Source organism: Pseudomonas putida, from assembly GCF_028682175.1.
GTDB lineage: Bacteria > Pseudomonadota > Gammaproteobacteria > Pseudomonadales > Pseudomonadaceae > Aquipseudomonas > Aquipseudomonas putida_AD.
On record NZ_JANHKS010000035.1, the window covers coordinates 1 to 57,671 of the forward strand.

42 protein-coding genes (1 of these 42 running past the window's edge) are annotated in these 57,671 nt (G+C 61.6%); 22 read left to right on the top strand and 20 right to left on the bottom strand.

Annotated elements, in window-relative coordinates:
* Positions 1–105: 105 nt before the first annotated feature.
* From msrQ to NPS29_RS20905, 6 genes are all read right to left on the bottom strand, one after another.
* Positions 106–726, bottom strand: coding sequence for a protein-methionine-sulfoxide reductase heme-binding subunit MsrQ (gene msrQ, locus NPS29_RS20880; protein WP_274134802.1), 621 nt, complete (start codon positions 724–726; stop codon positions 106–108).
* Positions 726–1,739, bottom strand: a complete 1,014-nt coding sequence (gene msrP / locus NPS29_RS20885; RefSeq protein ID WP_274134803.1) for a protein-methionine-sulfoxide reductase catalytic subunit MsrP — start codon at positions 1,737–1,739, stop codon at positions 726–728. Before msrP ends, msrQ begins: the two co-directional genes overlap by 1 nt.
* Before the next feature lie 73 nt (positions 1,740–1,812).
* The gene (gene pssA, locus NPS29_RS20890; RefSeq protein WP_274134804.1) at positions 1,813–2,661 is read right to left on the bottom strand and encodes a CDP-diacylglycerol--serine O-phosphatidyltransferase; all 849 of its coding nucleotides are present in this window, start codon (positions 2,659–2,661) and stop codon (positions 1,813–1,815) included.
* 153 nt (positions 2,662–2,814) lie between these two features.
* A complete protein-coding gene (gene ilvC / locus NPS29_RS20895; RefSeq protein WP_062385125.1) occupies positions 2,815–3,831 on the bottom strand; it encodes a ketol-acid reductoisomerase in 1,017 nt (338 codons plus the stop codon).
* A 50-nt stretch (positions 3,832–3,881) separates the two neighbouring features.
* On the bottom strand, positions 3,882–4,373 hold the full coding sequence (ilvN, locus tag NPS29_RS20900) for an acetolactate synthase small subunit (RefSeq protein ID WP_093469284.1): 492 nt from the start codon (positions 4,371–4,373) through the stop codon (positions 3,882–3,884).
* Position 4,374: 1 nt separating this feature from the next.
* Positions 4,375–6,099, bottom strand: coding sequence for an acetolactate synthase 3 large subunit (locus NPS29_RS20905; RefSeq protein WP_274134805.1), 1,725 nt, complete (start codon positions 6,097–6,099; stop codon positions 4,375–4,377).
* 409 nt (positions 6,100–6,508) lie between these two features.
* Here NPS29_RS20905 and NPS29_RS20910 point away from each other — a divergent pair, with 409 nt between their 5' ends.
* Complete coding sequence (locus NPS29_RS20910; protein WP_274134806.1) at positions 6,509–6,934, top strand: DUF4124 domain-containing protein; 426 nt, start codon at positions 6,509–6,511, stop codon at positions 6,932–6,934.
* A 3-nt stretch (positions 6,935–6,937) separates the two neighbouring features.
* On the opposite strand, the gene NPS29_RS20915 is transcribed toward NPS29_RS20910, so the two are convergent.
* Genes NPS29_RS20915 through mrcB form a run of 3 tightly spaced genes read right to left on the bottom strand, consistent with a single transcriptional unit; the run spans position 6,938 to position 10,353 of the window.
* Complete coding sequence (locus tag NPS29_RS20915) at positions 6,938–7,267, bottom strand: YqcC family protein (RefSeq protein WP_274134807.1); 330 nt, start codon at positions 7,265–7,267, stop codon at positions 6,938–6,940.
* Positions 7,260–8,015: a tetratricopeptide repeat protein gene (locus NPS29_RS20920; protein WP_274134808.1), complete on the bottom strand. Its 756-nt coding sequence runs from the start codon at positions 8,013–8,015 to the stop codon at positions 7,260–7,262. The genes NPS29_RS20915 and NPS29_RS20920 overlap by 8 nt, the downstream gene beginning before the upstream one ends.
* Before the next feature lie 16 nt (positions 8,016–8,031).
* Entirely contained in the window at positions 8,032–10,353 is a 2,322-nt protein-coding gene (gene mrcB, locus NPS29_RS20925; RefSeq protein WP_274134809.1) for a penicillin-binding protein 1B, read from the bottom strand.
* A gap of 133 nt (positions 10,354–10,486) precedes the next feature.
* Here mrcB and NPS29_RS20930 point away from each other — a divergent pair, with 133 nt between their 5' ends.
* The 3 genes from NPS29_RS20930 (at position 10,487) to NPS29_RS20940 (ending at position 13,126) form a co-directional block, all read left to right on the top strand.
* The gene (locus tag NPS29_RS20930; RefSeq protein WP_274134810.1) at positions 10,487–12,022 is read left to right on the top strand and encodes an AAA family ATPase; all 1,536 of its coding nucleotides are present in this window, start codon (positions 10,487–10,489) and stop codon (positions 12,020–12,022) included.
* A 103-nt stretch (positions 12,023–12,125) separates the two neighbouring features.
* A complete protein-coding gene (locus tag NPS29_RS20935) occupies positions 12,126–12,470 on the top strand; it encodes a pentapeptide repeat-containing protein (RefSeq protein ID WP_274134811.1) in 345 nt (114 codons plus the stop codon).
* A gap of 359 nt (positions 12,471–12,829) precedes the next feature.
* On the top strand, positions 12,830–13,126 hold the full coding sequence (locus NPS29_RS20940; RefSeq protein WP_274134812.1) for a TfoX/Sxy family protein: 297 nt from the start codon (positions 12,830–12,832) through the stop codon (positions 13,124–13,126).
* A 184-nt stretch (positions 13,127–13,310) separates the two neighbouring features.
* On the opposite strand, the gene deoC is transcribed toward NPS29_RS20940, so the two are convergent.
* The 5 genes from deoC to NPS29_RS20965 all read right to left on the bottom strand — a co-directional run bounded on the left by deoC (position 13,311) and on the right by NPS29_RS20965 (position 17,844).
* Complete coding sequence (gene deoC / locus NPS29_RS20945) at positions 13,311–14,072, bottom strand: deoxyribose-phosphate aldolase (protein WP_274134813.1); 762 nt, start codon at positions 14,070–14,072, stop codon at positions 13,311–13,313.
* A gap of 137 nt (positions 14,073–14,209) precedes the next feature.
* Positions 14,210–15,109, bottom strand: a complete 900-nt coding sequence (locus NPS29_RS20950; RefSeq protein ID WP_274134814.1) for a ChaN family lipoprotein — start codon at positions 15,107–15,109, stop codon at positions 14,210–14,212.
* Positions 15,110–15,143: 34 nt separating this feature from the next.
* On the bottom strand, positions 15,144–15,911 hold the full coding sequence (locus NPS29_RS20955) for a heme ABC transporter ATP-binding protein (RefSeq protein WP_274134815.1): 768 nt from the start codon (positions 15,909–15,911) through the stop codon (positions 15,144–15,146).
* A complete protein-coding gene (locus NPS29_RS20960; protein ID WP_274134881.1) occupies positions 15,911–16,894 on the bottom strand; it encodes a FecCD family ABC transporter permease in 984 nt (327 codons plus the stop codon). The genes NPS29_RS20955 and NPS29_RS20960 overlap by 1 nt, the downstream gene beginning before the upstream one ends.
* 50 nt (positions 16,895–16,944) lie before the next feature.
* Positions 16,945–17,844, bottom strand: a complete 900-nt coding sequence (locus NPS29_RS20965) for a heme/hemin ABC transporter substrate-binding protein (protein WP_274134816.1) — start codon at positions 17,842–17,844, stop codon at positions 16,945–16,947.
* 181 nt (positions 17,845–18,025) lie between these two features.
* Between NPS29_RS20965 and NPS29_RS20970 the strand changes: the two genes are divergently transcribed.
* Positions 18,026–18,346, top strand: coding sequence for a Rieske (2Fe-2S) protein (locus NPS29_RS20970; RefSeq protein WP_425312543.1), 321 nt, complete (start codon positions 18,026–18,028; stop codon positions 18,344–18,346).
* On the opposite strand, the gene sfsA is transcribed toward NPS29_RS20970, so the two are convergent.
* The gene (sfsA, locus tag NPS29_RS20975) at positions 18,324–19,058 is read right to left on the bottom strand and encodes a DNA/RNA nuclease SfsA (RefSeq protein ID WP_274134817.1); all 735 of its coding nucleotides are present in this window, start codon (positions 19,056–19,058) and stop codon (positions 18,324–18,326) included. The two genes, NPS29_RS20970 and sfsA, sit on opposite strands and share 23 nt — an antisense overlap.
* On the bottom strand, positions 19,058–20,230 hold the full coding sequence (locus NPS29_RS20980; RefSeq protein ID WP_274134818.1) for a pyridoxal phosphate-dependent aminotransferase: 1,173 nt from the start codon (positions 20,228–20,230) through the stop codon (positions 19,058–19,060). Before NPS29_RS20980 ends, sfsA begins: the two co-directional genes overlap by 1 nt.
* Before the next feature lie 354 nt (positions 20,231–20,584).
* On the opposite strand from NPS29_RS20980, the gene dksA reads away from it, so the two are divergent.
* From dksA to NPS29_RS21045, 13 genes are all read left to right on the top strand, one after another.
* Entirely contained in the window at positions 20,585–21,028 is a 444-nt protein-coding gene (gene dksA / locus NPS29_RS20985; protein WP_274134884.1) for an RNA polymerase-binding protein DksA, read from the top strand.
* A 367-nt stretch (positions 21,029–21,395) separates the two neighbouring features.
* The gene (gene gluQRS, locus NPS29_RS20990) at positions 21,396–22,283 is read left to right on the top strand and encodes a tRNA glutamyl-Q(34) synthetase GluQRS (protein WP_274134819.1); all 888 of its coding nucleotides are present in this window, start codon (positions 21,396–21,398) and stop codon (positions 22,281–22,283) included.
* 117 nt (positions 22,284–22,400) lie between these two features.
* A complete protein-coding gene (locus tag NPS29_RS20995) occupies positions 22,401–22,577 on the top strand; it encodes a hypothetical protein (RefSeq protein ID WP_002552060.1) in 177 nt (58 codons plus the stop codon).
* On the top strand, positions 22,561–25,515 hold the full coding sequence (locus tag NPS29_RS21000; RefSeq protein WP_274134859.1) for a sensor histidine kinase: 2,955 nt from the start codon (positions 22,561–22,563) through the stop codon (positions 25,513–25,515). The genes NPS29_RS20995 and NPS29_RS21000 overlap by 17 nt, the downstream gene beginning before the upstream one ends.
* A gap of 22 nt (positions 25,516–25,537) precedes the next feature.
* Positions 25,538–26,974, top strand: coding sequence for a sigma-54-dependent transcriptional regulator (locus NPS29_RS21005; protein WP_274134860.1), 1,437 nt, complete (start codon positions 25,538–25,540; stop codon positions 26,972–26,974).
* A gap of 760 nt (positions 26,975–27,734) precedes the next feature.
* Positions 27,735–29,135, top strand: a complete 1,401-nt coding sequence (locus tag NPS29_RS21010; protein ID WP_274134861.1) for a polynucleotide adenylyltransferase PcnB — start codon at positions 27,735–27,737, stop codon at positions 29,133–29,135.
* A gap of 15 nt (positions 29,136–29,150) precedes the next feature.
* Positions 29,151–29,624: a 2-amino-4-hydroxy-6-hydroxymethyldihydropteridine diphosphokinase gene (gene folK, locus NPS29_RS21015; protein WP_274134885.1), complete on the top strand. Its 474-nt coding sequence runs from the start codon at positions 29,151–29,153 to the stop codon at positions 29,622–29,624.
* A gap of 342 nt (positions 29,625–29,966) precedes the next feature.
* Positions 29,967–30,767 carry a 3-methyl-2-oxobutanoate hydroxymethyltransferase gene (panB, locus tag NPS29_RS21020; protein ID WP_274134862.1) on the top strand — a complete coding sequence of 267 codons (801 nt, stop codon included), beginning with the start codon at positions 29,967–29,969 and terminating at the stop codon, positions 30,765–30,767.
* A complete protein-coding gene (panC, locus tag NPS29_RS21025; protein WP_274134863.1) occupies positions 30,764–31,615 on the top strand; it encodes a pantoate--beta-alanine ligase in 852 nt (283 codons plus the stop codon). The genes panB and panC overlap by 4 nt, the downstream gene beginning before the upstream one ends.
* Positions 31,616–31,880: 265 nt before the next feature.
* Positions 31,881–33,545: a glucose-6-phosphate isomerase gene (gene pgi / locus NPS29_RS21030; RefSeq protein ID WP_274134865.1), complete on the top strand. Its 1,665-nt coding sequence runs from the start codon at positions 31,881–31,883 to the stop codon at positions 33,543–33,545.
* Positions 33,546–33,789: 244 nt separating this feature from the next.
* Positions 33,790–35,727: an acetate--CoA ligase gene (gene acs / locus NPS29_RS21035; RefSeq protein WP_274134866.1), complete on the top strand. Its 1,938-nt coding sequence runs from the start codon at positions 33,790–33,792 to the stop codon at positions 35,725–35,727.
* Positions 35,728–35,875: 148 nt separating this feature from the next.
* The gene (locus tag NPS29_RS21040) at positions 35,876–36,745 is read left to right on the top strand and encodes an oxygenase MpaB family protein (protein WP_274134867.1); all 870 of its coding nucleotides are present in this window, start codon (positions 35,876–35,878) and stop codon (positions 36,743–36,745) included.
* Positions 36,746–36,834: 89 nt separating this feature from the next.
* Positions 36,835–38,013, top strand: a complete 1,179-nt coding sequence (locus NPS29_RS21045; protein ID WP_274134869.1) for an acetyl-CoA C-acetyltransferase — start codon at positions 36,835–36,837, stop codon at positions 38,011–38,013.
* A 157-nt stretch (positions 38,014–38,170) separates the two neighbouring features.
* Here NPS29_RS21045 and mgtA read toward each other — a convergent pair whose 3' ends face one another.
* Positions 38,171–40,909, bottom strand: coding sequence for a magnesium-translocating P-type ATPase (gene mgtA / locus NPS29_RS21050; RefSeq protein WP_274134886.1), 2,739 nt, complete (start codon positions 40,907–40,909; stop codon positions 38,171–38,173).
* A 622-nt stretch (positions 40,910–41,531) separates the two neighbouring features.
* On the opposite strand from mgtA, the gene NPS29_RS21055 reads away from it, so the two are divergent.
* The 3 genes from NPS29_RS21055 to NPS29_RS21065 all read left to right on the top strand — a co-directional run bounded on the left by NPS29_RS21055 (position 41,532) and on the right by NPS29_RS21065 (position 45,953).
* The gene (locus tag NPS29_RS21055; protein ID WP_274134870.1) at positions 41,532–42,548 is read left to right on the top strand and encodes a class I SAM-dependent rRNA methyltransferase; all 1,017 of its coding nucleotides are present in this window, start codon (positions 41,532–41,534) and stop codon (positions 42,546–42,548) included.
* Positions 42,549–42,659: 111 nt separating this feature from the next.
* Positions 42,660–45,635 carry a DUF748 domain-containing protein gene (locus tag NPS29_RS21060; protein ID WP_274134871.1) on the top strand — a complete coding sequence of 992 codons (2,976 nt, stop codon included), beginning with the start codon at positions 42,660–42,662 and terminating at the stop codon, positions 45,633–45,635.
* A gap of 36 nt (positions 45,636–45,671) precedes the next feature.
* On the top strand, positions 45,672–45,953 hold the full coding sequence (locus NPS29_RS21065; protein ID WP_274134873.1) for a DUF2845 domain-containing protein: 282 nt from the start codon (positions 45,672–45,674) through the stop codon (positions 45,951–45,953).
* Positions 45,954–46,266: 313 nt separating this feature from the next.
* Here the strand turns inward: NPS29_RS21065 and NPS29_RS21070 are convergent, their stop codons facing one another.
* From NPS29_RS21070 to NPS29_RS21080, 3 genes are read right to left on the bottom strand one after another with little or no spacing between them, the layout of a single operon-like run.
* Positions 46,267–47,640, bottom strand: a complete 1,374-nt coding sequence (locus NPS29_RS21070; protein ID WP_274134875.1) for an HlyD family type I secretion periplasmic adaptor subunit — start codon at positions 47,638–47,640, stop codon at positions 46,267–46,269.
* Positions 47,630–49,783, bottom strand: a complete 2,154-nt coding sequence (locus NPS29_RS21075) for a type I secretion system permease/ATPase (protein ID WP_274134876.1) — start codon at positions 49,781–49,783, stop codon at positions 47,630–47,632. The genes NPS29_RS21070 and NPS29_RS21075 overlap by 11 nt, the downstream gene beginning before the upstream one ends.
* A gap of 59 nt (positions 49,784–49,842) precedes the next feature.
* Positions 49,843–51,192 (bottom strand): TolC family outer membrane protein, encoded by a 1,350-nt coding sequence (locus tag NPS29_RS21080; RefSeq protein ID WP_274134878.1) that lies wholly within the window; start codon positions 51,190–51,192, stop codon positions 49,843–49,845.
* 402 nt (positions 51,193–51,594) lie between these two features.
* On the opposite strand from NPS29_RS21080, the gene NPS29_RS21085 reads away from it, so the two are divergent.
* Positions 51,595–57,671 carry part of the coding region annotated (locus NPS29_RS21085; RefSeq protein WP_274134880.1) for a retention module-containing protein on the top strand (this coding region is incomplete at its 3' end). 2,332 nt of the annotated region lie beyond the right edge of the window, so 6,077 of the 8,409 annotated nt are shown.

A 57,671-nucleotide genomic window follows, 5' to 3' on the forward strand; every position in this document is an offset into this window, starting at 1 on the left:
GCATCTTGAACGTCTAACTCGTTGATATTCAAAGAGTTTTCCGTTCCGACTGCGCCGGAAGTGGGGCGAATTATAGAGATCTCCCGAGGCGCGTCAAGCACTTATTTAAACTTTTGTTACAGATGCTGTTTTTCGGGCTCTACGGCGAGGGATCAGCCCAGCAATTGCTGGAATTCTAAGCGCCAGAAGAAAGGCCCCTACCCCTGCATAGATAGCCCACTCTTTAAGATCGGCCCGCACAATCCACAACATATGTAGCAAGCCGAGCCCGAGAACCACGTAGATCAACTTGTGCAGCTTCTTCCAACGCGCACCCAGCCGACGCTGACTGTAACGATTGGACGTCGCTGCCATTACAAGAAGACAGAGAAAACCCAGGCTGCCCACAATGATGTAAGGGCGCTTGACCAGTTCGACACCCAATTGCGCCCAGTCAAACCCCAGAATGAAGAAGCCATAGGCGAGCATGTGCACCACCACGCTGGCAAAGCACCATAGCCCCAACTGCCTGCGAACGGCGATCCACCCTGCCCAACCGGTCACCCGCTGCAACGGCGTCATCGCAAGGGTGACCAGTAACAGCACCAGCGTGCCCAAGCCGAATCGGTCGACCAGCGTCTTGCCAGGGTCCGGCCCCAGATCGAGAATCCACGCCTGATGCAGCCAGGCCACCGGCACGGCACAGATCGCCAGGAAAACCGCCAGGCGCCACCACAGATATCGCATCAATAGTTTTTCCGCAGGTCCATACCCGTATAGAGAGCCGCCACCTGCTCCCCATACCCATTGAACATTTCAGTCTGGCGGATGTTCGGGCTGAACAAGCCGCTGGGCAAGCGCCGCTCATGAGCCTGGGTCCAGCGCGGGTGATCCACCGTCGGGTTCACGTTGGCATAAAAGCCATACTCGTTCGCCGCGATGCTCTGCCAGGTGGTCTTGGGTTGCTCACTGACCAGGCTGATCCGCACGATGGACTTTACGCTCTTGAAGCCGTACTTCCACGGCACCACCAGGCGTAGCGGCGCGCCATTCTGATTCGGCAACGCTCGCCCGTACATGCCCACCGCCAGGATGGCCAGAGGATTCATCGCCTCGTCCAGCCGCAGCCCCTCGACATAGGGCCAGTCAATCAATGCAAAGCCGGAACGCTGTCCCGGCATGACCTTGGGATCCTGCAGGGTTTCGAAACGAATGTATTTCGCTTTGGAAGTCGGCTCGACCTGCTTGAGCAGTTCGGAAATCGGGAAGCCCATCCAGGGAATGACCATCGACCACGCCTCTACGCAGCGCAAACGGTAGATCCGCTCCTCCAGCTGATAAGGCTTCATGAAGTCTTCCAGCGCGTAGCGGCCGGGCTTGGCCACTTCGCCATCGATCACCACACTCCAGGGCTCGGTCTTCAAGGAGCCTGCGTTCTGCGCAGGGTCGCCCTTATCAGTGCCGAACTCATAGAAGTTGTTGTAGTGCGTGGCGTCCTTGAACGGCGTGATGGACTCATTCTGGACCGTGACCGCCTGCCACTTGGTCGAAGGCAGCTTCTCCTTGAACCAGGCAGGTGCCTCTGCGGCTTCGACGCCGTCATATTGCGAAGCATCGCCAGCCTGCGCCCAGGAAGGCAAGGCGCTGACAGCCAGGCCGGCCAATGAGGCGCCCAGCACCGCACGGCGTGAGAGGTAGATGGATTCGGGCGTGACATCCGACTCGTTGCAAGCGGATGCGCAAGGGATCTTGATGAGCATGGCGCCTCCGCAGCCAAGGTGTATGAATCAACCTTATAGGCTGCGCAGCGCCATGTGAAATGAATCTGTATGGCTATTTACGACGACGCGGACCCAACAGGTACTGAACCGGCCCCGAGGCTGCGTAACCGAGGAAGATCAGCAGCAGGACACGCGGCGGATCGCTGAATACCACGGCGAAGACCAGCACCACGGCCAGGATTGCCACGAAAGGCACGCGCCCCTTGAGGTCCAGTTCCTTGAAGCTGTTGTACTTGATGTTGCTGACCATCAGCATGCCAGCGGCGGCCACCAGCAACGCCACCAGGAAGGCCCAACCCGAGCCGTCGATGCCGTGGTCACTGAATGCCCACACCGTGCCGGCGATCACACCCGCCGCAGCCGGACTTGCCAGACCGATGAAATAGCGTTTGTCAGCGGTGCCCACCTGGGTATTGAAGCGGGCCAGGCGCAGTGCAGCCCCTGCCACATAGATGAAGGCGACCATCCAGCCCACCTTGCCCAGACCACCCAAGGCCCAGCCAAAGGCCAGCAACGCAGGTGCCACACCAAAGGCGACCATGTCGGACAGGGAATCGTACTCGGCGCCGAACGCGCTTTGCGTATTGGTCATGCGGGCCACGCGCCCGTCCAGGCCGTCGAGCACCATGGCGATGAAAATGGCGGCTGCGGCAAACCCGAAGTATTTGCTGGCACCCACCAGGTCACCGGCACTCATCGCACTTTGCGCGCTCATGGAGCTGATGATCGAGTAGAAACCGGCAAACAGGTTGGCGGTGGTGAAGAGGTTCGGCAGCAGATAGATGCCGCGATGACGGACCTTGCGCCCTTCGGCGTCGTGGCCCTCTTCTATATGTTCGTCGATCGGTAGCAGGCTTTCGGCGTCAGAGGCCTTGTTCGGCTCGTCGGGACGTTCGCTCATGGACAATACCTTGCAGCTGGGAATTTTCGATAATGCTCGCGGCGGCTTCGCGCCGGCAAACGATGCAGCTTTATACCAGATGAGCCCCCCAGAACGAAAAAACGCGACCCGAGGGCCGCGTTTTTCGTAAACCTGAACCCGCTTTAGAAAAGCTTAGTTCTTGGTTTGGTCAACGATTTTGTTCTTGGCGATCCAAGGCATCATCGAGCGCAGTTGCTCGCCGATGATTTCGATGCCGTGAGCCTTGTTGTTGCGGCGCTTGGCGGTCATCGATGGGTAGTTGCTCGCGCCTTCGGCGATGAACATCTTCGCGTATTCGCCGTCCTGGATGCGCTTCAGAGCGTTGCGCATGGCCTGACGGGATTCGGCGTTGATGACTTCAGGACCAGTCACGTACTCGCCGTATTCGGCGTTGTTGGAGATCGAGTAGTTCATGTTGGCGATACCGCCTTCGTACATGAGGTCAACGATCAGCTTCAGTTCGTGCAGGCACTCGAAGTAGGCCATTTCTGGCGCGTAGCCAGCTTCGACCAGAGTTTCGAAACCGGCTTTGACCAGCTCGACGGTACCGCCGCACAGAACAGCCTGTTCGCCGAACAGGTCGGTTTCAGTCTCGTCCTTGAAGGTGGTTTCGATGATGCCGGTACGGCCGCCGCCAACGCCCGAAGCGTAGGACAGTGCGACGTTCTTGGCGTTGCCCGAAGCGTCCTGGTAGACAGCGATCAGGTCAGGGATACCACCGCCTTTGACGAACTCGGTACGTACGGTGTGACCTGGCGCTTTTGGCGCGATCATGATCACGTCCAGGTCAGCGCGTGGCACGACCTGGTTATAGTGAATCGCGAAGCCGTGGGAGAAGGCCAGGGTGGCGCCTTTCTTGATGTTCGGCTCGATTTCGTTCTTGTACAGCTGGGACTGGAACTCGTCCGGGGTCAGGATCATGACCAGGTCGGCAGCGGCAACGGCGGAAGCGACGTCAGTCACTTTCAGGCCATGGGCTTCAGCCTTGGCGACAGTAGCCGAACCTTTACGCAGGCCAACGGTGACATCAACGCCGGAGTCTTTCAGGTTGCACGCTTGAGCGTGGCCTTGGGAGCCGTAACCGATGATGGCAACTTTCTTGCCCTGGATGATGGAAAGGTCGCAGTCTTTGTCGTAATAAACTTTCATGAAATTCCCCTGTTATCTCGGCCGCAAGGCCATTCGCTAAATGTGTAAGGTTAGATGCTCAGCACTTTGTCGCCGCGGGCAATGCCCGTGACGCCGCTGCGTACGGTTTCCAGGATGGCGGTGGTGCCGATGGCCTGGATAAAGCTATCCAGTTTGTCGCTCGTCCCTGTCAGCTGCACGGTGTAGACACTGCTGGAAACATCAACGATCTGGCCGCGGAAAATGTCCGTGGTACGCTTGATTTCGGCGCGCTGGGCGCCAGTGGCCTTGACCTTGATCAGCATCAGTTCGCGCTCGATGTGAGCACTTTCCGACAGATCGACCAGCTTGACCACTTCAACCAGCTTGTTGAGGTTCTTGGTGATCTGCTCGATCACCTCATCATGGCCGACAGTGGTCAACGTCAGACGCGACAGGGTCGGGTCTTCGGTCGGCGCCACGGTCAGGCTTTCGATGTTGTAGTTACGCTGCGAGAACAGACCGACGACGCGAGAAAGAGCACCTGGTTCGTTTTCCAGCAACAAGGAAATGATGTGCCGCATATTAGGTACGCTCCGTCTTGCTCAGCCACATGTCGCGCATCGCGCCGTCTTTGATCTGCATCGGGTAGACGTGCTCGCTGGCGTCGACCTGAATGTCGATCAGCACCAGGCGGTCCTTCATGGCGAAGGCCTGCTCCATCATCGGTTTCAGATCTTTGAGGTCAGTGATGCGCATGCCGACGTGACCATAGGCTTCGGCCAGCTTGACGAAGTCAGGCAGCGATTCCATGTACGAGTGGGCATGACGCGAGCCGTAGCTCATGTCCTGCCACTGACGGACCATGCCCAGTACGCCGTTGTTGAGCAGTACGATCTTCACCGGCAGGTTGTGCTGCAGGCAGGTCGACAGTTCCTGGATGTTCATCTGGATACTGCCTTCGCCCGTCACGCAGGCAACGTCCGCATCCGGGAAGCTCAGCTTGACGCCCATGGCCGCCGGGAAACCGAAGCCCATGGTGCCCAGGCCACCGGAATTGATCCAGCGGTTGGGTTTGTCGAAACGGTAGTACTGCGCCGCGAACATCTGGTGCTGACCGACGTCGGAGGCGACATAGGCATCGCCCTTGGTGACTTCGCTCAGGGTCTCGATCACGGTCTGAGGCTTGATGACGCTGCCATCGCCTTCGTTGTACGGGTACATCTTGCGATCGCCGCGCCACTCTTCGATCTGCTTCCACCAGGTAGCGACCGCCGCCTTGTCAGGCGTCTGGCCGATTTCCTTGAAGGTCGCGACCATTTCGGTCAGCACGCTTTCCACAGGCCCGACGATTGGCACGTCGGCCTTGATGGTCTTGGAAATGGACGCAGGGTCGATGTCGACGTGAATGATCTTGGCGCCAGGGCAGAAACGCGAAGCGCCGTTGATCACGCGGTCGTCGAAACGGGCACCGACGCACAGGATCACGTCCGAGTGGTGCATGGTCATGTTGGCGGTGTAGGCGCCGTGCATGCCCAGCATGCCGACGAACTGACGATCAGTGCCAGGGTAGGCACCCAGGCCCATCAGCGTGTTGGTCACCGGAGCGTTGAGCAAGCGGGCCAGTTCAGTCAGTTGCGCCGAACCGTGACCCAGGATGACGCCACCACCGGCGTAGATGACCGGACGCTTGGCCGCCAGCAGCATTTCCACGGCCTTGCGGATCTGACCGGAGTGGCCACGGACCGCCGGGCTGTAGGAACGCAGCTTGGCTTTCTTCGGATAGATGTATTCGAACTTTTCGGCCGGGTTGGTCATATCTTTCGGGATATCGACGACAACCGGACCAGGACGGCCGGACTCTGCCAGGTAGAAGGCCTTTTTCAGGACTTCAGGGATTTCCGATGCGTGCTTGACCATGAAGCTGTGCTTCACGATCGGACGCGAGATCCCGATCATGTCGGTTTCCTGGAACGCATCGGTACCGACCATGAAGCTCGGGACCTGGGCGGTCAGGATGACCATCGGAATGGAGTCCATGTACGCGGTAGCGATACCGGTAATGACGTTGGTCGCGCCGGGACCCGAAGTCACCAGTACGACACCGGCCTTGCCGGTCGCACGCGCATAGCCGTCGGCCATGTGGGTGGCAGCCTGCTCATGACGGACAAGAATATGTTGAACAGTCGTTTCTTTGAAAAGCGCGTCGTAGATATGCAGTGCGGCACCACCTGGGTACCCATAGATATACTTGACGCCTTCGTCGCGCAAAAAGCGGACGATCATTTCCCCGCCAGATAAAAGCTCCACGTTGTCCACCTCTAAAACGCCAGAAAACCGTCCGCTCCAAGCGGGACGGGTCTAATAGGTTTACTGCCAAGCAGAGCATGAGCGACGGTGGTCGCCGACTACGTCAGCACTGACTGAGCAAGTATTGGGAGTCTCCCCATTAATGTTTCGGGGTCTTCCCACCCAGCGCGAGGTAACGCGTTGCGGGTGTAACAGGTCGGCGCGGGTGTGCGCCTCATGATCTGCCGAGACGGTCTGCTTCTGGCAGTCCCTCTACAGCGGACTTTGGATTGTTGTGATTCAACCCTCTCAAGTCAAGTCATCGATGCGCTTTCTTCACCCATCCCGGACGAAAAAGCACCGAATGAGGTCGTGACTGCATGCTTGTGATAGGTTGCACCTGTACAGCAAACGAAGTTAAGGAAGCAGTATGCGCTGGATGATGCTTGCCGCCACGCTGACGCTGGCTACAGGTTCGGTCGCCACCCAGGCCGCCCAGATCTACAAGTGGGTTGACGCTCAGGGGATCACTCACTTCGATGCCCAGCCGCCTGCCGGGCAATCGGCGCAGGAAATCGACGTGCAAAAGCCGGTTGCGCCGCCTGCGCCCGCGCCCGCCAAACCTTCAGAGGATTCGGCACAGCAGGCCGTTGACGCGAAAGTGAAACGGCAAGTGGCGGCGCAGGAAGCCAAGCGCAAGGAGTATTGCGAGACTCAGCGCACCAATCTTGCGCAGTTGCAGAACAACCCACGGGTTCGGGAAGAGGTGAACGGAGAGTTCAGGCGTTTCACGGAAGAGGAGCGCCAGGCGCGTATCGCCGAGGTCAAGAAGTCCATCGACGACACGTGCAACTGACTTTCAGACCGACTCGGTGATCAGCCGGTCGAATTGCGCCAGCAGTTCCTGCAAGCGACGAGTTTGCGCGGCGCGGTCGACATAGACCATCTGCGCCATTTCCAGAATGCCCGATGCGTTGGGCAACTCCAGATCCTGCTCCAGGATGGTTTTCATCCGGGGCAGGAATATCCATTGCAGCCACTGATCGAAATCCAGCGTATCGACGCAGAAAGGTTCACGGCTGGCCAGGTCGTCATCGCTGGGTGGCACAGCCTTCCACCAGCCCAAGGTGCGCAGTTCACGCTCGATCAGCAGCAGTTGATCGGCGATCTGTGGAAAACGCTTATCCATTGGCCTTCTGCCGGGCCAGCGCCGCACCGGCCGCATCACCCTGCTTTTCCCGTGCCTGGGCGATCAGCCCCCACAGGCTTGCCTGAAGGCTGGCACGACCGTTGGCGTAGGTCAGGCCGCGACGGGCCAGTTGCTCGGCCTGTGGCGCATCGCCCTGGGCCAGACGCACCTGGGCCAGTTTGTACAGCACCTGAGGTTCGCGAGGAGCCACACGCTGTGCGCGTTCCAGGCTCGACGATGCGCCGTTGAGGTCGCCGCTGCTCTGCTGTTGCTGAGCGGTGGTCAGCAGCGCCAGCACAGGGCCATCCAGTTGCTCATCGGCCGACAGACCGCCGCTGGAGGCCGACGGGATGCCGGTCGGCGCCGAAGACGGCATGTTGTAGGTGCTACCGGTTGCCGCGGGCGGCGTGTAGGTGTTGTTGATCGGCGCCTGATTGACCGGCGCGGTGCTGATCGGTGCCTGCGAGGTACTGATCGGCGGGGTAAAGGTCGAAATAGGCGCGGCGCTGGCGTTGGCCCCGCCTGGCACCATGACCGTCACGCCGGAGTCTTCCTGAATCGACTGAGCCTGGGCAGGCGTCTGGGCCTGCACCGGCGCCCGGTAGGTGTTGCTGCGATTGGCCGACACCCGCTCGCCGTTGGAGACGCGGGAACCTGAATCCACCACCGGAATGTTGCCGCGCGTCTGTGTCGCGCAGCCATTGAGCAAAGCCAGAGCCGCTAAAGCCGGAATCAACCACTTGTTCACTTCACACCCTCTTCGCTTAATTCAACCAGCCCTTGACCCAATCCATGACCGACTCGGCAGGCGCTGTCGGCCCGCCGCACGGTGGCCCTGGTTGTGGCTCACTGCCGCGAATATACGGCATCTGCACGGCGTTCGGGCAGTTGGCATCGGAGCCCTGCCCTGTTGACGCATTGACCCACGCCTGCACGACATTGTCAGGCATGGCCATGTCCAGCGGCAGCGGGTCGGCCTTTTTCATGAAACTGGTCCAGATCTGCAGCGAACCGGTCGCGCCAGTGAAGGGCGTCTTGCCGTTGTCGTCGCGGCCCATCCAGACAACCGCCAGCAGGTCCTGGCTGAAGCCAGCGAACCAGCTGTCACGGGAATCGTTGGTGGTGCCCGATTTACCCGCCAGATTCAGGGAGCTTGGCAATACGTTGTACACCGATTTGCCCGTACCTTCGCGCATCACGCGCTGCATGGCGTTCTGCAGCAGATAGATGGAGCCTGGATCGAAGCGCTGCTGGATCTGGAACGGATAACGCTTGAGCGGTTCGCCCTCGGCGGTCAGCACGCTGCGGATCCCGCGCAGTGGCGTGTTGAACCCGCCACTGGCAATGGTCTGGTACATGGTGGCCACTTCAATCGGGGTCAGTGCGCCAGCACCCAGCAACATCGACGGAAACGCTGGCCAGTCACGGGTCACGCCCAGCTTGGTCAGGGTCTTGAAGACATTCGGCACGCCCAGGTCCAGCCCCAGCTTGGCGCTGGAAAGGTTGTAGGAATGCGCCAGGCCTTGATACAGGAAAATGTTGCCGTGGGCCTTGTGATCGAAGTTCTGCGGCTTCCAGATCTGGCCATCGGCGCCTTTGACCTGGAACGGCTCGTCCGGCACCCAACTGGTCAGCGTATATTGCTGCGGACGCTCCAGGGCGGTCAGGTAGATGGCCGGCTTGACCAGCGAGCCGATCGGCCGCACGGCATCCAGCGCGCGGTTGAAGCCGGCGAAACCGGCCTGACGACTGCCGATCAGCGCCTGCACTTCACCGGTCTCCGGGTTGGTCACGACCATCGCCGTTTCCATCTCGTCTGAGCCCTTGCGACCGGCCATCTTGGCAAAGCTTTCACGCACCGCTGCTTCGGACTTCATCTGCAGGATCGGGTCGAAACTGGTGAAGATGCGCAGGCCTTCTTCGGTCAAGTCTTCGTCGCGGTAGTCCTGACGCAGCTGGCGTTTGACCAGGTCCAGGAAGTCGGGGAAGGAGCTGTCGGCCAGCGAACCCATTTTGGTAACGCCCAGTGGCATTTTCTTCGCCGCGGCCACCGCTTCCGCCGAAGCCACACCCTGCTGTTCCAGCAGATCGAGCACCAGGTTGCGACGCTCAAGGGCACGCTCCGGGTTGCGACGCGGGTTGTAATAGGACGGCCCCTTGACCAGCCCCACCAGCAACGCCACTTGATGCAGCTTCAATTCCGACAGCGGCTGGCTGAAGAAATACTGACTGGCCAGGCCAAAACCGTGCACCGCACGCTGACCGTCCTGACCGACGAACACTTCGTTGAGGTACGCCTCGAGGATTTCCTGCTTGCTGTAGTGGATCTCCAGCAGGATCGCCATCATGGCTTCGGTCAGTTTGCGCGACAGGCTGCGCTCGTTGGTCAGGTAGAAGTTCTTGACCAGCTGTTGCGTCAGCGTCGAACCGCCCTGGCGCATCTGGCCCGCCGAAGCGTTGACCCAGAAGGCGCGGGCAATCGACTTGGGCGATACGCCGAAGTGATGGTAGAAGTCGCGGTCTTCAACGGTGACCAAGGTGTCGAGCAGGTACGGCGGCGCCTGATCGAGCTTGATCAGGATGCGGTCTTCGAGGTTCTTCGGATACAGGCCGCCGATCATCAGCGGTTCAAGCCGCGCCACGGCCAGCTTGGAGCCGTTGGCGGCGGTCAGGTCGGCCACGTAGTCGCCGGAGAAACGCACATGGATCTGCTGCGCAGGGTCCGCGCCTTCATAAAACTGAAAACCGCGTGTATTCAGATCGACGTTATTGCCGTTCACCGAAGCTGCGCCGGGGCCGTTGGCCACGCTTTCGCGGCGGTAGCCCAGGGCGTCGAGCTCGATCAGAAAGTCATCGCGCGAAAGCTTCTGGCCGACGAACAGCTCCAGCGGCCGCGCATACACCTTGGCCGGAATGGTCCAGCGCTTGCCGGAAAATTTTTCCTGGACGATGGAGTCCAGGTAAACGGCGAAGCAGGCCAGGATCACCAGCCCCACGAGACTGAGTTTCAGGGCCCAGCCCAACAGGCTGCGAAGGCGGCTGTTGGCGGGTTTGGGGGATTTTTTCGAGGTACGGGATCGAGTCATGGCGGCGGATTATACGCACTTTCAAGGTCATCGGCAGACCACCCTCACAGCGGTTTGCAGCGCGGCGCCGAGCGGCCATAATGGCCACCTTTAGACACTCAAAATATCGACTTGTCACTTTCAAGGACCGTCCGTGAGCCAGACACTGATTGCAGCTCTGCAAAACCCTGCCCTGTTTCCCCATCCCGTGGAGCAGTTCCAGGTCATCGAGACCCATATTTCCTGGGTTTTGCTCACTGGCCCCTTTGTGTACAAGATCAAGAAACCGATGAACTTCGGCTTCCTGGATTTCACCACGCTCGAGTCCCGCGCGCACTTCTGCCAGCAGGAACTGATCCTCAATCAGCGCCTGACCGAGAATTTGTATCTTGAAGTGTTGCCTGTCACCGGCACCGCCGAAGCACCTCAATTGGGCGGCACCGGCGAAGCCATCGAATACGTGCTGAAAATGCGTCAGTTCCCACAGGACGGCCTGCTCAGCGCCCTGCAGGCGAAGGGCGAACTGACCACTGCGCACATCGACGACATGGCCCGGCAAATCGCCGAGTTTCACCTGAGCGCGCCCCGGGTCCTGGCCGAGAACGTGCTGGGCTCGCCAGAAAGCGTGATGGCGCCGGTGACGCAGAACTTCGAACAGATTCTGCCATTCCTCAGCGAAAAGTCTGACCTGATCCAGCTCCAGGCCCTGGAAGCCTGGGCCAACGCCAGCTTCGAACGCCTCAAGCCCCTGCTGGCACAGCGCAAGGCCGACGGTTTCATCCGCGAATGCCACGGCGACATCCACCTGGGCAACATCACCCTGATCGACGGCAAAGTGGTGATCTTCGACTGCATCGAGTTCAACGAACCGTTCCGCATGACCGACGTCTACGCCGACCTCGGCTTCCTCGCCATGGACCTTGAAGACCGCGGCCTCAAGAGCCTGTCGCGGCGCCTGGTCAGCCAGTATCTGGAGCGCACCGGTGATTACGCAGGCCTGGAACTGCTGAATTTCTACAAGGCCTACCGCGCCCTGGTGCGTGCCAAGGTCGCACTGTTCAGCCTGCAACCGGACACCGACAACATCCAGCGCGCCGCCACCCTGCGTCAGTACCGCAACTACGCCAACCTGGCCGAAAGCTACAGCGCCATCCCTTCCAGCTTCCTGGCCATCACCCATGGCGTGTCCGCCGTTGGCAAAAGCCACGTTGCGATGCGCCTGGTCGAGGCGCTCGGCGCCGTTCGCCTGCGCTCGGACGTCGAACGCAAGCGTCTGTTCGGTGACAGCAAGGACCTCTACGCGGCCGATGTCAGCGCGGCGACCTACAAGCGCCTGAACGAACTGGCGGCAGTGGTCCTGCATGCAGGCCTGCCGGTGGTCATCGATGCCACCTACCTCAAGCACGAGCAGCGCCTTGCGACGGCGCAGGTGGCCGAGGCGACCGGCGCGCCGTTTCTGATTCTCGACTGCGCAGCGCCCAAGGCAGTCATCCAGGGCTGGCTGGCCCAGCGCCAGGCCACCAACGAAGACCCCTCCGACGCCACCATGGAAGTGATCGAAGCCCAACTGGCCAACCGCGAGCCGCTGACCGCAGACGAAACACTGCGCAGCCGTCACGTGGAAACCAATATCAGCGGCGATCTGGACAAGCTGGTTACTGACATCCGCCAGTGCCTGCCAGGCCTGTAAACAGCTTCGGCGAACCAATCATCGAGACGTGAAGCTTGCCCCTTCACGGCTCGATGGTAGTGGCATTATAATGGCGTCAGAATTCCAACAAGGTGACGCCAAGATGACCCAGCCCAAGCAGCTCGACTCGCCGCTCTTCGCCTTGCTGCGAAAAGATGACGTCAACGCGTTCAATCTCCAGCGCCCGAGAACCGGCCCTATCGACCTCGCCGGCGGAGATTTCCGTGGCCTGGACCTGCGGGAGCTGAACGCTGAGGATATCGACTTCACCGACGCCTACTTCCGCTCCGCCGATCTGCGCGGCGTGGACTTCCGCACGGCCTCCCTCGAAGGCGCGAGCATTGCCCATGCGCAGATCTCGGGCGCCTACTTCCCGCCTGAGCTGAGCGCCGACGAGATCCTGATGTCGGTCAATTTCGGCACCCGCCTGCGTTACCGCACCCGGTAACAGGTTCAGAGCCCCGTACCGTAGGAGCGCGCTTGCCCGCGATGGCGGTGGGTCAGGCGGAAAATCGTCCCGGCCAGATCGCAATCGCGGGCAAGCGCGCTCCTACAGGGAACGTGTTCAATCCATACCAAAGGTTTCAATCCGCACACAGCGCCGCCGCCCTGCATGCACGGACAGGCCGGGGCCGCGTCGTCTGTCGGCTTTTCCTTGCGCGAGCTACCGTCCGGCGCCTGCCCACCTCCGCTTGCTCAACCCCTCCTCGCAGCCAACTACACTCACTCCATGGCTTGCGCCCGCAGTTTGTCCAAGTCCAGGGAGGTCACCACATACGGAGCAACATGCTGCAAGGAGGCGTCATCATGGAAGACGAACTGCTGTCGATGAGAAATCTGGGCAAGACATCCGCCCAATGGCTACATGCTTCCGGCATCCACAATGCCGCCGACCTGCGCCGCATCGGCGCCATCCACGCCTACCGCGCAGTCAAGACCCGCGGCTTTCGCACATCCAAGGTGCTGCTCTACGCCATCGAAGGCGCCTTGCTCGACCAGCACTGGTATGACTTGTCCACGGAGCTTAAGGATTCGCTGAATCGACAACTCATCAAGCTCGATGTGGAGGCGCTGGAGTGCAGCAAAACCGGGTCAGGAAAATAGTTTGAAATTGCCTGTTGACTTACAAATGAGAATCACTATGATTATCACATCCAGTCGCGAGACTGGCTGGTAACCTGAAAGGCTCCTTGGTTCGGACTCTCAGATTATCTCCTCATCAGGCTAATCACGGTTTTTGACCCGGCTTTTTGCCGGGTCTTTTTTTGCCCGCGATTTTTCACTGCGATCAGGGGCACACACCCAGGCGCATCAAGGCGTCGTCCAGCAGGCTTGAAGTGCCCAGGCGCATTCTTCCAGGCTCGAGCCATTGCGGCCCGAAACGGTTACACGCCATGTCTATGTAGGTTTTGGCCTGCTCCAGGGTCCGAACATTCCCCGGCGCCTTGATACCCACCAGGTAACTGCGCTCGGAAATGGCCTCGAGCAGGATGCGCACGGCCTGTGCGGTCGCGCCTTCGACCTGCCTTCCCGTGCCAGGCTTGAGAAACGACGCCCCTTCGGCAATCGCGGTCCGGCAGACGCTGTGAATGATCTGCGGATCAGCCAGCACCCCGGTTTCCAGGGAGACCGTCAACTGCCCGCGGTTGCCGCACTTGGCCTTGCACGCCGCGATCATCCTGGCACCCATCAGCCTGTCGCCCATCAGATGGGCATTGAAGGGATAGACCAGATCGATTTCGTCAGCCCCCATCAACATCGCGGCATGGGTTTCTGACTCCACAGTGGAAATAGGCGCGCGTCCGTTGGGAAAATTCACTGCGGCGACGACTTTCACCTCCCGTGCCTGCAAGCTATCGAGCGTGCGCCGCGCAACTCCGGCTAACCTGGGCAGCACGCAGACCGCAGCGACATTGCCAAGGGGCGTCAGTGCCCGGTGACACAGCGCGACGATGCGCTCTGCGGTGTCATCGGTGTTGAGTGAGGTCAACTCCATCAGCCTGATTGCCGTCTGCGCCACTGCTTCTTCGAAGTCATCCTGCTGTTTCATTTCGCTCTCCTGCGTTTGGGGGGAGCGACGATAATCCAGCGGGAGGGTCAGTGGATGGCCGTGGGAACGCTAAAGAACGCGCCTACGCAACTATCAGAAAGGTCTTAAGGACATTGCCTTCAAAAAAACGTAACTGCTCAGCGCGAAGGCGGCCGCATCTGGGCGCAGTAATCCTGATCGGGCAGCGCAGCGGTGAACCAGACGTAGTCCGCGCTCGCCGGCTGAACCTCACTGCCGACCTGAGCAAGCATGAGCACCACCGGGTGTTCGTCACTGCCCAGATCAGCCATGTGCAACGGGATGCCGAGGTCCTTGCGCACGTGGTAGCCGCCAGCGAACAACAACGCCGGAGCGGGGGCGTCCATCAGGCGCTGCGCCATGCGCCTGTCGCGCTGCTGTTGAACGGCGAGCATGGCGGGCAAGGCGTCTTCCGGCAACATGCCGCAATGGGATTCGCGCACCTGGGCAAGCAAAGTATTGCGCACGCCCTTGGTGGTGGAATGAACGCCGCTCAACACAGGGCGTTGATGGTAGATCGCGCCGACCTCCACCGCAGAAAGGTTGGCTGAAAGGATTGGATACGGCTGCATCAGGGCGAAGCGCATCACAGGGCCGTAAAGGGTCCAGTCCCAGCCTTTCTGCCAGCCCAGTGCCGCAGGCAAATCTGCAGGGGGCTTGCCCTGGCGAAGGTCACGCTGCGCGAAGTCCACACGGCCTTGCTGGTCCGGGGTGAGCATTTCCAGCAACAGGCTGCCTTGCGGGCGCTGGTCGGCAAGGGCTTGCAGCAGCCACAGTTGCAGCGCGTGATGATCGGGGTTGTCGTGCTGCTCACCGACCAGCACCCGCGTGGCGCCGGCCAGTCGATGGACCAGTTGCTGCGGCGTCAGTACCTGCCCGTTGTTCAGATCCTTTATCACACCCAGCTCCGCATGCTCGCGCCCCTCGGGGCTCTGCCAGGAAGGTAGGGGTGGCAACGTTGGCGACGACTGGCATGCGCTCGCCAAGGACAGCACCAGCAGCAACAGGTAACGACGCACAGGACCTCCTTGTTCCACGCACCTTGCGCGCCAATCAGCGCGCGATGATCAACGGATGGCCCCGCTCCGGATGAGGCTGCACCAGAACCTCCAGCCCGAAGACACTCTTGAGTGCATCGGGCACCAGCACCGCCTCGGGCGTGCCCAGCGCATACGGGCGACCCGCCTGGAGCAGCATCAGGCGGTCACAATAACGCGCCGCCAGGTTGAGGTCGTGGAGGATCACCAGCACCGCGCCACCACGATTGGCAAATTCACGCACGGCCTGCAACGTCGTGTGTTGATGCAGCGGGTCAAGCATCGACGTTGGTTCGTCCAGCAGCAAAGTCTGTCCGCCCTCGCCCGGCCATAACTGCGCCAGCACCCTGGCCAGGTGCACCCGCTGGCGCTCACCGCCCGACAGCGCGAGGTAACTGCGATCCTGCAGATGAGCAGCATCGGCGGCCTTGAGCGCCTGCTCGATGATTTCGCCATCGCGCTGCTGGCCGCTGTCGTGAGGCAGGCGCCCCATCGCCACCACATCACGCACGCTGAAGGCGAAGCTCAATGTGGAGGTCTGCGGCAACACCGCCAGGCGCCGGGCCCGTTGTTGCCCCGTCCAGTGCGCCAGCGGCTGCTCATCGAGCCAGACCTCCCCGCCGGTGGTTTTCAACTCCCCACACAATGCGCCCAGCAGCGTGCTCTTGCCAGCACCATTTGGCCCCAACACCCCGAGCATCTGGCCGGGGTGCAGGGTCAGGTCGACATCGGCGAGCACCGGCTTGCCATCGCGATGAACCGACAGGTTCCGGACCTTCAACATCACGTACGCCCCCGCACCAGCATGAACAGAAAAACCGGCGCACCGATAAATGCAGTGACAATACCGATGGGAAGCTCGGCAGGCGCAAGCACCAGGCGCGCGAAAACGTCGGCAAACAGCAACAGGCTCGCGCCCGCCAGTGCCGAGGCCGGCAACAGCACGCGATGGTCGGGGCCGACGATCAGGCGAACCAGGTGCGGCACGATCAGGCCGACGAAGCCGATCAGTCCCGCCGCCGCCACTGCCGCGCCGACGCCCAGGGCGATACACACCACCAGTTCGCGCTTGAGCCGCTCGACTTCGATCCCCAGGTGACGGGCTTCGGATTCCCCCAGCAGCAAGGCATTCAGCGCCTTGGCCCGCCTCGGCAGCCAGACGATCACCGCCGCGCACACCAGCAGCAGCGGCCAGAGCCTTGCGTAACTGGCGCCGTTGAGCGTGCCCAGGTTCCAGAAGGTCAGGGTCCGCAATGCCGCGTCGTCAGCCAGATAGGAGAACAAACCGATGATCGAACCGGCCAGCGCAGTCATCGCCACCCCGGCCAGCAGCATGATGCCAACGCTGGTCTGCCCTTCCCGACGCCCCAGGCGATAAACGATGCCGGTCACCGTCAAGCCTCCGGCAAAGGCAAAAATCGATAACACATAAGGAGCGAATGCTTCGGAAAGGCCACCCAGTGACGCACCCGTGACAATCGCAATCGCAGCACCCAGCGCCGCGCCGCTGGACACGCCGACCAGCCCCGGATCGGCCAGTGGGTTACGAAACAGGCCCTGCATCGCCACGCCGGACAGCGCCAGTACGGCACCCACCGCAAGGCCAAGCAAGGTCCGAGGCACACGGATCTGCCCGAGAATCAGTTCGGCCTGTTGCAGATCATCCCCGGACACCGGCACGCCCAGCAGGCGCAAGCCGGCGCGCAGGGTGTCCATCAACGGCAGGCTGACCGGGCCAAGGGCCAGCGACAACCAGACTGCCAGCAGGCAGGCCAGGGCCAGCAATACAAACAAGGTGCGTGGCTTGAGCATGAGCCTCATTGAGCTGGCGTTACCTTGGCGTTGAGCGATGAGTCAGCCGGGTAGAAGGCCCTGGACAGCGCCTGCATGGCCTCGGGCAGCCGCGGGCCCAGGCCGCCGACCAGCAGCGTCGGGTCGACTTCCAGCACGCGCTTGTTGCGCACCGCCTGGGTCGCGGCCAGCAGCGGGTTTTCGCGCATCAAGGCATCGCGGGACGAGGCGCCGTTCTGTGCGCGGTCGGTGAACACCAGCACCTCAGGATTGAGCCCTGCCATCGCCTCGGCAGAAAAAATCTTGTAACCATTATGGGTCGCCAGATTGCGGCCACCGGCCTGTTTGATCAGCCAGTCCCCTACCGTCCCGGCACCGGCGACCATCGGCGCCGCACCCGCATGGCTGACCAGCAACAGAACGCCCGGCGCCGTCTGGTGCTGTTGTGCACGGGCTACCCAGTCATGCTGGCTGTCCAGTTGGCGCACGTATTGATCGGCAACCTGACGCGCCTGATCTTCGTCACCGAGCAATTTGCCGAGTTTTTGCAGATTGCCCTGCAGCGCGCTCACCTCAGCGGCTGCGGAAAACACCTCGACCTTCACCCCGGCAGTGCGAAGTTGCGCGAGCACCGGCGGCGGCCCCATTTCTTCGGTGCCAATCAGAACATTCGGACGCAGGCTCAGGATGCCTTCCGACGACAACTGCCGCTGATAGCCGATGCTGGGCAAGGATTTGATGGATTCCGGATGCTGGCTGGTGGTGTCGATGCCCACCAGATGCGATTGCCCGCCGAGGGTCACGACCCACTCGGTCAGCGCCCCGCCGGCACTGACCCAGCGCTGGGGCTGCTGCGAATCGGCCAGTGCCAGATGAGTGATGAGAAACCCGGTCAGAATGGCAGTCAGCCTAGCAACGAAGCGCATGGGGAAAGTCCTTTAAAGGGAGGGAACACGGCAGCTCACGTCGTGACAGGGCAGGCCCGAAGACCGACGGAATCGACGCGCCGTTTGCAGAGCTGTCAGACTAGGCGGCTCCCGACAGCCGGGCAATTTGATAATTATTTGCATTTGCGCGTCAAGCGCGAAGGAGTTTCAACTGAAGTACATGTGTAACAGCGTTGATCTGGCCGAGGGTAAAAGCCGGGGCTTCGACATCGACGGCATAAGGCTGCTTGCAGTCCGCCGTGGCGGGCAGGTTTACGTGTACGAAAACCAGTGCCCGCATCGCCGCGTTCCTCTGGAATGGCAGCCGGACCAGTTCCTTGATGACAGCGCCAGCCTGATCCAGTGCGCAACCCACGGCGCGCTGTTCCTCATCGAAAACGGTGAATGCATCGCCGGACCATGCGAGGGCAAGCACCTGAACGTGATCGCGGCGAACGAAGACGCCCAGGGCATCTGGATCAATCTGCCAGCGCGGGCTTGAGCTGATGCAGATGGACGTCCAGCCGACGATCCACCCGCACCTCTTCGGGCGTCAGTTGCACGCCATAGGCCAGGACCTGCACGCCTGCGGCAACCGCCTCCCTTAGCGCGGCGGCGTAGGCAGGGTCTATTTCCTCGGCCGGTCGCACCCCTTCGATACCGGTGAGGTTCACGCAATACAACAGCACGGCGCGCACACCTTCGCGAGCCAGGGCGGCCAGTTCGCGCAGGTGTTTGGCGCCGCGCTGGGTGACGGCATCCGGAAAGGCCGCCACGGCACTGTCGTCAAAGCCCAGGGTGACGCTCTTGACCTCAAGAAACAGCGAGCCGTCGGGGTAGTCCAGGCGGAAATCCACCCGGCTGTTTTCCTGTCCATAGGCCACTTCGCGCTTTAGCCCCGTGAAGCCGTTCAGTTCGGTGATGACACCCGCCAGCAGCGCCTCTTCAACGAGTTTATTGGCCCGCCCGGTGTTGACGCAGGCAAAGCGCCCCTGCGGGGTTTCGCTGATTTCCCAGGTGCCGGGCAGCTTGCGCTTGGGGTCGTTGGAGCGGCTGAACCAGACCTTGCCGCCCGGCATCATGCAATTGAACATGGAGCCGGTATTGGGGCAGTGGATGGTCAGACGCTCGCCACTGGCCGTTTCGATGTCTGCCAGAAAGCGTTTGTAGCGTTGTAGCAGGCGTGCTTCTTCGAGCTCGGGAAAAAAACGCATCAGCCTTGCCAGCTCCGCAGCCCGCGCCCGATCCGCTCGACTGCTTCCTGCAGGCGCGGCAGGCTCTGGGTATAGGCGAACCGCACGTGATGGCCCGCCTGATGGCGACCGAAGTCCAGGCCCGGCGTGAAGGCGACGTGCTCGGTTTCCAGGAAATGCCGACAGAACGCGAAGGCATCGCCGCCGAATGCGCTGATATCTGCATAAAGATAGAAGGCGCCTTCGGGCTCTACCGCAATGTTGAAACCCAGTTCACGCAATGCAGGCAGCAGGAAGTCTCGACGCTTGCCGAACTCGGCCCGGCGTTGTTCGAGAATTTCCAGGGTCTGCGGCTCGAAGCAGGCCAGCGCCGCACTCTGCGCCATGCTCGGCGCGCTGATGTAAAGATTCTGCGCCAGTTTTTCCAGATCGCCGACAGCAGCCTGGGGTGCAACCAGCCAGCCAAGACGCCAGCCGGTCATGCCGAAATACTTTGAAAAGCTATTTAGTACGAACGCATCGTTATCCACTTCCAGCACGCTGGCCGCATCCATGCCGTAGGTCAGCCCGTGGTAGATCTCGTCCACCACCAGATGCCCGTGGCGCTGCTTGAGTGAAGCGGACAACGCGGCCAGTTCGTCGCGGTGCAGCAGAGTGCCCGTCGGATTGGCAGGGGACGCGACCAGCGCGCCGACGCTGTCCTGGTCCCAGTGCCAGGCCACCAGATCCGGCGTCAGTTGATAGCGTACATCGGGCCCCACTGGCACCAATTGCGCCGCGCCTTCCACCAGACGCAGGAAATGCCGGTTGCAAGGGTAACCAGGATCGGCCAGCAACCAGTGCTTGCCGGGATCGACCAGGAGACTGGCGGCCAGCAGCAAGGCTCCGGAGCCGCCGGGGGTGATCAGGATCCGCTCAGGATCGATGTCCACGCCATAGCGCTGGGCGTAGAACCCGGAAATCGCCTGGCGCAGTTCAGGCAGGCCGCGTGCTGCGGTGTACCGGGTTTTCCCCGCGGCCAGTGCAGCCTGGCCGGCCTTGATGATGGGTTCGGCGGTGGTGAAGTCCGGCTCGCCGATCTCCAGATGGATGACATCGTGCCCCGCTGCCTGCAATTCATTGGCACGGGCCAGCAGCGCCATGACATGAAAGGGTTCGATGGCGCGGCTGCGCGCACTGTAGGGCTGGGGCATGGTCCTTCCTTTTACTGGCAGGTGTCGAAAACTGTCGCCTGATTCTACCCAACCGCTTGCGCCGCTACAGGATTATCGGAGAAGACTGGCCTCACGCGCTGCCGATGATCCGCAAAAACCGGTGTAGTTGCACAAGGGGGCTAGACTGATGGCACTGCAAAATAATATAAAACCGGGCGCTTTGGCCGTGGTCATAGTTCACGGGCGCGTTGTAGAGCCATGCTCGACAACCGGGAGTAGCGCGCTCCGATTCGATCTGGTAAGTTCGCCCGCTTGCAGCCGCAGGGCCGGCAGGCGTCGGCGATGGATCTTTACCCTGCGCAATGGCTTAGAAGAGTGAGAGGCTGTCCGTTCATGCCCACCGAAGAAAAGCAAAAAAGCAACCAAACGATTAGCGGTTTCGAGCCTTACGTCACGACGAAGGACGAGGAATACATGGGCAAGCCCATGCGCGCTCACTTCACCAAGATCCTGAACAAGTGGAAACAGGACTTGATGCAGGAAGTTGATCGCACCGTTGATCATATGAAGGACGAAGCGGCCAACTTTCCTGACCCGGCAGACCGTGCAAGTCAGGAAGAGGAATTCGCCCTTGAACTGCGTGCTCGTGATCGTGAGCGCAAGTTGATCAAGAAGATCGACAAGACGCTGCAATTGATCGAAGACGAAGAGTACGGCTGGTGCGAATCCTGCGGCATCGAGATCGGCCTGCGCCGCCTGGAAGCCCGTCCGACCGCCGACCTGTGCATCGACTGCAAGACCCTGGCTGAAATCAAGGAAAAACAGATCGGTAAATGATCGTGTTTTCTTTCAGGACAAAAGACGCTTCGGCGTCTTTTGTTGTTTCTGGAGCCAAGTGATTTCCTCGTAGCAGTCCGGCTTGCCGGCGATGGCGCCCACAAGATCACTGTCGCGGGCAAGCGCGCTCCTACAGCCTTCGGCCAGAAACCAGATCGTGGTCGCACATCAGTCCGTAGCAGCACGGCTTGCCGGCGGGGGCGACCTTCGGCCAAGAGCCAGATCTTCGTCACACACCGGCCCCGTAGCAGTCCGGCTTGCCGGGGTCGGTGCCCGCAAGATCGCTGTCGCGGGCAAGCGCGCTCCTACAGGGTCTGATGATTCGTCCGGTTCTTCGGCCATCCGATTTCCAGTACCATCTGCGTCCATGAAATCCCTTCCTTATATAGGGCGCTTTGCGCCAACCCCCAGCGGTTATCTGCACTTCGGCTCTCTGGTCGCGGCGCTTGCGTCCTATCTGGATGCGCGGGCTGTCGGTGGCAAGTGGCTGATGCGCATGGAAGACCTCGATCCGCCTCGGGAAGAACCCGGCGCGCAAGCGGCCATTCTCAACGCCCTGGAAACCTACGGCTTCGAGTGGGACGGCGAACTGGTCAGACAAAGCGACCGTCACGACGCCTACCAGGACATCATCAACCGCTGGTTCAGCCATGGCCTGGCCTACGCCTGCACCTGTTCGCGCAAGCAACTGGAAGACTTCCAGGGTATTTACCCAGGCTTCTGCCGCAACGCAGGGCATTCGCCTGACAACGCCGCCATCCGCATTCGCGTGCCGGAACTGGAATACCGCTTCGAAGACCGGGTACAGGGCTCATTCGCCCAGCACCTGGGCCGCGATGTCGGCGATTTCGTGATCCGCCGCCGTGACGGTTTCTACGCCTACCAACTGGCGGTGGTCCTCGACGATGGCTGGCAAGGGGTCACCGACATCGTGCGCGGCGCCGACCTGCTGGACTCCACGCCGCGCCAGCTATACCTACAGGAACTACTGGGCCTGCCGCAACCGCGCTACCTGCACGTGCCGCTGATTACCCAGCCCAACGGCAACAAGCTGGGCAAGACCTACCGCTCCCCGCCCTTGCCGGCCGACCAGGCGACCCCGCTACTGATGCGGGCCCTGCGTGCGCTCGGGCAGCCCGCGCCAGCGGACCTGTCGTTCGCCACCCCGCGTGAAGTGCTGGACTGGGGAATCGCCCACTGGAATGCCGATTTGATTCCGCGGGTCGCCACGATCGAAGAAGCTCGAATAGACTGAACTAGAGCGGTTGCTCCAAACTGCCGTAGAAAGGTGGCCGAAACGTCGCTTGCGGCCTGATAGCCATCCGTTACCATGCCGCTCCTCATCTGTCGGTCAGTCAACCTGGGAGGCCAAATGTACATCTACCGATTGGTCCTGCTCCTGGTGGTAGGCATTTATCTATTTTCCCCGGCCATCATGGATTGGTGGATCGACGCGACGGGGGCCTGGTACCGGCCCTACATGCTGTGGCTGATCCTGATCGTGGTGACTTTCATTCTGCAGAGCCAACGAGATGCCGATGAGCTTTAGCCTGACCCAGATGATTCTGGTCAGTGCCGCCTACCTGCTGGCGCTGTTCAGCGTTGCCTGGATCAGTGAGCGTGGCCTGATTCCGCGCTGGATCATTCGTCACCCGCTGACCTACACCCTGTCGCTGGGGGTTTACGCCAGCGCCTGGGCGTTCTATGGCACGGTGGGGCTGGCCTACGAGTACGGCTATGGCTTCCTGTCCAGCTACCTCGGGGTGTCGGGCGCGTTTCTGCTGGCGCCGGTGCTGCTTTACCCGATCCTCAAGATCACCCGCACCTATCAGCTGTCGTCGCTGGCCGACCTGTTCGCCTTCCGCTTTCGCAGCACCTGGGCCGGGGCGTTGACGACGATCTTCATGCTGATCGGCGTGCTACCGCTGCTGGCCCTGCAGATTCAGGCGGTGGCCGACTCCATCGGCATTCTGACCCGAGAGCCGGTGCGCAACTACGTCGCCCTGGCGTTCTGCGTGCTGATTACCCTGTTCACCATCTTCTTTGGCTCGCGCCACATCGCCACCCGGGAAAAACACGAAGGGCTGGTGTTTGCCATCGCCTTTGAATCGGTCATCAAGCTGGTGGCCATCGGCGGCGTGGGCCTGTATGCGCTGTACGGTGTCTTCGACGGCCCGCAAAGCCTCGAACAGTGGCTGCTGCAAAACCAGAGCGCCCTCGCCGCCCTGCATACCCCGTTACAGGAAGGTCCGTGGCGCACATTGCTGCTGGTGTTCTTCGCCTCGGCCATCGTGATGCCGCACATGTATCACATGACCTTCACCGAAAACCTCAACCCCCGCGCGCTGGTCAGTGCGAGTTGGGGCTTGCCGCTGTTCCTGCTGTTGATGAGCCTGGCAGTGCCGCTGGTGCTGTGGGCCGGGCTGAAACTGGGCGCCACCACCAGCCCGGAATACTTCACGCTGGGCATCGGTATCGCTGCCCATAACCCGGCCCTGGCCCTGCTCGCCTATGTCGGAGGGCTGTCGGCGGCCAGCGGGCTGATTATCGTGACCACCCTGGCGTTGTCCGGCATGGCGCTGAACCATCTGGTGCTGCCGCTCTACCAGCCGCCTGCCGAAGGCAATATCTATCGCTGGCTGAAGTGGACCCGCCGCGGGCTGATCGTGGCCATCATCATGGCGGGCTACGGCTTCTACCTGCTGCTGGGCGCCAAGCAGGACCTGGCCAACCTGGGCATCGTCGCCTTCGTCGCCACCCTGCAATTCCTGCCGGGCGTGCTGTCGGTGCTGTACTGGCCCGCCGCCAACCGTCGAGGTTTCATGGCCGGGCTGATCGCCGGCATCGTGGTGTGGCTGGTCAGCATGCTGTTGCCGTTGATCGGCAACTTCCAGGGCTTCTACATCCCGTTGCTGAACATGATCTACGTGCTCGACGACACCAGTTGGCACATGGCGGCCATCGCCTCGCTGGCGGCCAACGTGCTGGTGTTCACCCTGATCTCCCTGTTCAGCAACCCCAGCGCCGAGGAAGCCAGCGCCGCCGAGGCCTGCGCGGTGGACAACGTGCGCCGCCCGCAGCGTCGGGAACTGCACGCCGTATCACCCCAGGAGTTCGCCACCCAACTGGCCAAGCCCTTGGGCGCCAAGGCCGCGCAGAAAGAAGTCGAACAGGCGCTACGCGATCTCTACCTGCCCTTCGACGAGCGCAGGCCCTATGCCCTGCGCCGCCTGCGGGACCGGATCGAGGCCAACCTGTCCGGCCTGATGGGCCCCAGTGTCGCCCAGGACATGGTGGAAACCTTCCTGCCGTACAAATCCGGCAGCGAAAACTACGTCACCGAAGACATTCACTTCATCGAAAGCCGCCTCGAGGATTACCACTCGCGCCTCACAGGGCTTGCCGCCGAACTCGACGCCCTGCGCCGCTACCACCGCCAGACCTTGCAGGAGCTGCCGATGGGCGTCTGCTCCCTGGCCAAGGATCAGGAAATCCTGATGTGGAACAAGGCCATGGAAGAACTCACCGGCATCGGTGCCCAGCGGGTGGTCGGCTCTCGGCTGGAAACCATCGCCGATCCATGGCGCCAGTTGCTGCTGGGGTTCATCAACGTCCCGGACGAGCACTTGCATAAGCAGCGCCTGGGGCTGGACGGGCAGACCCGCTGGCTCAACCTGCACAAGGCCGCCATCGACGAGCCCCTCGCTCCGGGCAACAGCGGTTTGGTGATCCTGGTGGAAGACCTGACCGACACCCAGATGCTCGAAGACAAACTGGTGCACTCCGAGCGCCTGGCCAGCATCGGCCGGCTGGCAGCGGGCGTCGCCCACGAGATCGGCAACCCGATCACCGGCATCGCCTGCCTTGCGCAAAACCTGCGCGAAGAGCGTGAAGAAGACGGCGAACTGACCGAAATCAGTAGCCAGATCATCGAGCAGACCAAACGTGTTTCGCGCATCGTGCAGTCGCTGATGAGCTTCGCCCATGCCGGCGGCCATCAACAATCCGACGAAGCGGTGTGCCTGGCCGAAGTGGCGCAGGATGCCATTGGTCTGCTGGCCCTGAACCGGCGCAATTTCGAAGTGCAGTTCTACAACCTGTGCAACCCGAACCACTGGGTCGACGGCGACCCGCAACGCCTGGCGCAGGTGCTGATCAACCTGCTCTCCAACGCCCGTGACGCCTCGCCTGCCGGCAGCGCGATCCGGGTCAAGAGCGAGGCGTCTGAACATACGGTGGATCTGATCGTCGAAGACGAAGGCACCGGTATTCCAAAAGCGATCATGGACCGCTTGTTCGAGCCGTTCTTCACCACCAAGGATCCGGGTGAAGGGACAGGCCTTGGGCTCGCACTGGTCTATTCCATCGTTGAAGAGCATTATGGACAAATCACCATCGACAGCCCGGCTGACCCCGAGCAACAACGCGGAACCCGTATTCGGGTGACATTACCGCGACATGTCGAAGCGACGTCCGCTGTGAACTGAGACCGTCGAGAGAATCGAATCAATGCCGCACATTTTGATCGTCGAAGACGAAACCATTATCCGCTCTGCCTTGCGTCGCCTGCTGGAACGTAATCAGTACCAGGTCAGTGAAGCCGGATCCGTGCAGGAAGCTCAGGAACGTTTCAGCATCCCCTCGTTCGACCTGATCGTCAGCGACCTGCGCCTTCCCGGCGCTCCGGGCACTGAACTGATCAAGCTGGGCCAGGGCAAGCCCGTCCTGATCATGACCAGCTATGCCAGCCTGCGCTCGGCCGTGGACTCGATGAAAATGGGCGCGGTGGATTACATCGCCAAGCCCTTCGACCACGACGAAATGCTCCAGGCGGTCTCGCGCATCCTGCGTGACCGACAGACGGTGCAGAGCATCCAGGCAGAACGCGCCGCCACTGCCGGCAAGCCTTCGGCTGACAAGCCGGGCCCTGACAACAGCAATGGCGAGATCGGCATCATCGGCTCCTGCCCGCCGATGCAGGACCTCTACGGCAAGATTCGCAAGGTGGCGCCGACCGATTCCAACGTGCTGATCCAGGGTGAATCCGGGACCGGCAAGGAACTGGTCGCCCGCGCCCTGCACAACCTGTCGCGCCGCGCCAAGGCACCGATGATTTCGGTGAACTGCGCAGCCATCCCGGAAACCCTGATCGAGTCCGAACTGTTCGGCCACGAGAAAGGCGCGTTCACCGGTGCCAGCGCAGGTCGCGCGGGCCTGGTGGAAGCGGCGGACGGCGGTACGCTGTTCCTCGACGAAATCGGTGAATTGCCCCTCGAAGCCCAGGCGCGTCTGCTGCGTGTGCTTCAGGAAGGCGAGATTCGCCGCGTGGGCTCGGTGCAGTCGCAAAAGGTCGATGTGCGCCTGATCGCCGCGACCCACCGCGACCTCAAGAGCCTGGCCAAAGTCGGCCAGTTCCGTGAGGACCTTTACTATCGCCTGCACGTGATCGCGCTGAAACTGCCCGCACTGCGCGAGCGTGGCGCCGACGTCAACGAGATCGCCAACGCGTTCCTCGCCCGCCAGAGCGCCAAGGCTGGCCGTAACGACCTGAAATTCGGCCCCGATGCCGAGCAGGCGATTCGTCACTACTCCTGGCCGGGTAACGTGCGCGAACTGGAAAACGCTGTCGAGCGCGCGGTGATCCTCTGCGAGAGCCCTGAAATCTCGGCCGACCTGCTCGGCATCGACATCGAGCTGAGCGATCTGGACGTGGACGAGTTCATTGGCCTGGCGCCTCAGGCGGCCAGCGCCAGTTCCACCGCCCATGAGCCGACCGAGGACCTGTCCCTGGAAGATTATTTCCAGCACTTCGTGCTCGAACATCAGGACCACATGACCGAGACTGAACTGGCACGCAAGCTGGGCGTCAGCCGCAAGTGCCTGTGGGAACGTCGCCAGCGCCTGGGCATTCCACGGCGCAAGACCGGCGTGGCCAGCGAGACCTGAGGCGCGCGAAGGCTCTGGCACAGGGCCTTCAGCAAGTTCGAAAAGAACTGTTACCTCGAAAGCGGAACGTAACAAAAGCCGGGGCGTACGGTAACGCAGCCCCGGCTTTTTTTGGCCTGCGCAAAACTGCGCGCGATAGCGTCGTTTTGCCACACCCCCGGTTTTAAAGGGCTGCAGCGCTTTCGTCAAAAGTTGGCACGGGTTCTGCTATATGTATACGTACAAGAACAACAAAAATCAGTCACCCGCAAAAAAACACAATAAAAACAAGACGTATCGACTCACGCATAACAAGAACAAAACGGCGGAGGCGCAGCTAACTGATTCTTTTGGAGAGGCGTTGCATTTGGGACTTGTCCCGCAACCAGGCCGAGAACAACAAAAAACTACCCCAAGGTAGAGCCTGAACTGGTTGGATCGAACGATTACTGCAGCACAGCGACCAAAGCAATCCGTTTGCTCTTGACTCCCGATTGGGAGGTTTCACAGGCGAAATGCCGTGAATTGGGCGCTCAACAAAAACAAAAAGCCCAACAGACAATAAAAATAAGAGCACGCACTTTGGGGGAGCTTCGGCTCCCCCAGTAGCTTCCAGAACAAAATCCTTGCCCTGCAACCACCGTCCAACCCCTGTGTTTCCTGCCTCCCGGCGGCGTTCGCGCAGCTTCCTACACCATTGATCGACTAAATGCTAGAATCCCCGCCCATCATGCGGTCATTCTTTGTCATTGGCCGAATATTCCTTCAAACAGTGCATCCCATGCTGAAGAAGCTGTTCCAGTCATTCCGTACCCCTCTGCGCACCAAGCCGCAGCAACACATGCGCACAACGCCTGAAGTGCTCAACAGCAGCCAGCATTCGTTGCAACGCAACCAATTCAGCCGCTATGCGGTGAACATCGTCGAGCGTCTGCAAAATGCCGGCTACCAGGCCTATCTGGTTGGCGGCTGCGTGCGGGACATGATGCTGGGCATTACGCCAAAGGATTTCGACGTCGCCACCAGCGCCACGCCTGAACAGGTGCGCGCCGAGTTCCGCAACGCGCGGATCATTGGCCGGCGCTTCAAGCTGGTTCATATCCATTTCGGTCGTGAAATCATCGAAGTGGCGACTTTCCGCGCCAACCACCCTCAGGATGAAGAGGACGAAGACAGCAACCAGTCGTCCCGCAACGAGAGTGGGCGGATCCTGCGCGACAACGTCTACGGCACCCTGGAAGAAGACGCCCAGCGCCGCGATTTCACCATCAATGCCCTGTATTACGATCCGGTCACCGAGCGGGTGCTCGACTACGCCAACGGCGTACACGACATCCGCAATCGCTTGATCCGTCTGATTGGCGACCCGCAACAGCGCTATAAGGAAGACCCGGTGCGGATGCTGCGCGCCGTGCGTTTCGCCGCCAAACTGGACTTCGGCATCGAGAAGCACAGTGCCACGCCGATTCGCCCGCTGGCCTCGATGCTGCGCGACATTCCGGCTGCGCGCCTGTTCGAGGAAGTGCTCAAGCTGTTCCTGTCGGGCCATGCCGAGCCGACCTTCGAGATGCTGGTGGATCTGGAGTTGTTCGATCCGCTGTTCCCGGCCAGCTCCCACGCGCTGGAGCACAACCCGACCTACACCCACACGCTCATCAGCGATGCCCTGGCCAACACCGACCTGCGGGTGAAACAGAACAAGCCGGTCACCCCGGCCTTCCTGTTCGCCGCATTGCTGTGGCCGGCCCTGCCTGCGCTGGTGCTGCGCCTGCAAGAGCGCGGCATGCCGCCGATCCCGGCCATGCAGGAAGCGGCGCACTTGCTGATTTCCGAGCAATGCCAGCGTATCGCGATCCCCAAGCGCTTCACCATGCCGATCCGCGAGATCTGGGACATGCAGGAGCGTCTGCCCCGCCGTTCCGGCAAGCGCGCCGACCTGCTGCTGGAGAACCCGCGTTTCCGCGCTGGCTACGACTTCCTGCTGCTGCGTGAAGGCGCAGGCGAGGAAACCGATGGCCTGGGCGATTGGTGGACGGAGTACCAGGACGCCAATGAGGCCGGGCGCCGCGAGATGATTCGCGAGCTGGGCAGCAAGCCCGACGCCGCAGGCCAGGGCCCGCGCAAACGCCGTCGCAGCGGTGGCGGCAAGCGCAAGCGTGCTGGCGCCGACGCAGGGGAATAAGCGCGTACGATGAACATGGAACGTGTCTACATCGGCCTGGGCAGTAACCTGGCCGAGCCCGCCGAGCAATTACGCGAAGCCCTCAAGGCGCTGGCGCAATTGCCGCAGACTGCCCTGTCAGGCGTTTCTTCTTTCTATGTCAGTGACTCGTTGCTCCCAGGCCAGCCGCGTTACACCAACGCCGTTGCCGCGCTGGACACGGGTCTTGCGCCACTGGCGCTGCTCGATGCCCTGCAAGGCGTAGAGAACGGCCAGGGCCGCGAGCGCCTCGAGCGCTGGGGACCGCGTACGCTGGACCTGGACATCCTGTTGTTCGGTGACCGCCTGATCGACGAGCCGCGCCTGAAAGTCCCGCACTATCACATGCACGCCAGGGCGTTCGTGCTGTACCCGCTGGCCGAGCTTGCGCCGGGCCTGATCCTGGCCGATGGGCGCGCGCTGGACGACCTGCTGGCCGCCTGCCCGTTTGAAGGGCTGGAGCGGATCTAATCCCCAACCCCGTAGCAGCACGGCTTGCCGGCGGGGGCGTCGTGTCAGACACATATTTATCGCTGACACACCGCTCCCGCCGGCAAGCCGTGCTGCTACGGGATTGTGTGATCCCCATGGTTGTTACATCCCTGCGGTAACAACCCGACCAAACCGGTAACACCCGGAATTGACTTCCCGCCCCCTCCTCACGAAGATAAGCGTCCCAACGCCGGACTACCGGCCAAAAGGCGCAGAACAGGCTTTTTCAAACACCGCGAAACGACGGTGTGCCTGTGTCTTACGAATGAATCACGCGTTGCTCGCCGTAGTGTTCACAGCGCCTGAACGAGGACTTTTTTCATGCCAGATATCACCGTTACGTCCCTGCTGGGCCTGAAGCAAAAAGGTGAGAAAATCACCATGCTGACCTGCTACGACGCAACCTTCGCCCACACCGCAAGCCAGGCGGGTGTAGAAGTGCTGCTGGTCGGCGACTCGCTGGGCATGGTCCTGCAGGGGCACGACAGCACGCTGCCGGTCACCACCGCCGAAATGGCGTACCACGTCGCCTGCGTCAAGCGCGGCAACCAGGGTGCGCTGATTCTCGCCGACCTGCCGTTCATGTCCTACGCCACTGCCGAGCAGACCTTCGCCAACAGCGCCGCGCTGATGCAGGCCGGTGCACACATGCTCAAGGTCGAAGGCGCGGCGTGGCTCGCCGACTCGATCCGCCTGCTGGCAGAGCGCGGCATCCCGGTGTGCGCGCACCTGGGCCTGACGCCGCAGGCGGTCAATGTGCTGGGCGGCTACAAGGTGCAGGGGCGTCACGAGGCGCAGGCGCGGCAGATGCGCGCCGACGCAATCACCCTTGAACAAGCGGGTGCGGCGATGATTCTGCTGGAATGCGTACCCAGCGAACTGGCTCAGGAAATCACCCACGCAGTGAAGATTCCGGTGATCGGCATCGGCGCAGGCAGCGCGGTGGATGGCCAGGTGCTGGTGCTGCACGACATGCTCGGCCTGTCGATCAGCGGCCGCGTGCCCAAGTTCGTGAAGAACTTCATGACCGGCCAGCCAGATATTCAGTCGGCCATTGCGGCCTATGTCAGCGCCGTCAAAAGCGTCAGCTTCCCTGCACCAGAACACGGATTCTCGGCATGAACACTGTCAAAACCGTTCGCGAACTGCGCGCCGCCGTTGCCCGCGCCCGCAGCGAAGGCAAACGTATCGCACTGGTCCCGACCATGGGCAACCTGCACAGCGGCCACACGGCGCTGGTGACCAAGGCGACCCAGCGCGCCGACTTCGTGGTGGCGAGCATCTTCGTCAACCCGTTGCAGTTCGGCCCCAACGAAGACCTGGCCACCTACCCGCGCACCCTGGCGGCGGATCAGGAAAAACTGCTGCAAGCCGGTTGCCACCTGTTGTTCACGCCGACGGTCGAGGAAATGTACCCCCACGGCATGGCCGACCAGACCATCGTCCGCGTGCCCGTGGTCTCCGAAGGCCTGTGCGGCGGCAGCCGTCCTGGGCACTTCGACGGTGTTTCCACGGTGGTCAGCAAGCTGTTCAACATGGTCCAGCCTGACATCGCCATCTTTGGCCAGAAAGACTTCCAGCAACTGGCCGTCGTCAGCGCACTGGCCCGTGACCTGAATATGCCGATCCAGATCATTGGCGAGCCCACCGTACGCGCCGCCGACGGCCTGGCGCTGTCCTCGCGCAACGGTTACCTGACCGAAGCCGAACGCGCGACGGCACCGGCGCTTTACCGTGTCATCAAACAGATCGCAGACGCCCTTCACAATGGGGAGCAGGACCACACGCAGTTGCTCGCCGATGGCTGGAAAGCCCTCGAAGCCGCAGGCTTTCGCCCCGACTACCTGGAAATCCGCAATGCCGTGACCCTGCGTCCGGCAACGCCAGACGACCACGACCTGGTAGTGCTGGGCGCGGCATTCCTGGGCAAGACGCGGCTGATCGACAACCTGCACCTGGCCAAGGAATAAACACCACGTCTGCAATGGCGACTATGCTCAGTACCCGGCGGCCAGGTTTACCAGACCCATGCAGACCGGGTAATGAACTTAGCCACACGAGCAATGCCATACCGGTACAGCTCGCCTGAGAAAGGCGGCCATGCATTAGATTGTGAGAAAAAGTACCGAGCAAAGGTAAAGTCAGGCGCAGACATAAGCGCGTCCGGGGATTAGGCTTCGGACAGTCTGGCTTTCAATGTCCAAAGGCAGTTCAAGTTTAAGGAACCCCGTAGCGATGGCGTACTACCGCACTCCTCATGACGTCACCACCCTGCCCGCCTGGCAGGCGCTCAACGACCACCGCAAGGCCATGCAGAATTTCAGCATGCGCGATGCGTTCAACGAAGACCCGCAGCGCTTCAACAACTTCACCCTCAGCAGCAGCGGGCTGTTCCTCGACTACTCGAAAAACCTGATCACCGCCGAGACCCGCCAGTTGCTGGTCAACCTGGCCAACGAAGTGGGCCTCAAGGACGCCATCAAGGCGCAGTACGACGGCGAACTGGTCAACTCCTCCGAAGGTCGCCCGGCGCTGCACACCGCGCTGCGCCGTCCGGTGGGTGACAAGCTGATGGTCAACGGCGTCAACGTGATGCCCGAAGTGCACAAGGTGCTGAACCAGATCACCGACCTGGTGGGCCGCATTCACGACGGTCTGTGGCGTGGCTACACCGAAAAGCCAATCACTGACGTGGTCAACATCGGCATCGGTGGCTCGTTCCTTGGCCCTGAGCTGGTGTCCGAAGCGCTGTTGTCCTACGCGCAGAAAGGCGTTCGCTGTCATTACCTGGCGAACATCGACGGCACCGAGCTGCACGAACTGACCAGCAAGCTGCGCGCCGAAACCACGCTGTTCATCGTCTCGTCCAAGACCTTCTCGACCCTGGAAACCCTGAAGAACGCCACCGCCGCGCGCGCCTGGTACCTGGCCCAGGGCGGTTCGGAAGCCGAGCTGTATCGCCACTTCATCGCGGTATCGAGCAACAACGCCGCCGCTGTGGCCTTCGGTATCCGCGAAGAGAACATCTTCCCGATGTGGGACTGGGTCGGCGGTCGTTACTCGCTGTGGTCGGCCATCGGCCTGCCTATCGCGCTGGCGGTCGGCATGTCCAACTTCAAGGAACTGCTGTCCGGTGCCTACACCATGGACCAGCACTTCCAGAACGCGCCGTTCGAACAGAACATGCCGACCCTGCTGGCGCTGTTGGGCGTCTGGTACGGCAACTTCTGGGGCGCGCAGAGCCACGCGATCCTGCCGTACGACCACTACCTGCGTAACATCACCAAGCACTTGCAACAGCTGGACATGGAATCCAACGGCAAGAGCGTTCGCCAGGACGGCGTGCCGGTCAAGACCGACACCGGCCCTGTGATCTGGGGTGGCGTGGGTTGCAACGGCCAACATGCGTATCACCAGTTGCTGCACCAGGGCACCCAGTTGATCCCGGCCGATTTCATCGTGCCGATCGTCAGCTTCAACCCGGTCTCCGACCACCATCAGTGGCTGTACGCCAACTGCCTGTCCCAGAGCCAGGCGCTGATGCTGGGCAAGACCCGCGAAGAAGCCGAGGCCGAACTGCGCGCCAAGGGCATGTCCGAGGAAGAAGTGCAGCGCGTGGCGCCGCACAAGGTGATTCCGGGCAACCGTCCGAGCAACACCATCGTCGTTGAACGTATCAGCCCTCGCCGTCTCGGCGCGCTGGTGGCGATGTATGAGCACAAGGTATTCGTGCAGAGCGTGATCTGGGGCACCAACGCCTTCGACCAGTGGGGCGTGGAACTGGGCAAGGAACTGGGCAAAGGTGTCTACAGCCGCCTTGTCGGCACTGAAGAAACCGCCGCTGAAGATGCCTCGACCCAAGGGCTCATCAACTACTTCCGCGGTCGTCACCGCGGCTGATCGAGCCTGATCGCTGTATCCGAAACCCGCCCCCTCGCAAGAGGCGGCGGGTTTTTTATTGGCTCCCGTAGCAGCACGGCTTGCCGGCGGGAGCGGCGGGTCAGTGACAGATACTTGTCTGACACGACGCTCCCGCTGGCAAGCCGTGCTGCTACGGGATGTGTACAGAGGCTGAACCCATGGGTTTTCGAACTACTCTGATGAGATGTCGCGGCTACACAACGCCACAAGAAAAGGAGACGCCATGTTCAATCTCAGCGATTTCCCCCACGCCGACGCCACGCGCAAGGCCGCTCAACTGAGCGCCGAGGACTACCAGCGCATGTACCGGCAGTCGGTCGAACAGCCCGATGCATTCTGGGCCGAGCAGGCCAGCCAGTTTCTCGACTGGTCCCGCCCCTGGGATCAGGTGCAGCAATGCGACCTCAAAACCGGCGCCGCCAACTGGTTCAAGGGCGGCCAATTGAATGTCAGTTACAACTGCATCGATCGTCATCTGGAAAAGCGCGGCGATCAGGTGGCCATTCTTTGGGAAGGCGATAATCCTGCCGAATCCGCTGAAATCACCTACAAGAAGTTGCACCACAACGTTGCCCGCCTGGCGAATGTGCTCAAGCAGCGCGGGGTGAAGAAAGGTGACCGGGTGTGTATCTACATGCCGATGGTCCCGGAAGCGGCCTACGCGATGCTGGCCTGTACGCGCATCGGCGCGGTGCATTCGGTGGTGTTCGGCGGATTTTCCCCGGACGCCCTGCGCGACCGGATTCTCGACGCCGATTGCCACACCGTGATCACCGCCGATGAAGGCGTACGCGGCGGCAAATACATCCCGCTGAAACAGAACGTCGACAAGGCCCTGCAAAGCTGCCCGAACGTCAGCACCGTGCTGGTGGTCCAGCGCACCGAGGGTGAGGTCGACTGGGTCGAAGGCCGCGACATCTGGTACCACGAAGCCCTGCACGGTATCAGCGACGATTGCCCGCCCGAGCCGATGGACGCCGAAGACCCGCTGTTCATCCTCTACACCTCAGGCAGCACCGGCAAACCCAAGGGCGTGCTGCACACCACCGGCGGCTATCTGTTGCAGGCCGCACTGACCCACAAGTACGTGTTCGACTACCGCGACGGGGAAATCTACTGGTGTACCGCTGACGTGGGCTGGGTCACCGGGCACAGCTATATCGTCTACGGCCCCTTGGCGAACGGGGCGACCACGCTGATTTTCGAGGGTGTGCCCAATTACCCCGACACCTCGCGCTTCTGGCAGGTGATCGACAAGCACCATGTGAACATCTTTTACACCGCACCAACCGCTTTGCGTGCGCTGATGCGCGAAGGTCCGAAACCCTTGCAGGGCACCAGCCGGGAAAGCCTTCGCGTGCTCGGCACCGTGGGTGAGCCGATTAACCCCGAGGCGTGGGAATGGTATTTCCACCAGGTAGGAAAAGAACGCTGCCCTATCGTCGACACCTGGTGGCAGACCGAGACCGGCGGCATCATGCTCACCCCATTGGTCAGCACCACGCCGCTCAAACCCGGCTGCGCGACCCAGCCCATGTTCGGGGTGCAACCGGTGTTGCTCGACGACAAGGGCAAGGAGTTGCAAGGCGCGACCAGCGGTTTACTGGCGATCAAGGCCAGTTGGCCAGGGCAGATTCGCGGTGTCTATGGCGACCAGAAGCGCATGATCGAGACCTACTTCAAGCCCTACCCCGGTTACTACTTCACCGGCGATGGTGCGCGGCGCGACCAGGACGGCCATTACTGGATCACCGGGCGCGTGGACGATGTCATCAACGTGTCCGGCCACCGCATCGGCACCGCGGAAGTGGAGAGCGCGCTGGTGCTGCATGACAGCGTCGCTGAAGCCGCCGTGGTCGGCTACCCCCACGACGTCAAGGGCATGGGCATTTATGCGTTCGTCACCACCATGGCCGGGGTCGAGCCCGATGAAGCCCTGCAGAAGGAATTGCTGGCGCTGGTCAGCAAGGAAATCGGCAGCTTCGCCAAGCCTGAATTGATCCAGTGGGCACCGGCCTTGCCGAAAACCCGTTCCGGGAAGATCATGCGTCGCATCCTGCGCAAGATCGCCTGTAACGAGCTGGACAGCCTGGGGGATATTTCGACCCTGGCCGATTCGAGTGTCGTGGAAGGCTTGATCGAAAAGCGCTTGAACAGATAGCCCCCACCCCCAATTCGCGAGCAAGCACAGACCCTGTGGGAGCGAGCTTGCTCGCGAAGGGGCCGTAACGTCCGAACCTCCTCAAGCGGCTGCACGTCAGTCTTCGCGAGCAAGCTCGCTCCCACAGGTAATATTGCGATCACGCCCCATGGAATTCATCCGCACACGCATCGAAACCCAGGTCATGAGCATGACCGGCCTCGCCCTTGGGCAGCTGGACATCGAGAACCCTAAGGGCGATCCCGGGCTGTTCGGGCCGCAGGCGGTGTGCTGGCAGGTGCATGGGGACTTTGCCAGCATGCTGGTCGGCGGCATCTGCGCCCTGATGCTGCAGATGCTCCACCCGCGAGTGCTGGCCGGGGTCTGGGACCACTCCAATTTCCGTGAAGACATGCTCGGCCGGCTGCGGCGCACCGGGCAGTTCGTCTCGGGCACCACCTTCGGCTCGACCCACGACGCCAACCGGCTGATCGACAAGGTGCGCGGCATTCATGCACAGATCAGCGGCACGGCGCCGGACGGCAGCCATTACAAGGCCGACGATCCGCAGCTGCTGACATGGGTGCATGTGGCCGAGGTCAGCAGCTTCATGGCGGCTCATCTGCGGTATCTGAATCCTGACCTTTCCCTTGATGAACAGGACAGGTACTACGCCGAGACCGCGCTGGTGGCCGAGCGTCTGGGTGCCCGGGATGTACCGCGATCCGCCTGTGCCATTGCCGATTACCTTGAACAGATGCGTCCGCAATTGCTGTGCGACGAACGTACCTTCGAGGTGCTGCACGTGCTTCGCCACGCCCCGGCCCCCAGCCGGATGGCCAGGCCCATGGGCAAGCTGATGATGCAGGCCGGCATCGAGCTGCTGCCGCAGTGGGCCAGCGCGATGTTCGGTATCGAGTTCAGTGCGTTCAGGCGCAGAATGATTCGAACGGGCATCAACCGCACGGCACCGGTATTGCGATGGGCCGTACGCAACGCATCGGTGCACCGTGCCAGGCGCAGGATGGGCGTGGTTTGAATTTCCGTTGATGCCCATTCATGCCACCATAATCGTCTTCGCTTCAATCGGCCCAGCGCTCGAAACCTACAACAATGAGGATCCGCATCATGCAAGACGTCGTTATCGTTGCCGCTACCCGCACTGCCGTCGGCAGTTTCCAGGGTTCGCTGGCGAATATTCCTGCGGTTGATCTGGGTGCTGCGGTCATTCGCCAATTGCTGGCGCAGACCGGCCTGGATCCTGCGCAAGTCGACGAAGTCATCATGGGCCAGGTCCTCACTGCGGGTGCCGGGCAGAACCCTGCGCGCCAGGCGTCGATCAAGGCCGGCCTGCCGTTCGCGGTGCCAGCGATGACCCTGAACAAGGTCTGCGGTTCAGGCCTCAAGGCGCTGCACCTGGGCACCCAGGCCATTCGTTGCGGCGACGCCGAGGTCATCATTGCTGGCGGCCAGGAGAGCATGAGCCTGGCCAACTACGTCATGCCGGGCGCGCGTACCGGACTGCGCATGGGCCACGCGACCATGGTCGACACCATGATCAGCGACGGCCTGTGGGATGCCTTCAACGACTACCACATGGGCATCACTGCCGAGAATCTTTCGGACAAGTACGAGATCAGCCGCGAGGCGCAAGACGCCTTCGCTGCCGCCTCGCAGCAGAAAGCCGCTGCGGCCATCGCAGCCGGGCGTTTCGTCGATGAGATCACGCCGATCCTGATTCCACAGCGCAAGGGTGACCCGGTCCCCTTCGCCACTGACGAACAACCGCGTGCAGGCACTACCGCCGAGTCGCTCGCCAAACTCAAGCCCGCCTTCAAGAAGGATGGCACCGTGACCGCCGGTAACGCCTCGTCGCTGAACGACGGTGCCGCGGCGGTGATTCTGATGAGCGCAAAAAAGGCTGCAGAACTGGGCCTGCCGGTGCTGGCACGCATCGCCGCCTACGCCAATGCTGGCGTGGACCCGGCGATCATGGGTATCGGCCCGGTCAGCGCCACCCGCCGCTGCCTGGACAGGGCCGGCTGGTCTCTGGACGAGCTGGACCTGATCGAAGCCAACGAAGCGTTTGCCGCGCAGTCGCTGTCGGTGGGCAAGGAGTTGGGCTGGGACATGGACAAGGTCAACGTCAACGGCGGCGCCATCGCCATCGGCCACCCGATCGGTGCATCGGGCTGCCGCGTGCTGGTGACCTTGTTGCATGAAATGATCAAGCGCGATGCGAAGAAGGGTCTGGCGACGCTGTGCATCGGTGGTGGTCAGGGAGTTGCGCTGGCTCTCGCGCGGTGAATCCAATCCGCGAGGATTAAAGACCTGTGGGAGTGAGCTTGCTCACGAAGAGGCCGGTACATCCACAACACTTCCGTGGCTGATACTCCGCCTTCGTGAGCAAGCTCACTCCCACAGGGTTCCTCATCTGCAGTTCGCCCAAGGCATGGGAATCAGCTCACTGCCACCCAAACTTCCTGACGTAGAACCCCTTCACCGCCTGAGTCAGCCCCACATACGCCAGCAGAATCACCGGCAGGATGACGAAGTACAGCGGTGGCAATGCCTGCAACTTGAAGTAGTGCGCCAGCGGCCCCATCGGCAGGAAGATCCCGACGGCCATGATCACCCCTGTCATCACCATCAACGGCATCGCGGCCCGGCTTTGCAGGAACGGGATTTTCGGGGTGCGGATCATGTGCACGATCAGCGTCTGGGTCAGCAGTCCCACCACGAACCAGCCCGACTGGAACAGGGTTTGATGCTCCGGTGTATTGGCGCCGAACACGTACCACATCACCGCAAAGGTGGTGATGTCGAAGATCGAGCTGATCGGCCCGAAGAACATCATGAAACGCCCCACGTCCGCAGGCTGCCAGCGTTGCGGTTTTTTCAGCAGTTCCTCGTCCACGTTATCGAACGGAATGGCGATCTGCGAAATGTCGTACAGCAGGTTCTGCACCAGCAGATGCATCGGCAGCATTGGCAGGAACGGGATGAACGCACTGGCCACCAGTACCGAGAACACGTTGCCGAAGTTGGAGCTGGCGGTCATCTTGATGTACTTGAGCATGTTGGCGAAGGTGCGACGCCCTTCCAGCACGCCCTCCTCCAGCACCATCAGGCTTTTTTCCAGCAGGATGATGTCCGCCGCTTCCTTGGCGATGTCCACCGCGCTGTCCACTGAAATCCCGATATCGGCGGTGCGCAGCGCTGGCGCGTCGTTGATGCCATCACCCATGAAGCCCACCACGTGGCCGTTGGCCTTGAGCAGCCGCACGATGCGTTCCTTGTGGGAAGGCGTCAGCTTGGCGAACACGTTGGTGGTTTCCACGGCCACAGCCAGCTCGGCATCGCTCATGCGTTCAACATCGCCCCCCAGCAACAGGCCCTGACGTTCCAGGCCCACTTCGCGGCAGATCTTGGCGGTGACGCGCTCGTTGTCGCCAGTCAGCACCTTGACCGCCACACCATGTTCGGCCAGTGCCTTGAGCGCAGGCGCGGTGCTTTCCTTGGGCGGATCGAGAAACGCCACGTAACCGATCAGGGTCAGGTCGCTTTCGTCGGCCAGACCATAGGTGTCCCGCCCGGCTTCCATTGCACGAGCGGCGACAGCGACGACACGCAAGCCTTCGTCGTTGAACTCGGCCGTGACCTGCACAATGCGCTCCAGCAGTTCAGGGGTCAGCGCTTCATCGACCTCGCCATGGCGCACGCGATTGCAGGCGCCAAGCACCTCTTCCAGGGCGCCCTTGCAGATCAGCAGATGCGGCTGGCCTTGCTCCTGAACCACCACCGACATGCGCCGACGGGTGAAGTCGAACGGTACTTCATCGACCTTGCTGAACGCCGTACCGACTTGCAGCTCGCGATGAATTTCAACGTGTTCCAGCACCGCCACATCCAGCAGGTTTTTCAGGCCGGTCTGGTAGTAGCTGTTCAGGTAGGCCATTTCCAGCACGTCATCGGACTCATCGCCCCACACATCGACGTGGCGCGCCAGAAAGATCTTGTCCTGGGTCAGGGTGCCGGTCTTGTCGGTGCACAGCACGTCCATGGCGCCGAAGTTCTGGATCGCGTCCAGGCGTTTGACGATGACTTTCTTGCGCGACAGGAACACCGCGCCCTTGGCCAGCGTCGAGGTGACGATCATCGGCAGCATTTCCGGGGTCAGGCCTACGGCGATGGACAGCGCGAACAGCAGTGCCTCCATCCAGTCACCCTTGGTGAAGCCATTGATGAACAGCACCAGCGGCGCCATGACGAACATGAAACGGATCAGCAGCCAACTGACCTTGTTGACCCCGGCCTGAAACGAAGTCGGCGCGCGGTCGGTGGCGCTGACACGCTGGGCCAGGGCACCGAAGTACGTCTGGTTGCCGGTGGCCAGGATCACCCCGGTGGCGGCACCCGACACCACGTTGGTGCCCATGAACAGGATGTTTTCCAGGTCCAGCGGGTTGCCGGTGTCGACCTCCTGACGGCGGGAGAATTTTTCCACCGGCATTGATTCACCGGTCATGGCTGCCTGGCTGACGAACAGGTCCTTGGCGCTGAGCACGCGGCAGTCGGCGGGAATCATGTCACCGGCCGAAAGCACGATCAGATCGCCCGGCACCAACTGCTTGATCGGCAGTTCGACGCGGTGCTGTTTGCCGTTGGTGTGAGCGTCGCCCTGGGATGATTCGTGGTGACGCAGCACGGTCGCGGTGTTGCTGACCATGGCCTTGAGTGCATCGGCCGCCTGGTTGGAGCGGGTTTCCTGCCAGAAACGCAGCAGGGTCGAGAGCACCACCATGGAGAAAATCACGGTGGCGGCCTTCATGTCCTCGGTCAGCCAGGAAATGAACGCGAGCAGGGTCAGCAGCAGGTTGAACGGGTTTTTGTAGCAGTGCCACAGGTGCACCCACCATGGCAGCGGCTGCTCGTGTTCGACTTCGTTGAGGCCGTGCTGTTGACGCAGCTCAAGAGCCTGCTCTTCGGTCAGGCCGTCAGGATGGCTGCCCAGGCGGGAAAGCAATTCGGGCACTTCGCTCCCGGCGCCACGGGTCAGGGTCTGCGCCAAGGTTGGCGGCACTTCGCGGCTGACCGTGGCATCGGTCAGGCTGTCGAGCATCGCCAGGCGGCGGAAATGCCGGGCAATGTGGCGAGTGCGCAGAAAGCCTGCGAAGAACTCTTTCAGGAGTGCGAACTTCAAATCGAAGAGTTTCATGGTGTTGTCCCCTGGTCTAAAGGGCTACTACTCAAGAGACTCAGGCAGGCACGGCCGACCGCTCGCGCGCAGTTCACAAGGAACGGCGCACGACAGGCTGACCCGCACGGCCAGAAAAGACCGCGCGCGTTCGTTACGCTATGAGGCGTCAGGGAAAGGACAGAAGCCCGGTCCGGTCGGACGGGGCGGCACTGCCGTTTCTCGCGTTTGTCGGCGAGATAACGGCAGTGAAAAGACTGCGCGTTATCTTGCCGAGGATTGGCCGGTCATCGAAACCGGCTGACGTCTGTCACTCGAACAAGTACCCACTGTGGGTCTCCGCATCTGTTGAAAACGGGCGAAGAATACGCCCGGCTTTTTAGAGAGTAAACCGCTGTTACAGGTCTGCCAGGACAATTGCGCAGGGCTTCAGGAAAGGTTCAGGAATGGCGCCAGGACCCGTAGGAGCGCGCTTGCCCGCGACGGCGATAAACCTGCGATGACGATGTTGTCTGACACACCGCCATCGCGGGCAAGCGCGCTCCTACAGGCCATGTGTGGACCGCAACACCGGCAATAACCAAACTGCTAGAATGGCGCGCCTTATTCCTGCCCCAAGGCGCCGAGCATGTCTTCCTTGAATCAGGCGCTCAGCGTCGCCCTCGACAACCGTCAATCTCTGCTCGCCGAGCTGCACGCCCAAGGCACTGACTGCTATCGCCTGTTTCACGGCAGTCAGGAAGGCGCGGGCGGGCTGACCATCGACCGTTACGGCCCTCAGTTGCTGGTGCAGACCTTCCACAGCACCCTGGACCGCGAATCGCTGCTGGCCGCCCACGCTGCGATCAATGCCCGGCTGGGGCTGGACTTGATGCTGGTCTACAACGACCGCTCCCAGGGCAATTCGCGGATCGATCGTACAGACCCTGTCTATCAAGCCGACGATGCCGCGCTGGTCGATCTGGTCGGCCATGAGTGGGGCCTGAATTATCGCGTGCGCGGCCGCCATGCCGGGCAGGATCCGCTGTTGTTTCTGGACCTGCGCAACGCGCGCGGCTGGGTCAAGGACCACGCCAAAGGCAAGAGTGTGCTCAACCTGTTCGCCTACACCTGTGGCGTCGGCTTGAGTGCGGCGGCCAGTGGCGCCAGTGAGGTGTGCAACCTGGACTTCGCCGAGGGCAACCTGGCGGTGGGTCGGGAAAACGGCGAACTGAACCCGCAACTGCCAACCATGCAGTTCATCCAGTCGGATTACTTCCCGGCGATTCGCCAACTGGCCGGCTTGCCGATTGCGTCCCGTCGCGGTCAGAAACTACCCAGCTACACGCGCCTTGAGCAGCGCCAGTTCGACCTGGTGCTGCTCGATCCGCCCGCCTGGGCCAAGAGTGCGTTCGGCACGGTCGACCTGCTGCGCGACTATCAGAGCCTGCTCAAGCCGGCGTTGCTGACCACAGCCGAGAACGGCGTGCTGATCTGCTGCAACAACCTGGCAAAGGTTTCCATGGACGACTGGCGCGATCAGGTCCTGCGCTGCGCCAGCAAGATTGGCCGGCCGGTCCGCGATTGCCAGGTGCTTACGCCGGGCGCCGACTTTCCGTCGCAGGACCAACAGCCGCCGCTCAAGACCTTGATCTTGCAACTCTGAGCACTCACAAGCCGCGAGGAAATTTCCCACAAGGTTTGAGGGTGTAGCGTCTGGAACCAGATTGGCGTGCCATACTCAAAGGCACCTCATATCGAGAGAGTTGGCGACTACATGCCCAAAGGATTGAAACGCGCCATTGGCGCCTTGCTGGCCGTCTTCGCCATCTACAGCATGCTGGGCTTCTTCATTTTGCCCGGCATCGCCCTGCGGGTGATCAACCAGCAACTGGCGCAATATTCCACCGAGCCTGCAAAACTCGAGCGCCTGGAGCTCAACCCCTACACACTGGAGGTGACGCTCTGGGGCCTGAACATCGGCGCACCGGGCAAGGAGCAGATCGGTTTCGAACGGCTCTACGCGAACCTGCAGATCGACAGCCTGTGGACCAAGGCGCTGCATCTGGCGGCCGTGCACCTGGACAAACCCAAGACCGAGGTGCTGTTTTCCAAGGACGGCAAACTCAACCTTGCCGGCCTGTTCAAACTGCCTGCGAGCGAACCCACCAAGCCTGACGAGCCGCCTGCCAAACCCTTCCCGCTACGCATCGACGCCATCAGGCTGGCCGACGGTTACGTGCACTTCCAGGACCTGCGCCCAAGCGAGCCCATCGAGTTTCTCTACGACGCGCTCAACTTCGACCTGAAGAACCTCAGCACCCTGCCCGAAGACAACGCCGACATGACCCTGGTAGCCGCAGGCCCTGCGGGGGGGCAGATCGACTGGGTGGGCCGTATCAGCCTGGTGCCGATCTCCTCGGAGGGCACGCTGAAAATCACCGACGGCAAGATGAAAGCCTGGTGGCCTTACGTGCGCGACGCCCTGCCCCTGGTGCTCAAGGATGGCGTGCTGAGCCTCGAAACCCATTACAAGCTCAACCTGGCCAAGGAAACCGAACTGCTGCTGGACAAGACTTCACTGAAGGTCGCGCCCTTCGCCATCGACGCGCCGGACGGCCGCCCGTTGGCGCGCCTGAAGAATCTTGAAGTCAGCGACACCTCGATCGACCTCGCCAGGCAGTTGGTCACTGTCGGCAAGATTCGCAGTCAGGGCCTGGAAACCTGGGCCGCGCGGGAAGCCGATGGCGAACTGGACTGGCAGAAACTGTTTGCCAGCCAGCCGTCGAAATCCGAGCAGAAAAAAGCCGAGACCGAGAAAAAGCAGCCAGCCACCGCCAGCGGTGCCGAAACGACTGCCAGCCAGCCGGCAGCGCCGAGCAAGCCCTGGCAGGTGCTGTTGCGCGACATCCAACTGCGCGATTACCGCATTCATCTGGCAGACAAGGCGCCCAAGGAGCCGGTGGCATTGGAGGTCGGCCCGCTCAACCTGGACATGACCGGCTTCGACAGCCTCAACAAGTCACCTTTCAACATCAAGCTCGACACGGGCCTGGGCAAGCAGGGCAAGGTCACCGCAGAAGGCCAGGTCAACCTCGCGCCGGTGTGGACCAAACTCAACGTCACCACCCGCGACATCGACCTGCGGGTGGCGCAATCCTATGTCACGCCGTTCATTCGCCTTGAAGTGCGCAGCGGCATGCTCAATTCCGATCTGGCCGTTGACCTGAAAAGCACCGAGCCGCTGGCGCTGGGCATCACCGGCAAGGCGCAGGTCGATCAGTTGCACACGCTCGATACCCTCAAGTCCCGGGACTTCGTCAAATGGCAGCGCCTGAATGTCGATGGCCTGAACTTCCAGCTCGGCGACAGTCTGAGCATTGCGACGATCAACCTCGACCAGCCCTACGCCCGCTTCATGATCGCCGAAGACCGCACCACCAACATCGACGACCTGTTGATTCCGCAACCGGCCGATGGTGCGCCGGCCCCCGCGACGAAAGTGAAACCGGCTGCGCAGACCAAGACGGCACAAACTGCGGACAAACCGATGGGCATACACATCGGTCAGGTCAACATCAACAACGGCTCGGCCAATTTCGCCGACTTCAGTCTCACCCCCAACTTCGCCACGGCGGTGCAACAGCTCAACGGTACCATCGGCACCCTGGATAACCGCCAGGACAAACCGGCGCCTGTGGATATCAAGGGCAAGGTCGACCGCTATGCGCCTGTCACCATCAAGGGCGCGCTCAACCCGTTCAACCCGCTGGCCAGCCTGGACATCGCCACCAGCTTCAAGCGTGTCGAACTGACCACCCTCACCCCCTACTCCGGCAAGTTTGCGGGGTATCGCATTCGCAAGGGCCGGTTGAACCTGGACCTGCATTACCTGATCACCAAAGGTCAGCTAAAGGCCGAGAACAAGGTGGTGGTCGAGCAACTGCAACTCGGTGAGAAAGTCGACAGCCCCGACGCGGTGAACCTGCCGCTGAAACTGGCGATTGCCCTGCTCAAGGACGTCGATGGCAAGATTTCCATCGAGCTGCCTGTGACCGGGGACCTGAACAATCCGCAATTCAGCGTGATGCCCATTGTCTGGCAGACGCTGCGCAACCTGATCGTCAAGGCTGCGGCCGCACCCTTCAAGCTGATTGGCGGGCTCATCAGTGGCGGTGGCTCGGAAGACTTGGGCACGGTGGCCTTCGCGGCGGGCTCCGATGAGCTGAGCCCGGAGGCGCAGGCGTCGCTGGACAAACTCGCCCAGGCCCTGCAGAAACGCCCGACGCTGCGGCTGGAAATCGAAGGGACCAGCGCCGAGGCCAGCGATGGTCCGCTGATTGCCCAGCAGCGGCTGGAGCGTGAGTACCAGAGCACGTATTACAAGATCCTGCAGCGTCGTGGCGACAAGGTTCCGGCCCAGGCGGCGGACCTGAAGGTGCCTGACGATGAAAAAGCGCCGATGCTGGACGGGATCTATCGTACCCGGCTCAAGCAGCAGCCACCGGCCGAGTGGGTCGATCTTGGCAAGGAAGAGCGCCAGAACAAACTGCGCGAGGCGGTGCTCAAATCCTGGAGTTCCAGCGCCCTGCTGCTGCGCCAGCTCGGCCAGGCCCGTGCCGGCAGCATCAAGGACTATCTGGTGGACAAGGGACAATTGGCCGATGACCGGGTCTATTTCGTCGATGCCGCCCTCGGCCAACCGGAAAAAGACGGCCGCGTCATCAGCCCCCTGCATCTGGACAGCGAGTAACGACACTTGAAAAGCGTTTTGACAAGATGCATCGCGATGATCGGCCTCGCCGCACTGAGCGACCTGAGCCAGGCGGACACCTTGCGTTGTGGCAGCCAGCTGATCAGCGCTGGCGACCGAATGTTCGAAGTGCAGCAGAAATGCGGCCAGCCGATCAGCCAGGACATCATCGGCTACAAAGAGACGGTGAACCACTTCCGCCAGGTCGATCAGGTGCAGGTTCAGGAATGGATCTACGGCCCGAACAACGGGATGTATCAGTACCTGCGGTTCGAGGGTGGACGGTTGATAAGGATCGACAGCAAGCGCGGTAAGTGATCCGGGAGGCGCGACCGACACCGGATATCGGATCACCTATAAAACCGTAGCAGTCCGGCTTGCCGGCGATGGCGATCTCGAAGGCGCCCCCGCCGGCAAGCCGTGCTGCTACGGGGACCGCGCCGAGTCCGGGATATCGGATCGCCCGCACAATACGGCTTGCTGGCGATGGCGGTTTCGATGGCGCCATCGCCGGCGAGCCGGACTGCTACGGGGACCGCGTCGAGCCCCGGGTTCAGGATTGTTCGCGGAACCGTAGCAGCACGGCTTGCCGGCGGGGCGATTTTGGGTGCGCCGCCGGCGGGTCTGGCGATCAGCGCTCGTGCAGGGCTTCGGCGCGGGCCTTGAGGACGGGCTTGAGCAGGTAGCTGAGGATGGTCTTCTTGCCGGTGATGATGTCCACCGAGGCAACCATGCCCGGGATGATCAGCAACGGATGATCGTCAGTACCCAGGTGGCTACGGTCGGTACGCAGCTTGATGACATAGAACGTGTTCTTCTTCTCTTCATCCTGAATGGTGTCAGCGCCGATCTGTTCCAGCTTGCCTTTGAGGCCACCGTAAATGGTGTAGTCATAGGCGGTGAACTTGATCATCGCTTCCTGGCCCGGATGCAGGAACGCAATGTCCTGCGGACGAATGCGTGCTTCCACCAGCAGCGTGTCATCCAGCGGCACGATTTCGGCGATGTCGCTGCCCGGCTGGATCACACCACCCACGGTGTTGACCAGCATCTGCTTGACGATACCGCGCACCGGCGAGGTGACCATGGTGCGGTTGACCCGGTCTTCCAGGCCCTTGGCCGTGGACTGCGCCTTGGACAGGTTGGTACGGGCTTCGTTGAGCTGAGTCAGAGCGTCACTGCGGAACTTGCCGCGAGTCTCGTCGATCTTGCGCTGAACCTCGGCGATGGCCGCCTGGGCCCGAGGGATCGCCAGGGTAGTGCCGTCCAGCTGGCCGCGGGTTTCAACTTCGGAGCGCTTGAGCCGCAGGATATCCACCGGCGATACCGCACCCTGAGCCACCAGTGGCTCGGACATGCCGATCTCCTGACGCAACAGGTTCAGGCTGTTGCGGTACTGCTCCTGCTTGGAGCCGAACTCGCGCAGTTCCTGCTGGCGCTGAATCAGTTGCTGTTGCAGGCCGCCCACTTCGTCCACCAGTTGCTGACGACGGCTCTGATACAGCGACTCTTCGTTGGCCGCCTGCTTGGGCGCGGACTTGCGAGCTTCCGGGCTGATGTTCAGCGGACGGTCATCGACCTCGGCACTCAGACGCTCGACGCGCAGCTCCATGGCCACGCGATCAGCTTCGGTTTCGCCGACGTTGGATGCAAAGCGCGTGTCGTCCAGGCGAATCAACGGTGCGCCAGCTTCCACGATCTCGCCGTCACGGGCGTAGATCTGCGCGACAATGCCGCCCTCAAGGTTCTGGATTTTCTGGATCTTGGTCGAAGGAATCGCCTTGCCTTCACCCTTGGTCACTTCGTCGATCACCGCGAAGTTGGCCCACAGCACCAGGAACACGAAAAACAGGATGACCGACCAGATGGTGATACGCACGATACGCGGTGCGTCATCGACCAGGGCTTTCTTGACTTCGGGCATCGGCTGGCCGTCGAGCGATGGCGAGCCCTTGAAGTAGCCGAAGATACCGCCGCCGGAGTTTGGACCCGATTTAAGCAACACTGATCTGCCCCTTCTTCAACGCTTCCATCACGGCGGCTTTCGGACCGTCGGCAAGAATCTGGCCACGGTCGATCACCAACAGGCGGTCCACCAGAGAGAGCAACGAGGCCCGGTGTGTCACAAGAATCACGGTCTTTTTCTCGATAACGGCTTGCAGACGCTGCTTGAGGCGCTCTTCACCGGTGTTGTCCATGGCGCTGGTCGGTTCGTCCAGCAGCAGAATCGGCGGGTTGAGCAACAGCGCACGGGCCAGGGCGACGTTCTGACGCTGGCCACCGGACAGGTTCTGGCCACGCTCGCCCACTTGCAGGTCGTAACCGAGCGGATGCAGGCGGGCAAATTCGTGCACGCCGGCAAGTTCGGCGGCTTGCAGGACCATCTCGTCATCGACGTAACGGGCGCCCGAAACCAGGTTGTCGCGCAGGGTACCAGCCAGCAGCTGGATATCCTGAGCGACGTAACCGACGTTGTGGCGTAGTTCGCTGACGTCGATCTGGCGGATGTCCACACCGTCGACCAGCAGCGAGCCTTCATCCTGTTGATACAGGCCGACCAGCAGCTTGGCCAGGGAGCTTTTGCCTGAACCGCTGCGGCCGATGATGCCGACCTTCTCGCCCGGACGAATCACCAGGTTGATGTTCTTGAGGGCCAGTTGTTCCTGGTTCGGGTAGGTGAAATCGACCCCGCGGAATTCCATCGCGCCCTGCAGGACCTGACGGCTGAGTGGACGCTCCTCGAAGTTGCGCTCTTGCGGCAGCTCCATCATCTGGTCCACCGAAACCATGGTCACCTTGGCTTGCTGGTAACGGGTCAGCAGACCGGACAACTGCGCCAGCGGGCCCAGCGCGCGGCCACTGAGCATGTAGCACGCCACCAGGCCGCCCATGCTGAGGTTGCCGTCGATGATCATGTAGACGCCGAAGCAGATCATGGCCACGCCAGCCAGTTGCTGGATAAGCAGGGTCAGGTTCATGGCCAGGCCAGACAGAATCTTGACTCGCAGCTCAAGACGGCTGAGGGTGCCGATGGTCTGTTCCCAGTGGTACTGACGCTCGCTCTCGGCGTTGTTGACCTTGACCGCATCGAGCCCGGCGAGGGTTTCGATCAGGCTCGACTGGCGCTCGGCGCCCAGCGCCATGGTGCGCTCCAGCGTTGCGGTCAACGGCTTTTGCAGGAAATGGCCAATGCCCAGCGCCAGCGGGAACGCGACGATCGGAATCCACACCAGATGCCCGCCCAGCAGCGCGATCACCAGCAGGATGATCAGGGTGAACGGCAGATCGATGAGGCTGGTCAGGGTCAGCGACGTCAAGAAGTCGCGCATGCCCTGGAACTCATGAATGTTCTGGGCATAGCTGCCGACCCGCGCCGGACGGAACTTCATCGCCATGCCGACGATACGTTCGAACAGGGTCGCGGAAATGATCAGGTCGGTCTTCTTGCCGGCAAGGTCCAGGCACAAGCTGCGCAGGCCCTTGAGCAAGAGGTCGAACAGGTAGGCGCCACAGATACCGGCCGCCAGCACCCACAGGGTTGCGGTGGCCTGGTTGGGCACCACGCGGTCGTAGACGTTCATCACGAACAGCGGTGCAGCCAGCGCGATCAGGTTGATCACGAAGCTGGCAGCGATCGCATCGGCGTACAGCCAGCGCGACAGCTTGAGGGTGTCTTTGAACCAGGAACGCGCGCGAGGAATCAGCGAGCCCATGGTCACGTCAAATTTGTGTTGCGGTTGGGCAAAGAACACTTTGCCACTGTAATCCTTGGCCAGCGCTTCACGCTCGACCGTCACTTCGCCGCCGTCGCTTTCGCTGATCAGCAGCCGTGCAACATCACCATTCCATCCCAGCAGAACGGCGCAGCGGCCTTCTTTAAGGAGAAGCATGGCGGGCAAGGCGATTTCAGGGATCTGTTCCAGCTTGCGGACCAGAAGACGCCCCTGCAAACCGGCGCGAGCCGCAGCACGGGGCAGCAGCTCGGCGCTCAGGCGCTGGTCGGGCAACGGCAGGCCGGTGCTCAACATCGCCCGGCTCGCCGGTTTTTGATGCAAGGCGCAGAGTGTCAGCAGACCATCGAGCAACGGATCATCATGCTGACTACGCGGATCATGACCTAGTAGGGCAGAAGGTAATTCCAAGTCCACGCTGACACTCTCTTTAAGCAATTAAAAGAATCTGGCGCCTGACGCGAGCGCGTCAAGAATCAGTTCATACCCGGCAGTTTGACTGTCGGCTTTATATCATTCTGCACAACCGATGCCAGCGGAGCCACTACGCCCTGACTTTTCAGCAGGGTGCCGATGTCAGCCTGAATGCGGTACTGGGTGTAGGTTTTCAGGCTCTGCAGCTGCACCAGACGCTGTTGCGCGGTGAACAGCTCGTTCTCGCTGTCCAGCAGGTCGAGCAGGGTACGCTCTCCGAGGCTGAATTGCTGCTGATACGACGTACGGACGCTGGTGGCCCGATCAACGTACTGCTGAGCGATAGGCACTTGTTGGGAAGCGTTGTTGTAGGCGTTCCAGGCCAGGCCCAGTTCTTCGTTCAACTGACGCAGTGCGTTGTTGCGGATATCCAGTGCCTGGCTGGCCAGGTAGGACTTGGACGACAGGTCGGCCTTGTTGCTGCCACCGGCATACAGGTTGAACTGCATGCGCACCATCGCTTCCCAGCCATTATTGTGGCCTTCGTCGCCACCGACGTTGTTGTCGGCGTTGCGACCCAGGTCGAAGTCGAAACGTGGGTAGAAAGAGGACTTGGCAGCGTCGTACTGTTTCTCGGCAGCAGCGATGTCAGATTCGGCCGAACGCAGCACAGGGCTGTTCTCGAGCATCTGACGGCGAGCTTCTTCCAGATCCGCCGGCATCAGGGCGAACGGCGCCGGCTTTTCCAGTTGATCAGGCAACTGACCGATGGCGCTCAGGTAGTTGGTCTGGGCGTCGGCCAGGTTGGTCTGCTCGGTGATCAGGTTGTTCTGGGCCTGAGCCAGACGGGCATCGGCCTGATCCATATCTGCCATTCGTCCGACACCGCGGCTGGTGCGCAACTTGATCTGGTCGTAGATACGTTCGTGACTTTTAAGGTTTTCCTGCGCCAGGCGAACCATCTCGCGCTGGGTAAGAACATCGATATAGACCTGCGCAACTGTCAGCGCAGTACGCTCGGAGGTGTTGAGCAAAGAGTAACCGCGCGAGTTTGCGGTGGCTTGTTGACGCCCAACTTCGTTACTTGTCGCAAACCCGTCGAATAGCATTTGACGCAAACGGATGGCAGACTCGCCGCGGTTCAGCGTCTGCCAATGATTGTTGTCATTCTGCGCACGCGTCGTTGGCGTGTCCGAACCCGCTCTGCCGTACCCCGCCGTGACATCCACACGAGGCAGGTAACCACCCTTGGCCGCACGGACTGCATAGTCCTGGGCAATGCGGGCGTTGACGCCTGCCTGCACCTCGGGATGAACGTCCATGGCCTTCTGCATGGCTTCTGGCAAGGTTTGTGCCTGCGCAAAGCCGACGGAGAGAACGAAAGGTACAGCGGTGAGGAGTTGCACTCGCATTTTGTTTACTTCCCGAGAACGTACTTGTTCGAAAACGCAGCATTCACTGCTGCATTGCATGAGAGTCATGAAGGAGATCGGCGGAGTCACGTTGTTCTGAAGGGCGTCTGGGAGCGAACAACCGAAATACACGATCTCAGAAAATATCAATGTGACATTACGGAAGCGATTGTTTAGGATGGCGCGGAATAGGTCAATAGTTTGGCATAAAGTTAATGCCTGACCTTGAAAATAGCAGTTAATAAATTGACGTCAAATAATTAACAATAACTAAATCAAATACTTATTTAATTGACGCCAAAGTTTTGTAGTTACTGAACACCCCAATACGAATCGGCATCCCTTAGTGACCAGTCGGCATGACGGATACCAACTGAACGGTAAACTCGGAGAGTCACCCCCATGAGCAGTGTTGTTGCCATCGTCAAAAGCATTGTTGGCCAAGTAGTCGCAGTTTCCCCGGAAGGGATTCGCCGTGTACTCATCGAGGGTGATCGGCTGCTAGCCGGCGAGCAGGTGCTGACGGGCCCGGAAGGCTCTGTCACGCTGCAATTGCCGGACGGCCGTCAGTTGGACATGGGCCGTGACAGCCAGTGGAGCTCGGAAACCCCGACGTCCACCACCAACATCGCCGAAGCCACCGCACAGGCCGCGCCTTCGGTTGCCGAGCTGCAGCAAGCCATCGCCGCGGGCGCCGACCCGACCAAAGACCTGGAAGCGACCGCAGCGGGCCAGACCACCGGCACCTCGGCCGACGGCGGCAACGCAGGCGGCGGCCACAGCGTGGTGATGCTGACCGAAACCGCAGACGTGGTGAACCCGAACATCGGCTTCAACACCGCAGGCCTGAGCAACAACGCCGTAGCCGGCATTCAGGAAGACGCCGCGGTTCCCCAGCGCGAATCGACCCTGAGCCTGAGCGCCACCTCGACCCTGACCGAAGAAGGCGGCGCGCTGGTATACACCGCCACCGTGACCCAGGCGCCGCTGAGCGACCTGACCATCACGCTGTCCAACGGCTCGCAGATCACCATTGCCGCCGGCCAGACCACCGGTTCCGTCACTGTGCAGATCCCCAACGGCAACACGCCGTACCTGGACGCCCATGACATCACCACCACCATCACCGGCACCACCGGCGGTGCTGGCCTGGTCCTGACCACCAACCCGGCGCCAGCGACGACCACCATCACTGACACCATCGACACCACCGTTGCCACCATCACCGGCAGCACCCAGGTGACCGAAGGCCAGTCGGCGACCTACACCATCAGCCTGAGCAACCCGGCGCAGACCGAAGTCACCATCAACCTGACCTACAGCGGCACCGCTGCCAACGGCACCGATTACACCCAGGTGGTCAGCGTCAAGATTCCGGCCGGTTCGAGCAGCGTCACCTTTGACCTGGCGACCATCAACGACACCATTCCCGAGGGCGTCGAAAACGTCACCGTATCGATTGGCGCCATCACCGGCGGCAACTTCGAAAACGTCGTGGTCAGCGGCACCAACGGCAGCGTGACCACCACCATCATCGACAACGATGCCCTGCCAGTGGTCGACCTCAACGGTGCGGCGGCAGGCACCGACAACCAGGCCACTTTCACCGAAGGCGACAAGGGCGTGGCGATTGCGCCTGACCTTAAAGTCACCGACGTCGACAGCCCGCTGCTGCAAGGCGCCAAGGTCACCCTGACCAACGCCCAGGCAGACGACAGCCTGGTAGTCGGCAGCCCGAACGCGAAAATCACCGTCACCACGACCACCGTCAACGGCCAGATCGTGCTGACCCTGAGCGGCGCAGCCACGTCTGCCGAATACGAAGCCGTGATCAAGTCGATCACCTTCGGCAACAGCAGCGAAAACCCGAGCGCCATCGACCGCAACATCACCGTGACCGTGAACGACGGTCAGAATGATTCGGTTGCAGTCACCAGCACCGTTCACGTCGTACCGGTCAATGATGCGCCGGTCGTGACCGCGCCGACCCAGGTGACGACTGCTGAAGACACCCCGCTGACGTTCTCGGCCGCCAATGGCAATGCCATTTCCATCAAGGACGTCGATGCCAACCCGACTGACGTTCTGAAGATCACTGTCACCGTGACCGGCGGCACGCTGGTCCTGACTGGCGGCGCAACCAGCGATGCCCAGGGCCACCTGACCCTGTCCGGCACGCAGGCACAGATCAACGCCGCACTGGAAGGCGCGACCTTCACGCCGGTACAGGACTCGAACAACACCACCGGCACCGCCGGCCTGTCGATCACCGTCGACGACCAGGGCAACACCGGCACCGGCGGCGCTCTGACCGGCTCGCAGTCCATCAACATCGACGTGACGCCGGTGAACGACGCTCCAGTAGCGGGCATCAGCAACGGCACCGGGGTTGAAGACACCGTCACCACTGGCCAACTGGTCGCCAGCGACGTCGACAAGGGCGACGTGCTGACCTACACCATTGCAGCCAAGGACACCCCGGCCGGCCTGACCCTGAACAGCGCGACCGGCCAGTGGACGCTGGACGCCAGCAATGCCGCTTACCAGCACCTGGCCGCTGGCCAGACCACGACCCTGAACGTACCGTTCACTGTCACCGATGCTGCAGGCGCGACCAGCACCTCGACCTTGACCATCGTCGTTACCGGCACCAACGATGCCCCTGTGGCCCAAGCCAGCACCGGCACTGGCGTGGAAGACACCACCGCCACTGGCCAGTTGCAGGCCAGCGATGTGGACGACAACGACGTCCTGACCTACAGCGTCAAGGATGCCGACAAGCCAGCCGGTTTCACCGTTGACGCCACTGGCAAGTGGACCCTGGACGCCAGCAACGCTGCGTACCAGCACCTGGCTGCCGGCGACACTCTGAACATCAGCGTGCCGTTCACCGTCACCGACAAACTGGGTGCTACCAGCACTTCGACCCTGACCATCACCCTCACCGGCACCAACGATGCGCCAGTGGCGACCGTCAGCACTGTTGCCGTGGATGAAGACAAATCCGTCAGCGGCCAGCTCAACGCGACCGATATCGACGACAACGATGTCCTGACCTACACCGTCACCGACGCCAACAAGCCAGCCGGCTTCACCGTTGACGCCACTGGCAAGTGGACCCTGGATGCCAGCAACGCGGCGTACCAGCACCTGGCCGCCGGACAGACTGCGACCCTGGACATCCCGTTCACCGTTACCGACAAATCGGGCGCCACCAGCACCTCCACCCTGACCATCACCGTTACCGGCACCAACGACGCGCCTGTGGCGACCGTCAGCACTGCTGCCGTAGACGAAGACAAATCCGCCAGCGGCCAGCTGCAAGCGACCGATATCGACGACAACGACGTCCTGACGTACACCGTCACCGACGCCAACAAGCCAGCCGGCTTTACCGTTGACGCCACTGGCAAGTGGACCCTGGATGCCAGCAACGCGGCATACCAGCACCTGGCCGCCGGCCAGACTGCGACCCTGGACATCCCGTTCACCGTCACTGACAAGTCGGGCGCCACCAGCACCTCGACCCTGACCATTACCGTTACCGGCACCAACGATGCGCCTGTGGCGACCGTCAGCACTGCTGCCGTGGACGAAGACAAGTCCGTCAGCGGCCAACTGCAAGCCACTGACATCGACGACAACGATGTCCTGACCTACACGGTCACCGATGCCAACAAGCCAGCCGGCTTCACCGTTGACGCCACTGGCAAGTGGACCCTGGATGCCAGCAACGCGGCATACCAGCACCTGGCCGCCGGCCAGACCGCGACCCTGGACATCCCGTTCACTGTCACCGACAAATCGGGCGCCACCAGCACCTCCACCCTGACCATCACCGTTACCGGCACCAACGACGCGCCTGTGGCGACCGTCAGCACTGCTGCCGTGGACGAAGACAAATCCGTCAGCGGCCAACTGCAAGCGACCGATATCGACGACAACGACGTCCTGACCTACACCGTGACCAACAAGCCAGCCGGCTTTACCGTCAACGATGCAGGCCAGTGGACCCTGGACGCCAGCAACGCTGCGTACCAGCACCTGGCCGCCGGCCAGACTGCGACCCTGGACATTCCGTTCACCGTCACCGACAAGTCGGGCGCCACCAGCACTTCGACCCTGACCATCACCGTCACCGGCACCAACGACGCGCCTGTGGCGACCGTCAGCACTGCCGCCGTGGACGAAGACAAGTCCGTCAGCGGCCAGCTCAACGCGACCGATGTGGACGACAACGACGCCCTGACCTACACCGTCACCGACGCCAACAAGCCAGCCGGCTTTACCGTCAACGATGCAGGCCAGTGGACCCTGGACGCCAGCAACGCTGCGTACCAGCACCTGGCTGCCGGCCAGACCGCGACCCTGGACATTCCGTTCACCGTCACTGACAAGTCGGGCGCCACCAGCACCTCTACCCTGACCATTACCGTTACCGGCACCAACGACGCGCCTGTGGCGACCGTCAGCACCGGCACCGGCGTAGAAGACACCACCACGACTGGCCAACTGCAAGGCAGCGATGTGGATGACGGCGACGTCCTGACCTACAGCGTCAAGGACGCCGACAAACCAGCCGGTTTCAGCGTCAACGACGCGGGCCAGTGGACCCTGGACGCCAGCAATGCGGCGTACCAGCACCTGGCTGCCGGCCAGACCGCGACCTTGGACATCCCGTTCACTGTCACCGACAAGTCGGGCGCAACCAGCACTTCGACCCTGACCATCACCGTCACCGGCACCAACGACGCGCCTGTGGCGACCGTCAGCACTGCTGCTGTGGACGAAGACAAATCCGTCAGCGGCCAACTGCAAGCCACTGACATCGACGACAACGATGTCCTGACCTACACCGTCACCGACGCCAACAAGCCAGCTGGCTTCACGCTGGACAGCGCCACCGGTCAATGGACCCTGGACGCGGGCAATGCGGCCTATCAGCATCTGGCGGCCGGTGAAAAACTGACCATCGATGTGCCGTTCACCGTCACCGACAAGGCCGGTGCGACCAGCACTTCGACCCTGACCCTGACCATCACCGGCACCAACGATGTACCGGTTGCCTCGGCGAGCGTTGGCACCGCCAAGGAAGACACGGGCCTGGCCACCGGACAACTGCTGGCCAGCGATCCGGACAGCACCGACACCCTGACCTACAGCATCAAGGATGCCGACAAGCCGGCCGGCTTCACCCTGGACAGCGCCACCGGCAAGTGGACCCTGGACACCAGCAATGCGGCGTACCAGAACCTGGCCGAGGGCGAGGTCCAGACCATCAAGGTGCCGTTCACCGTCACCGACAATAACAACGCCACCAGCAACGTCGAATACCTGACGCTGACCGTCACCGGCACCAACGATGCACCGGTTGCCCAAGCGGCCACCGTTTCGGCCGTGGAAGACCAGATGACCGGCAGCGGCGTTGTGAGCAACGCCACCAACGGCTCGTCGATGGTCATCACCGTGACCACCACTGAAGCCAACCAGAAGGTCTCCTTCAACTGGAACTTCAGCACCAGTGACTACAAGCCGTACAACGACTTCGCCTTCGTACAGGTCAATGGCAAGCCGGCAACGACGCTGAGCGACATCAATGCGGTCGGCAGCTACGGTTCGTCGGGCAACCAGACGTTCTCGCAAGTCTTCGACAAGCCAGGCACTTATCAGATCGTCGTCGGCGTCGCCAACCAGGGCGACAGCCTGCAGAACTCGACGCTGAACGTGGGCAACGTCACCGGCGCTACCGTGAACTCCGTCGTGACCAACGGCGCGGTCTCGGCCAACGCCGGCAACTATGTGCTGACCACCAGCGGCGAGACCGCCCAGCACATGGCCCAGCAGGTCAACAAGCCGGCGATCCTGTCGGGCGAACTGACCGCAACCGACATCGACCACAACGCCGTGCTGACCTTCAGCCAGACGCCAGGTACGCCTGCCGTTGACGGCTTCACCCTGAACGCTCAGGGCAAGTGGACTTTCGATCCGAGCAACGCCGCTTACCAGAGCCTGGCAGCCGGCGAAGTCAAGACCATCGTCGTCAACTACACCGTGACCGACGAACATGGCGCCACCGACACCAGCACCCTGACCATCAAGCTGACCGGCACCAACGACGCACCGATCGCCTCGGCGACCATTGCTGCCGTGAACGAAGATGCCAGCGTCAGCGGTCAGTTGCAGGCCACTGACATCGACCACAACGACGTCCTGACCTACAGCGTCAAGAACGCTGACAAACCGGCCGGCTTCACCGTTGACTCCACCGGCAAGTGGACTCTGGATGCCAGCAACTCGGCCTACCAGCACCTGGCCGCCGGCCAGACCACCACCTTGAACGTGCCGTTCACCGTCACCGACAAGTCGGGCGCCACCAGCACTTCGACCCTGACCATCACCGTCACCGGCACCAACGACGCACCTGTGGCCTCCGCCAGCAGCGCCCTGGTACTGGAAGACAAGAGCGTCAGCGGCAAGCT

Coding starts and splice junctions, on each gene's coding strand:
- msrQ (WP_274134802.1), bottom strand. CDS start 726: ATGCGATATCTGTGGTGGCGCCTGGCGGTTTTCCTGGCGATCTGTGCC.
- folK (WP_274134885.1), top strand. CDS start 29,151: ATGGAACGTGTCTACATCGGCCTGGGCAGTAACCTGGCCGAGCCCGCC.
- mrcB (WP_274134809.1), bottom strand. CDS start 10,353: ATGACTCGATCCCGTACCTCGAAAAAATCCCCCAAACCCGCCAACAGC.
- dksA (WP_274134884.1), top strand. CDS start 20,585: ATGCCCACCGAAGAAAAGCAAAAAAGCAACCAAACGATTAGCGGTTTC.
- pssA (WP_274134804.1), bottom strand. CDS start 2,661: ATGAGCGAACGTCCCGACGAGCCGAACAAGGCCTCTGACGCCGAAAGC.
- deoC (WP_274134813.1), bottom strand. CDS start 14,072: ATGAAACAGCAGGATGACTTCGAAGAAGCAGTGGCGCAGACGGCAATC.
- NPS29_RS21045 (WP_274134869.1), top strand. CDS start 36,835: ATGCAAGACGTCGTTATCGTTGCCGCTACCCGCACTGCCGTCGGCAGT.
- NPS29_RS20915 (WP_274134807.1), bottom strand. CDS start 7,267: ATGGATAAGCGTTTTCCACAGATCGCCGATCAACTGCTGCTGATCGAG.
- gluQRS (WP_274134819.1), top strand. CDS start 21,396: ATGAAATCCCTTCCTTATATAGGGCGCTTTGCGCCAACCCCCAGCGGT.
- pgi (WP_274134865.1), top strand. CDS start 31,881: ATGGCGTACTACCGCACTCCTCATGACGTCACCACCCTGCCCGCCTGG.
- NPS29_RS21010 (WP_274134861.1), top strand. CDS start 27,735: ATGCTGAAGAAGCTGTTCCAGTCATTCCGTACCCCTCTGCGCACCAAG.
- sfsA (WP_274134817.1), bottom strand. CDS start 19,058: ATGCGTTTTTTTCCCGAGCTCGAAGAAGCACGCCTGCTACAACGCTAC.
- acs (WP_274134866.1), top strand. CDS start 33,790: ATGTTCAATCTCAGCGATTTCCCCCACGCCGACGCCACGCGCAAGGCC.
- NPS29_RS20965 (WP_274134816.1), bottom strand. CDS start 17,844: ATGCGCTTCGTTGCTAGGCTGACTGCCATTCTGACCGGGTTTCTCATC.
- NPS29_RS20995 (WP_002552060.1), top strand. CDS start 22,401: ATGTACATCTACCGATTGGTCCTGCTCCTGGTGGTAGGCATTTATCTA.
- msrP (WP_274134803.1), bottom strand. CDS start 1,739: ATGCTCATCAAGATCCCTTGCGCATCCGCTTGCAACGAGTCGGATGTC.
- ilvC (WP_062385125.1), bottom strand. CDS start 3,831: ATGAAAGTTTATTACGACAAAGACTGCGACCTTTCCATCATCCAGGGC.
- NPS29_RS21000 (WP_274134859.1), top strand. CDS start 22,561: ATGCCGATGAGCTTTAGCCTGACCCAGATGATTCTGGTCAGTGCCGCC.
- NPS29_RS21055 (WP_274134870.1), top strand. CDS start 41,532: ATGTCTTCCTTGAATCAGGCGCTCAGCGTCGCCCTCGACAACCGTCAA.
- panC (WP_274134863.1), top strand. CDS start 30,764: ATGAACACTGTCAAAACCGTTCGCGAACTGCGCGCCGCCGTTGCCCGC.
- NPS29_RS20910 (WP_274134806.1), top strand. CDS start 6,509: ATGCGCTGGATGATGCTTGCCGCCACGCTGACGCTGGCTACAGGTTCG.
- NPS29_RS21060 (WP_274134871.1), top strand. CDS start 42,660: ATGCCCAAAGGATTGAAACGCGCCATTGGCGCCTTGCTGGCCGTCTTC.
- NPS29_RS21005 (WP_274134860.1), top strand. CDS start 25,538: ATGCCGCACATTTTGATCGTCGAAGACGAAACCATTATCCGCTCTGCC.
- NPS29_RS20970 (WP_425312543.1), top strand. CDS start 18,026: ATGTGTAACAGCGTTGATCTGGCCGAGGGTAAAAGCCGGGGCTTCGAC.
- NPS29_RS21080 (WP_274134878.1), bottom strand. CDS start 51,192: ATGCGAGTGCAACTCCTCACCGCTGTACCTTTCGTTCTCTCCGTCGGC.
- ilvN (WP_093469284.1), bottom strand. CDS start 4,373: ATGCGGCACATCATTTCCTTGTTGCTGGAAAACGAACCAGGTGCTCTT.
- NPS29_RS20935 (WP_274134811.1), top strand. CDS start 12,126: ATGACCCAGCCCAAGCAGCTCGACTCGCCGCTCTTCGCCTTGCTGCGA.
- NPS29_RS20940 (WP_274134812.1), top strand. CDS start 12,830: ATGGAAGACGAACTGCTGTCGATGAGAAATCTGGGCAAGACATCCGCC.
- NPS29_RS20955 (WP_274134815.1), bottom strand. CDS start 15,911: ATGTTGAAGGTCCGGAACCTGTCGGTTCATCGCGATGGCAAGCCGGTG.
- NPS29_RS21040 (WP_274134867.1), top strand. CDS start 35,876: ATGGAATTCATCCGCACACGCATCGAAACCCAGGTCATGAGCATGACC.
- NPS29_RS20980 (WP_274134818.1), bottom strand. CDS start 20,230: ATGCCCCAGCCCTACAGTGCGCGCAGCCGCGCCATCGAACCCTTTCAT.
- NPS29_RS21065 (WP_274134873.1), top strand. CDS start 45,672: ATGATCGGCCTCGCCGCACTGAGCGACCTGAGCCAGGCGGACACCTTG.
- panB (WP_274134862.1), top strand. CDS start 29,967: ATGCCAGATATCACCGTTACGTCCCTGCTGGGCCTGAAGCAAAAAGGT.